This window comes from Kribbella hippodromi (assembly GCF_039531045.1).
In the GTDB taxonomy this organism is placed as follows: Bacteria; Actinomycetota; Actinomycetes; order Propionibacteriales; family Kribbellaceae; genus Kribbella; species Kribbella hippodromi.
The window spans coordinates 57,100-114,770 of sequence record NZ_BAAAPH010000005.1 but is presented as its reverse complement, the minus strand read 5'-3'; the positions used below and the strand labels follow the sequence as shown (position 1 = coordinate 114,770).

At 67.4% G+C, this 57,671-nt stretch carries 51 protein-coding genes and 1 tRNA gene (2 of these 52 only partly in view); 20 read left to right on the top strand and 32 right to left on the bottom strand.

The window, feature by feature from the left end:
- The 5 genes from rplA to ABD260_RS09350 form a co-directional block, all read right to left on the bottom strand.
- On the bottom strand, positions 1 to 609 hold the 5' portion of the coding sequence (rplA, locus tag ABD260_RS09370) for a 50S ribosomal protein L1 (RefSeq protein ID WP_184840488.1). The gene continues 114 nt to the left of window position 1, outside the view; 609 of the gene's 723 nt are visible here — the first part of the coding sequence; it begins with the start codon at positions 607 to 609; its stop codon lies off the left edge, out of view.
- A 117-nt stretch (positions 610 to 726) separates the two neighbouring features.
- Positions 727 to 1,158 carry a 50S ribosomal protein L11 gene (rplK, locus tag ABD260_RS09365; RefSeq protein ID WP_130441571.1) on the bottom strand — a complete coding sequence of 144 codons (432 nt, stop codon included), beginning with the start codon at positions 1,156 to 1,158 and terminating at the stop codon, positions 727 to 729.
- Between the two features lie 12 nt (positions 1,159 to 1,170).
- A complete protein-coding gene (gene nusG, locus ABD260_RS09360; RefSeq protein ID WP_425553319.1) occupies positions 1,171 to 2,061 on the bottom strand; it encodes a transcription termination/antitermination protein NusG in 891 nt (296 codons plus the stop codon).
- A 367-nt stretch (positions 2,062 to 2,428) separates the two neighbouring features.
- Complete coding sequence (gene secE, locus ABD260_RS09355) at positions 2,429 to 2,671, bottom strand: preprotein translocase subunit SecE (RefSeq protein WP_130384685.1); 243 nt, start codon at positions 2,669 to 2,671, stop codon at positions 2,429 to 2,431.
- Positions 2,672 to 2,726: 55 nt separating this feature from the next.
- A tRNA-Trp gene (locus tag ABD260_RS09350) sits at positions 2,727 to 2,799 on the bottom strand.
- Between the two features lie 289 nt (positions 2,800 to 3,088).
- Here ABD260_RS09350 and ABD260_RS09345 point away from each other — a divergent pair.
- The 3 genes from ABD260_RS09345 (at position 3,089) to ABD260_RS09335 (ending at position 6,335) form a co-directional block, all read left to right on the top strand.
- The gene (locus tag ABD260_RS09345) at positions 3,089 to 4,282 is read left to right on the top strand and encodes a pyridoxal phosphate-dependent aminotransferase (RefSeq protein ID WP_344233000.1); all 1,194 of its coding nucleotides are present in this window, start codon (positions 3,089 to 3,091) and stop codon (positions 4,280 to 4,282) included.
- A 79-nt stretch (positions 4,283 to 4,361) separates the two neighbouring features.
- A complete protein-coding gene (locus tag ABD260_RS09340; protein WP_344232999.1) occupies positions 4,362 to 5,396 on the top strand; it encodes an adenosine deaminase in 1,035 nt (344 codons plus the stop codon).
- 117 nt (positions 5,397 to 5,513) lie between these two features.
- Positions 5,514 to 6,335: an IclR family transcriptional regulator gene (locus ABD260_RS09335; RefSeq protein WP_344232998.1), complete on the top strand. Its 822-nt coding sequence runs from the start codon at positions 5,514 to 5,516 to the stop codon at positions 6,333 to 6,335.
- Position 6,336: 1 nt separating this feature from the next.
- Here the strand turns inward: ABD260_RS09335 and ABD260_RS09330 are convergent, their stop codons facing one another.
- From ABD260_RS09330 to ABD260_RS09300, 7 genes are all read right to left on the bottom strand, one after another.
- Positions 6,337 to 7,830, bottom strand: coding sequence for a M81 family metallopeptidase (locus ABD260_RS09330; RefSeq protein WP_344232997.1), 1,494 nt, complete (start codon positions 7,828 to 7,830; stop codon positions 6,337 to 6,339).
- 3 nt (positions 7,831 to 7,833) lie between these two features.
- A complete protein-coding gene (locus ABD260_RS09325; protein WP_344232996.1) occupies positions 7,834 to 9,123 on the bottom strand; it encodes an aspartate aminotransferase family protein in 1,290 nt (429 codons plus the stop codon).
- Positions 9,124 to 9,297: 174 nt separating this feature from the next.
- Positions 9,298 to 10,287 (bottom strand): dTDP-glucose 4,6-dehydratase, encoded by a 990-nt coding sequence (gene rfbB, locus ABD260_RS09320; RefSeq protein ID WP_344232995.1) that lies wholly within the window; start codon positions 10,285 to 10,287, stop codon positions 9,298 to 9,300.
- A gap of 89 nt (positions 10,288 to 10,376) precedes the next feature.
- Positions 10,377 to 11,378 carry a zinc-dependent alcohol dehydrogenase gene (locus ABD260_RS09315; RefSeq protein WP_344232994.1) on the bottom strand — a complete coding sequence of 334 codons (1,002 nt, stop codon included), beginning with the start codon at positions 11,376 to 11,378 and terminating at the stop codon, positions 10,377 to 10,379.
- Between the two features lie 30 nt (positions 11,379 to 11,408).
- Entirely contained in the window at positions 11,409 to 12,086 is a 678-nt protein-coding gene (locus ABD260_RS09310; protein WP_344232993.1) for an SDR family NAD(P)-dependent oxidoreductase, read from the bottom strand.
- On the bottom strand, positions 12,083 to 12,949 hold the full coding sequence (locus tag ABD260_RS09305; RefSeq protein ID WP_344232992.1) for an SMP-30/gluconolactonase/LRE family protein: 867 nt from the start codon (positions 12,947 to 12,949) through the stop codon (positions 12,083 to 12,085). Before ABD260_RS09305 ends, ABD260_RS09310 begins: the two co-directional genes overlap by 4 nt.
- Positions 12,946 to 14,064: a pyridoxal-phosphate dependent enzyme gene (locus ABD260_RS09300; protein ID WP_344232991.1), complete on the bottom strand. Its 1,119-nt coding sequence runs from the start codon at positions 14,062 to 14,064 to the stop codon at positions 12,946 to 12,948. The genes ABD260_RS09305 and ABD260_RS09300 overlap by 4 nt, the downstream gene beginning before the upstream one ends.
- A gap of 182 nt (positions 14,065 to 14,246) precedes the next feature.
- Between ABD260_RS09300 and ABD260_RS09295 the strand changes: the two genes are divergently transcribed.
- Positions 14,247 to 14,993 (top strand): SDR family NAD(P)-dependent oxidoreductase, encoded by a 747-nt coding sequence (locus ABD260_RS09295; protein WP_344232990.1) that lies wholly within the window; start codon positions 14,247 to 14,249, stop codon positions 14,991 to 14,993.
- A 27-nt stretch (positions 14,994 to 15,020) separates the two neighbouring features.
- Here ABD260_RS09295 and ABD260_RS09290 read toward each other — a convergent pair whose 3' ends face one another.
- From ABD260_RS09290 to ABD260_RS09245, 10 genes are all read right to left on the bottom strand, one after another.
- Positions 15,021 to 15,962 (bottom strand): alpha/beta hydrolase, encoded by a 942-nt coding sequence (locus tag ABD260_RS09290; RefSeq protein WP_344232989.1) that lies wholly within the window; start codon positions 15,960 to 15,962, stop codon positions 15,021 to 15,023.
- A gap of 26 nt (positions 15,963 to 15,988) precedes the next feature.
- Positions 15,989 to 17,818, bottom strand: coding sequence for an asparagine synthase (glutamine-hydrolyzing) (asnB, locus tag ABD260_RS09285; RefSeq protein WP_344232988.1), 1,830 nt, complete (start codon positions 17,816 to 17,818; stop codon positions 15,989 to 15,991).
- A gap of 2 nt (positions 17,819 to 17,820) precedes the next feature.
- Entirely contained in the window at positions 17,821 to 18,864 is a 1,044-nt protein-coding gene (locus ABD260_RS09280; protein WP_344232987.1) for a nucleotidyltransferase family protein, read from the bottom strand.
- A gap of 95 nt (positions 18,865 to 18,959) precedes the next feature.
- A complete protein-coding gene (locus tag ABD260_RS09275; protein WP_344232986.1) occupies positions 18,960 to 19,556 on the bottom strand; it encodes a dTDP-4-dehydrorhamnose 3,5-epimerase family protein in 597 nt (198 codons plus the stop codon).
- Between the two features lie 52 nt (positions 19,557 to 19,608).
- The gene (locus tag ABD260_RS09270; protein ID WP_344232985.1) at positions 19,609 to 20,850 is read right to left on the bottom strand and encodes a glycosyltransferase; all 1,242 of its coding nucleotides are present in this window, start codon (positions 20,848 to 20,850) and stop codon (positions 19,609 to 19,611) included.
- Positions 20,851 to 20,866: 16 nt separating this feature from the next.
- Positions 20,867 to 21,745 carry a glucose-1-phosphate thymidylyltransferase RfbA gene (gene rfbA / locus ABD260_RS09265; protein ID WP_344232984.1) on the bottom strand — a complete coding sequence of 293 codons (879 nt, stop codon included), beginning with the start codon at positions 21,743 to 21,745 and terminating at the stop codon, positions 20,867 to 20,869.
- Entirely contained in the window at positions 21,742 to 22,626 is an 885-nt protein-coding gene (gene rfbD, locus ABD260_RS09260; protein ID WP_344232983.1) for a dTDP-4-dehydrorhamnose reductase, read from the bottom strand. The genes rfbA and rfbD overlap by 4 nt, the downstream gene beginning before the upstream one ends.
- A gap of 199 nt (positions 22,627 to 22,825) precedes the next feature.
- Positions 22,826 to 24,001, bottom strand: coding sequence for an enolase C-terminal domain-like protein (locus ABD260_RS09255; protein WP_344232982.1), 1,176 nt, complete (start codon positions 23,999 to 24,001; stop codon positions 22,826 to 22,828).
- The gene (locus tag ABD260_RS09250) at positions 23,985 to 25,679 is read right to left on the bottom strand and encodes a glycoside hydrolase family 140 protein (RefSeq protein WP_344232981.1); all 1,695 of its coding nucleotides are present in this window, start codon (positions 25,677 to 25,679) and stop codon (positions 23,985 to 23,987) included. Before ABD260_RS09250 ends, ABD260_RS09255 begins: the two co-directional genes overlap by 17 nt.
- 265 nt (positions 25,680 to 25,944) lie before the next feature.
- Positions 25,945 to 26,763 (bottom strand): IclR family transcriptional regulator, encoded by an 819-nt coding sequence (locus tag ABD260_RS09245; RefSeq protein WP_344232980.1) that lies wholly within the window; start codon positions 26,761 to 26,763, stop codon positions 25,945 to 25,947.
- A gap of 365 nt (positions 26,764 to 27,128) precedes the next feature.
- Here ABD260_RS09245 and ABD260_RS09240 point away from each other — a divergent pair, with 365 nt between their 5' ends.
- The 9 genes from ABD260_RS09240 (at position 27,129) to ABD260_RS09200 (ending at position 37,473) form a co-directional block, all read left to right on the top strand.
- Positions 27,129 to 28,358 (top strand): phthiocerol/phthiodiolone dimycocerosyl transferase family protein, encoded by a 1,230-nt coding sequence (locus tag ABD260_RS09240; RefSeq protein WP_344232979.1) that lies wholly within the window; start codon positions 27,129 to 27,131, stop codon positions 28,356 to 28,358.
- Between the two features lie 28 nt (positions 28,359 to 28,386).
- A complete protein-coding gene (locus tag ABD260_RS09235; protein ID WP_344232978.1) occupies positions 28,387 to 29,862 on the top strand; it encodes an amidase family protein in 1,476 nt (491 codons plus the stop codon).
- A 59-nt stretch (positions 29,863 to 29,921) separates the two neighbouring features.
- A complete protein-coding gene (locus ABD260_RS09230; protein ID WP_344232977.1) occupies positions 29,922 to 30,566 on the top strand; it encodes an acetyltransferase in 645 nt (214 codons plus the stop codon).
- A gap of 203 nt (positions 30,567 to 30,769) precedes the next feature.
- Positions 30,770 to 32,305 carry an ABC transporter substrate-binding protein gene (locus tag ABD260_RS09225; RefSeq protein ID WP_344232976.1) on the top strand — a complete coding sequence of 512 codons (1,536 nt, stop codon included), beginning with the start codon at positions 30,770 to 30,772 and terminating at the stop codon, positions 32,303 to 32,305.
- 50 nt (positions 32,306 to 32,355) lie between these two features.
- Complete coding sequence (locus ABD260_RS09220) at positions 32,356 to 33,324, top strand: ABC transporter permease (RefSeq protein WP_344232975.1); 969 nt, start codon at positions 32,356 to 32,358, stop codon at positions 33,322 to 33,324.
- Positions 33,314 to 34,168: an ABC transporter permease gene (locus ABD260_RS09215; RefSeq protein ID WP_344232974.1), complete on the top strand. Its 855-nt coding sequence runs from the start codon at positions 33,314 to 33,316 to the stop codon at positions 34,166 to 34,168. The genes ABD260_RS09220 and ABD260_RS09215 overlap by 11 nt, the downstream gene beginning before the upstream one ends.
- Positions 34,168 to 35,160, top strand: coding sequence for an ABC transporter ATP-binding protein (locus ABD260_RS09210; RefSeq protein ID WP_344232973.1), 993 nt, complete (start codon positions 34,168 to 34,170; stop codon positions 35,158 to 35,160). Before ABD260_RS09215 ends, ABD260_RS09210 begins: the two co-directional genes overlap by 1 nt.
- Entirely contained in the window at positions 35,144 to 35,923 is a 780-nt protein-coding gene (locus tag ABD260_RS09205) for an ABC transporter ATP-binding protein (RefSeq protein ID WP_344232972.1), read from the top strand. Before ABD260_RS09210 ends, ABD260_RS09205 begins: the two co-directional genes overlap by 17 nt.
- Positions 35,920 to 37,473, top strand: a complete 1,554-nt coding sequence (locus ABD260_RS09200) for an FAD-dependent oxidoreductase (protein ID WP_344232971.1) — start codon at positions 35,920 to 35,922, stop codon at positions 37,471 to 37,473. Before ABD260_RS09205 ends, ABD260_RS09200 begins: the two co-directional genes overlap by 4 nt.
- A gap of 18 nt (positions 37,474 to 37,491) precedes the next feature.
- Here the strand turns inward: ABD260_RS09200 and ABD260_RS09195 are convergent, their stop codons facing one another.
- The 3 genes from ABD260_RS09195 to ABD260_RS09185 are packed head-to-tail and all read right to left on the bottom strand — an operon-like array spanning position 37,492 to position 41,005.
- Entirely contained in the window at positions 37,492 to 38,760 is a 1,269-nt protein-coding gene (locus tag ABD260_RS09195; protein ID WP_344232970.1) for a glycosyltransferase, read from the bottom strand.
- Entirely contained in the window at positions 38,760 to 39,710 is a 951-nt protein-coding gene (locus ABD260_RS09190) for an NAD-dependent epimerase/dehydratase family protein (protein WP_344232969.1), read from the bottom strand. Before ABD260_RS09190 ends, ABD260_RS09195 begins: the two co-directional genes overlap by 1 nt.
- Positions 39,707 to 41,005 (bottom strand): nucleotide sugar dehydrogenase, encoded by a 1,299-nt coding sequence (locus ABD260_RS09185; protein WP_344232968.1) that lies wholly within the window; start codon positions 41,003 to 41,005, stop codon positions 39,707 to 39,709. Before ABD260_RS09185 ends, ABD260_RS09190 begins: the two co-directional genes overlap by 4 nt.
- A 171-nt stretch (positions 41,006 to 41,176) precedes the next feature.
- On the opposite strand from ABD260_RS09185, the gene ABD260_RS09180 reads away from it, so the two are divergent.
- On the top strand, positions 41,177 to 42,313 hold the full coding sequence (locus tag ABD260_RS09180) for an aminotransferase class I/II-fold pyridoxal phosphate-dependent enzyme (RefSeq protein WP_344232967.1): 1,137 nt from the start codon (positions 41,177 to 41,179) through the stop codon (positions 42,311 to 42,313).
- Positions 42,313 to 43,476: a UDP-N-acetylglucosamine 2-epimerase gene (gene neuC / locus ABD260_RS09175; RefSeq protein ID WP_344232966.1), complete on the top strand. Its 1,164-nt coding sequence runs from the start codon at positions 42,313 to 42,315 to the stop codon at positions 43,474 to 43,476. The genes ABD260_RS09180 and neuC overlap by 1 nt, the downstream gene beginning before the upstream one ends.
- Before the next feature lie 4 nt (positions 43,477 to 43,480).
- Here the strand turns inward: neuC and ABD260_RS09170 are convergent, their stop codons facing one another.
- The 4 genes from ABD260_RS09170 to ABD260_RS09155 form a co-directional block, all read right to left on the bottom strand.
- Entirely contained in the window at positions 43,481 to 44,947 is a 1,467-nt protein-coding gene (locus tag ABD260_RS09170) for an MFS transporter (protein ID WP_344232964.1), read from the bottom strand.
- Positions 44,944 to 46,140, bottom strand: coding sequence for a polysaccharide pyruvyl transferase family protein (locus ABD260_RS09165; protein ID WP_344232963.1), 1,197 nt, complete (start codon positions 46,138 to 46,140; stop codon positions 44,944 to 44,946). Before ABD260_RS09165 ends, ABD260_RS09170 begins: the two co-directional genes overlap by 4 nt.
- Positions 46,141 to 46,226: 86 nt before the next feature.
- Positions 46,227 to 47,600 (bottom strand): helix-turn-helix domain-containing protein, encoded by a 1,374-nt coding sequence (locus ABD260_RS09160; RefSeq protein WP_344232962.1) that lies wholly within the window; start codon positions 47,598 to 47,600, stop codon positions 46,227 to 46,229.
- Between the two features lie 163 nt (positions 47,601 to 47,763).
- Positions 47,764 to 48,816 (bottom strand): AraC family transcriptional regulator, encoded by a 1,053-nt coding sequence (locus ABD260_RS09155; protein WP_344232961.1) that lies wholly within the window; start codon positions 48,814 to 48,816, stop codon positions 47,764 to 47,766.
- Positions 48,817 to 49,028: 212 nt separating this feature from the next.
- On the opposite strand from ABD260_RS09155, the gene ABD260_RS09150 reads away from it, so the two are divergent.
- A complete protein-coding gene (locus tag ABD260_RS09150; RefSeq protein WP_344232960.1) occupies positions 49,029 to 50,384 on the top strand; it encodes a tryptophanase in 1,356 nt (451 codons plus the stop codon).
- Here the strand turns inward: ABD260_RS09150 and ABD260_RS09145 are convergent.
- Positions 50,356 to 50,619, bottom strand: a complete 264-nt coding sequence (locus tag ABD260_RS09145) for a helix-turn-helix domain-containing protein (RefSeq protein ID WP_344232959.1) — start codon at positions 50,617 to 50,619, stop codon at positions 50,356 to 50,358. The genes ABD260_RS09150 and ABD260_RS09145 overlap by 29 nt on opposite strands.
- Before the next feature lie 255 nt (positions 50,620 to 50,874).
- Here ABD260_RS09145 and tsrT point away from each other — a divergent pair, with 255 nt between their 5' ends.
- Positions 50,875 to 52,578 (top strand): tryptophan 2-C-methyltransferase, encoded by a 1,704-nt coding sequence (gene tsrT / locus ABD260_RS09140; RefSeq protein ID WP_344232957.1) that lies wholly within the window; start codon positions 50,875 to 50,877, stop codon positions 52,576 to 52,578.
- Between the two features lie 229 nt (positions 52,579 to 52,807).
- The gene (locus ABD260_RS09135; RefSeq protein WP_344232956.1) at positions 52,808 to 54,178 is read left to right on the top strand and encodes a TrpB-like pyridoxal phosphate-dependent enzyme; all 1,371 of its coding nucleotides are present in this window, start codon (positions 52,808 to 52,810) and stop codon (positions 54,176 to 54,178) included.
- 9 nt (positions 54,179 to 54,187) lie between these two features.
- Here ABD260_RS09135 and ABD260_RS09130 read toward each other — a convergent pair whose 3' ends face one another.
- A complete protein-coding gene (locus tag ABD260_RS09130) occupies positions 54,188 to 54,694 on the bottom strand; it encodes a hypothetical protein (RefSeq protein ID WP_344232955.1) in 507 nt (168 codons plus the stop codon).
- Between the two features lie 273 nt (positions 54,695 to 54,967).
- On the opposite strand from ABD260_RS09130, the gene ABD260_RS09125 reads away from it, so the two are divergent.
- Both ABD260_RS09125 and ABD260_RS09120 read left to right on the top strand, forming a co-directional pair.
- Positions 54,968 to 56,284, top strand: coding sequence for an NsdA family TPR-like regulatory protein (locus ABD260_RS09125; RefSeq protein WP_344232954.1), 1,317 nt, complete (start codon positions 54,968 to 54,970; stop codon positions 56,282 to 56,284).
- A 13-nt stretch (positions 56,285 to 56,297) separates the two neighbouring features.
- Positions 56,298 to 56,930, top strand: a complete 633-nt coding sequence (locus ABD260_RS09120; RefSeq protein ID WP_344232953.1) for a 2'-5' RNA ligase family protein — start codon at positions 56,298 to 56,300, stop codon at positions 56,928 to 56,930.
- Between the two features lie 5 nt (positions 56,931 to 56,935).
- Here the strand turns inward: ABD260_RS09120 and ABD260_RS09115 are convergent, their stop codons facing one another.
- Positions 56,936 to 57,671 carry the 3' portion of a helix-turn-helix transcriptional regulator gene (locus tag ABD260_RS09115; protein WP_344233227.1) on the bottom strand. 14 nt of this gene lie beyond the right edge of the window, so the window shows 736 of its 750 coding nt (coding positions 15-750); its start codon lies off the right edge, out of view; it ends in the stop codon at positions 56,936 to 56,938.

Sequence of the window (57,671 nt, the reverse complement as noted above, 5' to 3'; positions counted from 1 at the left end):
GGCCGGCTTCAGGCGGAGGATCTCGTCCAGGGCGGCGCTGTAGTTCTCCGCCAGCTGGGCCTCGTCGAAGGAGGCCTTGCCGATGATGAAGTGCAGGTTCGCGTGCCGGTCGACCCGGAACTCGATCTTGCCGCCCTTGATGTCGGACACGGCCTTGGCCACGTCCGGGGTGACCGTACCCGTCTTCGGGTTCGGCATCAGACCACGCGGGCCGAGGACGCGGCCGAGGCGGCCGACCTTGCCCATCAGGTCGGGGGTGGCGACGACGGCGTCGAAGTCGAGCCAGCCGTCGGTGACCTTCTTGATCATGTCGTCGTCGCCGATGAAGTCGGCGCCGGCGGCCTTCGCGGCTTCGGCCTTCTCACCGGTGGCGAAGACGAGGACCCGTGCCGTCTTGCCGGTACCGTGCGGAAGGTTGACGGTGCCGCGCACCATCTGGTCGGCCTTGCGGGGGTCGACCCCGAGCCGCATCGCCACGTCCACGGTGGAGTTGAACTTCTTGCTTCCGGCGGCCTCCTTGGCCAGCCGGATCGCCTCCAACGGCGTGTACAGGTGATCGAAGTCGATCTTCTCCGCGATCGCGCGGTAAGCCTTGCTGCGCTGTGCCATTACTGCTGTGCTCCCTTCAACGAACGACGGATGCATCGTTCGCGGTTTGTGGTTCGGCGGGCGATGATGGCGCCCTTCCACACCTGCTGATCCACCATGGCGGACCTGGTGGATGTCTTACTTGTCGACGACGACGCCCATGGAGCGCGCCGTACCCTCGATGATCTTCATCGCGGCGTCGATGTCGCGGGCGTTCAGGTCCGGCATCTTGGTGGTGGCGATCTCGCGGACCTGGTCCTTGGTGATCTTGCCGACCTTGTCCCGCTGCGGGACGGCCGAGCCCTTCTGCAGACCGGCAGCCTTCTTGATCATCTCCGGCGCCGGCGGCGTCTTGGTGACGAAGGTGAAGGAACGGTCTTCGTAGATCGTGATCTCGACCGGTACGACGTTGCCGCGCATGGATTCGGTCTGGGCGTTGTACGCCTTGCAGAATTCCATGATGTTGACGCCGTGCGGACCGAGCGCGGTACCGACCGGCGGGGCCGGCGTCGCGGCACCGGCCTGGAGCTGCACCTTGACCAGGGCAGCGATCTTCTTCTTGGGAGGCATTCTGTCGGGTCCTTAGACTTTCTGGATCTGGTTGAAGCTGAGTTCCACCGGGGTCTCCCGGCCGAAGATCTCAACCAGGGCCTTGATCCGCTGGGCCTCGGCGTTGATCTCCGTGACTGTGGCGTGCAGGGTCGCGAACGGCCCGTCGACCACCATGACCGAGTCACCGACACCGAAGTCGGCGACCTCGACCTTCTTCTTGGCCGCGGTCTTGGCAGGTGCGGCACCGGCTTCGGCTGCCGCCGCCTCGGCCGCCGCCACGACGGCCGGTGCGAGCATCTTCTCCACCTCTTCGAGGCTGAGCGGGACCGGCTTCTGGCTGTTCCCGACGAAACCGGTCACCGACGGCGTGTGCCGTACGGTCGACCAGGACTCGTCGGTCAGGTCCATCCGGACCAGCACGTAACCGGGGAGCACGGTGCGCTTGACCATCCGGCGCTGACCGTTCTTGATCTCGGCGACCTCTTCGGTCGGCACGATGATCTCGAAGATGTAGTCCTCCATGTTCAGGGAGTTGATCCGGTTCTCGAGGTTGCCCTTGACCCGGTTCTCCATCCCCGAGTACGTGTGCACCACGTACCAGTCGCCGATCTGCGACCGCAGCCGGCTGCGCAGCTCCTCGAGCGGGTCGCCCGGCTCTTCCGGCTCCGCCTCCTCGGCCACGTCATCGTCGTCGTCCGCCGCGGCGGCGGCCGCCACAGCCAGCGCAGCCACATCGGCTTCGTCGTCAGCGGAGTCGGTGTCGTCGCTGGAGAAGACGACCTCGTCCGCCGCGACCGGCGCCTCGGTAGTGCTGTCCGGCGCGGTCTCCGCGGTCTCCTCGGCCAGCTCCTCGGCGGCGTCCTCGACGTCGCTCCCGGTCACCACCTCGGCGGCCTCGGCGTCGTCGGCCGCGGCCACCACGACCACCGGCTCGTCGTCGGAGCTGTCGGCGTCGGCCGGCGGCGTCTCGGACTCGTCGTCCGCGGCGTACTCGGCGTCGTCCTCGGACTCGTCGTCGTCCTCGTCACCCTCGTCCTCGTCGTCGAGGCCGGCGAACGGGTCGTCGTCATCGTCGTCGCCGTCGGCGAACAGGTCGTCGTCGTCGGTGGCGTTCTCGTCGAAGTCGAGATCCTCGTCGGAGGCGGATACGTCGAACTCGTCCTCGTAGTCGAGGACCTCGTCGTCGCGCTCGGACACGTCGTACTCCGTCATCTGTTCATCGGGTGGTGGCTGGCGTCTTGGTCGGGCCGGTGTGCCGGGACCTGCGGGTGCGGTCGTGGTGGTGGCCTCAGCCGAAGATCTTGAACATCGCCCAGCCGAAGGCCAGGTCGAGGACCGAGACGATCGCGATGACGAACACCACGAAGGTCAGGACGACCACGAAGTAGGTGGAGAGCTGCTTGCGGGTCGGCCAAACCACCTTGCGGAGCTCGGCGACCACCTGACGGTAGAAACGCAGCAGGCCCCTGCCCTGCTTGCCTTCCGCAGGCTTGCCGGCGCCGGACGGTGCCGGGGTGCGCGTCTCCGTCACGACCTACCTCTTTCGCTAGCGGCGGCCTGACCGGCCCTGCGCCGGTCAGGATTTGCAGGGCACGAGGGACTTGAACCCCCAACCTTCGGTTTTGGAGACCGATGCTCTGCCAGTTGAGCTAGTGCCCTCTGCAATCCATCCGGACGCCGCGTCGGACCTGATCTCGGGCATGCCGGATCAGGGCCATCAACGCCCGGACTAGATGAGTGTACGGGGTCGAAGCCACCTGGTCGAACTCAGCCTCCCGGCGTCGTCCGACCTGGTCCTTACCCGTACGACCCCCTGCCAGGCGCCGCACCGCGGTCAGAACCATACAGCCTTCACCGGTCCCCAACGGACCACACCCCCACTGTGTTCCCTTGTTCACCTCCTGAAACTGCCCTCCGCGACCAGGAGCCGTGGTGCCAGGATGGGCGTATGAGTTCCAGGATCTCGGCGCGGATCGGCGCCATCAGTGAATCGGCGACGCTGGCGGTGGACAGCAAGGCGAAGGCGCTCAAGGCGGCCGGCCGGCCGGTGATCGGCTTCGGCGCGGGTGAGCCGGACTTCCCGACCCCGGACTACATCGTCGACGCGGCGGTCGCGGCGGCCCGGGATCCGAAGAACCACCGGTACAGCCCGGCCGGCGGCCTGCCGGAGCTCAAGCAGGCGATCGCCGCGAAGACCAAGCGCGATTCCGGGTACGAGATCGAGCCGGCCCAGGTGCTGGTCACGAACGGCGGCAAGCACGCCGTGTACAACGCGTTCGCGACCCTGCTCGACCCAGGCGACGAGGTACTCCTGCCGGCGCCGTACTGGACCACCTACCCGGAGGCGATCCGGCTGGCCGGCGGCGTACCGGTCGAGGTACTCGCGGACGAGACGCAGAACTACAGCGTCACCGTGGAGCAGTTGGAGGCGGCGCGTACGCCCAGGACCAAGGCGCTGCTGTTCTGTTCGCCGAGCAACCCGACCGGCGCGGTCGACGCCCCGGAGGCGATCGAGGCGATCGGCCGCTGGGCGCTCGAGCACGATCTGTGGGTGATCACGGACGAGATCTACGAGCACCTCACGTACGGTGACGCAGCGTTCACCTCGCTCCCGGTCGCGGTACCGGAGCTCGCGGACAGGACCGTTGTACTGAACGGTGTCGCCAAGACGTACGCGATGACCGGCTGGCGGGTCGGCTGGATGATCGGCCCCAAGGACGTGATCAAGGCCGCGACGAACCTGCAGTCGCACCAGACCTCGAACGTCTGCAACATCGCGCAGCGCGCCGCACTCGCCGCGGTGTCCGGCGATCTGGCCGCGGTCGACGAGATGAAGGTCGCGTTCGACCGGCGGCGCAAGACCATGGTCCGGATGCTCAACGAGATCCCCGGCGTCGAGTGCCCGGAGCCGACCGGCGCCTTCTACGCGTACCCGTCGGTGAAGGGCGTGCTCGGCAAGCGGATCGCCGGGCGTACGCCGGAATCGTCCGCCGAGCTGGCCGATCTGATCCTGGACGAGGCGGAGGTGGCGGTCGTGCCGGGCGAGGCGTTCGGCGCGCCCGGGTACCTGCGGCTGTCCTACGCGCTCGGCGACGACGACCTGGCCGAAGGCCTCACCCGGATCGCCAAGCTGCTGGGCTGAGGTCACCATGCCCGACCGCCGGCAGCCGCGGACTCGCCCGGATTTCCCCGGGCGGGTAGGCCCTCGGTAACCTTCGGTAATGACGCAGCGGGATCTGCGGGTGCTGCCCAAAACACACCTGCATCTGCACTTCTCCGGGTCGATGCGGCACCTGACGCTGGTCGAGCTGGCCGACAAGCACGGCGTCCGGCTGCCGGACGCGCTGCGCACCGAATGGCCGCCGGACCTGTCGGCCGCGGACGAGCGCGGCTGGTTCCGGTTCCAGCGGCTGTACGACATCGCCCGGTCGGTGCTGCGGACCGAGGACGACGTCCGGCGCCTGGTCCGCGAAGCCGCCGAGGACGATCGCGCCGACGGATCGCGCTGGCTGGAGATCCAGGTCGACCCGTCCGGGTACGCGAATCGTTTCCACGGCATCACCGAGTTCACCGACCTGGTCCTGGACGCCGCGCGCGACGCCGCCGCGTCGACCGGGATCGAGGTCCAGGTCATCATCGCCGCGAACCGCACCCGCCACCCGCTGGATGCACGGACGCTGGCCCGGCTCGCGTCGCAGTACGTCGGCCGGGGCGTGGTCGGCTTCGGATTGTCGAACGACGAACGCCGGGGCACCACGTCGGAGTTCGCGCCGGCCTTCCGGATCGCGCGAAACGCCGGTCTGCTGGCGGCCCCACATGGTGGCGAACTGTGCGGCCCCGCCACCGTACGCACCTGTCTGGACGAGCTGGGCGCCGGCCGGATCGGCCATGGCGTCCGCGCGGTCGAGGATCCGGACCTGCTGAAGCGGGTGGTCGAGGCCCAGATCGCCCTCGAGGTCTGCCCCGCGTCCAACGTGTCGCTCGGCGTGTATCACCGCCCCGAGGACGTCCCGCTGCGTGAGTTGTACGAGGCCGGCGCCCGGATCGCGCTCGGCGCCGACGACCCGCTGCTGTTCGGGTCGCGGCTGGCCGAGCAGTACGAGACCGCCCGTACTGTGCACGGCTTCACCGATGCCGAGCTGGCGGACCTGGCCCGGGGCTCTGTACTGGCCTCCACTGCCCCGCCGGAAGTCCAGCAGACGCTGCTCGCCGAGATCTCCCAGTGGCTGGGTGCTCCGGCAGCCGTACCAGCCTGACTCGTGCCGGTCCGGGCGGCGGAATTGGCCCCTTGTCCCACCCTTGGCCGTTTCATAGGATGAAACGAGCAAACTAATTCCACGCCGAGGGCTTACGGGGGCCCACGTAGATAGAGGGTGAGTCCGCTGACTCCGCAAGCCGTTACCAAGGACAGGATCCAGCCCGGCGAGACCGTCGAGGACGAAGGCCGGGTGTACGCGGTCCGCTCGATCGAGCGGGTCGTCTCGGTGCTGAACCTGCTGCAGGAATCGATCGACGGCGTCACGCTCAAGGAGGTCGCCGACGCCGCGGATCTGCCCAAGTCGTCCGCGTTCCGGTACCTGTGGACCCTGGAGAAGAGCCGCTACGTCGAGCGCGACACCGACAGCGGCCTGTTCCGGATCGGTCTCGGTTTCCTCGGCATGCAGTCCCGCCACACCGAGGTACTGCGCGAACGCGTCCGCCCTTCGCTGGAACGGCTTCGCGACGATCTGGACGAAACCACCAACCTCGGGCTGCTCGACGGTCACCACGTGATCTACCTGGAGATCATCGAGTCCCGCCGCAGCGTCCGGCTGGCGGCCAGCCGGGGTACGCACGACCCACTGCACTCGACCGCGCTGGGCAAGGCGATCGCCGCGCACCTGCCCGAGGACCGGGTCCGCGAGCTGCTGGCCGAGGCCGGGATGCCGAGCCGGACCGCCGAGACCATCACCAGCGTCGACGACTACCTGGCCGAGCTGGCAAAGGTCCGCCGGCTCGGGTACGCGGTCGACAACCGCGAGAACGAGCCGGACGGCCGGTGCGTCGCGGTGCCGATCCTCGGCACCCGGCTGCCGGCCGCCCTGAGTGTGAGCGCCCCCGAGGCACGCTTCTCGATGCGGGACGTGGAGAAGACCGCGCGCACCCTGATCGAGGTCGCCGGCCAGATCACGCTGACGCCCGCCGAAACCGCCTGAGTCAGTCGAACGGCATCGGTGCGAAACCCGTACTCTCAAAGGGGTACAAGGGTTTGCGCCGGTGCCGGTAGTCGAACCGGTCGAGGCCCATCGCGCTGACGCCCTCGGTGTCGACGACCAGCATCCGGGTCGCGATCGGGGCGTACCCGGCCCGCGGTGAGTTGACGCCCTTCCCCACCACGATCCGGTACGAAGACGGCGTCACCCCGACCGACAACAGTTGCTGCAAACTCGTACCCATCACGGGGATCGACGAGATCACCAGCGTGTGCCCGGCGGTGGTGTCGACCACGGCCGTCGGCCCCATGTCGAAGAACCGGAACCCACCGTGCGTCGGGTTCGGCTCCTCGAACTTTCCGTCCGACACGGCGCGTACGCGGCCGGTGATCTGCACCGGCTGCCCCGCCGAGTGCGACTGCCACGCACCGACCGCGAGGCTCACGGTCGAGTTGACCCCGGCTTCGATGCAGTGTTGCGCGGACTTCGGATCGCAAATCGTCTGCACGAGCGAACGCTGCCCACGCCGGACGGCTGCCTCGAGAATCACGGTGGAATCCCCGGGTGAACCGCCGCCGATGTTGTCACCGGCATCGAGCAGCACCACCGGTCCGTGCCGGTCCGCGACCGCGATGTCGAGCGCCTCGTCGACGGTCATCCCAGTGGTCTGCAGCGCGTCCCGCTGCGCCCAGATGCTGCCGGCCAGCTCATCCGCGGCGCGCTTGGCCTGGTCCGCATCGCCGTCGTGGATCACCACACAGGACATCCCGACCTGCGGCACATCCGCGTACGGAAAGCCTTCGACCACGTTCGCGGACAGGATGCCCGGCCGGCCGGCGATCTCGCGCGCCTTCGCGAGCAGCCCCACCATCGGCTCCTCGCTGGTGTCCTGACAGGCGATGTTGCACACCAGCGGCAACGCCACCATCGCCTGCCGCGGCTGGAGCTCACCACGGATCGTACGAACCACCAGCTCGGTGCACCGGATCGCCTGCTGTTTCGCGTCGACATGTGGATTCGTTTGGTACACCAACGTTATGGTCAACGCGTCGATCAGGCGCTGCGAGACGTTGGCGTGCAGGTCGAGAACAGTGCCCACTGGTACGCCGGGGCCGACCACCGCGCGTACGCGCGTCGCGATCTCCGCGTCCGCATCCGCGTGGTTCTCCGCGACCGCCGCGCCGTGCAGATTGAGCAGCACGCCGTCCCACGGCCCCTGGTCGCGCAGCAGGCCGATCATCTCGTCGACCAGCCAGTCGAAGGCGTCCGCGGCGATCCGTCCGGTCGGTGTCACGAACGCGAACATCAGCGGTACGACCTCGGCACCCTGCTCCGCCGCCCCGACCAGGAAGCCACCATTCGTGGAGGACGACATCGCGTACGCCTCGACGATCTCGTCGCCGCGCCACACCCCGCCGTTCCGGAACATGGCGCGATCGGCGCGGACGGGTGAGAACGTATTGGTTTCGTGGTACAGGCCCAGGAGTGCCAATCGCATGCTCTACCGCTCCACCTTCAGCGCCCACTCGCTGAGCGTCTTCTCGAACCGGGTCAGTGCGACGTCGAGCTCACGCGGTCCATGCGCACCGGACACGTACCAGATGCCACGACCGGCCAGCCAGATCCCATTCTCCACCAGGGCAGCCGCCAGCCGTTCGTACCGCGCCAGGTCGAGCTGCTGCAACGAGCGATAGTCCGTCACGTCCGCATCGCCGAACGACACATGGAACGCTGCCGGAAGACCGGCGACTCGCAGCTGTACGTCATGTTTCGCGGCGATCTCGCGCAGGCCGGCCATCAGCGCACCGCCGTGCTCCTCCACCGACGCGTACGGCGGTCTGTCGCGCAAGGTGGTCAGTGTCGCGGTGACGGCGGCCATCGCCATCACGGACGCGTTGAACGTGCCGGAGTGGTTGACCATGCCCGTACCGAGCAGACTCATCAGATCGGACCGGCCGACCAGAGCGGCAACCGGGTACCCACCGGCGAACGCCTTGCCGTACGTGGCGAGGTCCGGCGTCACACCGTACCGCTGCGTCGCGCCACCGAGACCGACCCGGAAACCGGAGATCACCTCGTCGAAGATCAGCACCACTCCGTACTTGGTGCACAGCTCCCGCACGGTTTCCAGGTAACCGGGCTTCGGCTCGATCACCCCGGTGTTGATCATGATCGGTTCCATGATCACTGCGGCCAGCCGCGATCCGTACTGCTCGAACTGCGCGGTCAACAGCTCCGCGTCGTTCCACGGCAGGATGTGGCACGGCCGCAGGTTGTCGGCGACCTGCCCGGCGCTCGCCACCCCCCAGTCCCCATCGCGCTCGCCGATCAGGATGTTGTCGACCCAACCGTGGTAATGCCCTTGAAAACGGACGATCTCGGTCCGCCCGGTCGCCGCCCGGGCAACTCGCAAGGCCGCCTGCACGGCCTCGGTCCCGCTGGTCGAAAACCGCACCATCTCCGGCCAGCCGGCCACTTCACACACCAGCTCGGCCGCCTGCACCTCCAGCTCATGCTGTCCCCCAAACAGCAAACCGCCCTCGCAGGCGGCCGAAACAGCTTGCACCACCGCGTCCGGCGCATGCCCGAGGAAGTTCGGGCCCTGACCCAGCAGGTAGTCCACATAGTCACGCCCATCGACACCGAACAGCCACGCCCCCTTCGCGGACCGAATGAACGGATGCGGCCCCCGAAGCCGGACATTCGAGTGCACCCCACCCGGAGCCCGCACCACCGCCCGAGCCCGCAACCCCTCCGAAATCCCATCGACCCGGAGCTGTTCCGTCGTCATGACCATCCCCCAACAGTTTCACTGAATGAAATGACCGTGCTATTAATTCAACGCTACGGTCGCACGCAGGTTGGGTCAAGGGCGGCGCATTACACCGCGCAAACAGAGCTCACTATGTGGGCACGAAACCGGGGTCTTGGCGTACCGCGCGACCCTCAGGAGGCCGGTCGGGTACTAGCGCGCAAGGCCGGTGGTGTTTTTGAGGGGTTCCCACCAGGAGCGGTGGTTTGTGTACCAGCGGACTGTTTCGGTGAGGCCGGTGGTGAAGTCGACGGTGGGGTGGTAGCCGAGTTCGGTGCTGATCTTGGTGATGTCGACGCAGTAGCGGCGGTCGTGGCCCTGGCGGTCTGGAACGTGTTCCACCATTGACCAATCGCGGCCCAGAGCGTCCAGGAGGCGGCCGACGAGGTCGTGGTTCGTCAGTTCGGTGCCGCCGCCGATGTTGTAGATCTCGCCGGGCCGGCCGTGGTCGGCGACCAATTGGATGCCGCGGCAATGGTCGTCGACGTGCAGCCAGTCGCGGACGTTGAGGCCGTCGCCGTACAGCGGGATCGGTCGCCCGTCGAGCAGGTTGGTGACGAACAACGGGATGGCCTTCTCCGGGTACTGGTGCGGGCCGTAGTTGTTCGAGCAGCGGGTGATACAGACGGGAAGCCCGTACGTTCGGTGGAAAGCACGCGCGAGGTGGTCCGAGGCGGCCTTCGAGGCCGAGTACGGCGAGTTGGGTTCGAGCGCCTGTTCCTCCACCGATGCACCGGAATCGACCGACCCGTAGACCTCGTCAGTGGAGACGTGGACGAACTTGTTCACCCCGGCGTCGAGCGCCGCCCGCAGCATCGTGGCCGTGCCCAGCACGTTCGACAGCACGAAGTCGGCCGAGCCGAGGATCGAGCGGTCCACGTGGGACTCGGCGGCGAAGTGCACGACCAGATCGGCGCCGGTCATCACGTCGGCCGCGAGGTCCGGGTCGCAGACATCTCCGCGTACGAAGCGCAGCCGCGGATCGCCCGTGACCTGGGCGAGATTGGCCAGATTCCCTGCGTACGTGAGCTTGTCGAGCACGATCACCTCGGCCTCGCGGAGCGCCGGGTACGCGCCGGCCATCACCCGCCGGACATAGTGCGAACCGATGAACCCGGCTCCACCGGTGACCAGAACTCGCATTGGCGCTCCCCTGCCCGAGTTTCCCCACGGTGCCTGGAGCGTACGGCGATGCGGCGGGTCGGCTCATCAGGGCTAGTTACACCGCACCACTAACCGGACGGCGCAACCTGCACTTTGGGAGCGCTCGTTCCGGGCACTTTTCCACCATTACGCAGGATTCCGGCCACCCGCTCCAGCCCGACGGTGGTCGCGATCATCGGGTAAACGTCGACACCATCGCTTTGGAGCAGAGCGATCGCATCATCGATACAGGCCGATCCGCCAAGGACGCCGACCGCGGTGATGTCGTTGAGAACAAGGCGATTCACCTCCAGTACGCCCGGTTCCGGCGCGACACCGAGCAAGGCGAGTACGCCGCCTGGAGAGATGTGATGCAACGCCTGTTCAGGCACCGTCGGCGCACCGGTCGCATCGATGGCGCTGTCGAACTGACGGCCACCCAAATCGTCAGCTCGTACGACATCCTCGAAGCCAAGGCGCTTCGCCAGCTCCAACTGCCCGGCAACGACGCCTGCGACGCAAACCGAAGCGCCCAAAGCACGGGCGAACTGGGCCGCAAGCAGTCCGAGCGTGCCCGTACCCCAAACGAGCACCGCGGCGCCATCGCCCACCCGGGCCGCGCGCACGCCACGCAACGCGCACGACCCCGGTTCGATGAACGCTCCGACCGCCGCGGACATCGACGGTGGCAGCTTGTGCACCGCGACCTCCGGTACGGCGATCCGCTCGGCCAGAGCGCCCGGCAAACCGTCCCGTACGCCGATCTCGTCATGCACCGCACAAAGATGATGCCGACGGGTACGGCAGAGTTCGCACGCACCGCAGCCGACGAACGTGTCGGCGGTGACGCGATCGCCCGGCTGGACGGACGTCACCTCGGGCCCGATCTCGCGCACCGTCCCGGCCCACTCGTGCCCGGGGCGGACCGGGTAGGTCAGGAGTCCTTGGCGGAAGTACGGCATGGTCCCCGCGAACAACTCGACGTCGGTTCCACACAGACCCACGGTTTCGACGTCGACGACCACGCGGCTTCCGGTCGCCTTCGGTTCCGGCACGTCGCGTACCGAGCCCGACATCGGACCATCGATCATGAACGCCCGCATCAACTCGCCCCCACTCGGTCAGTACGTGGCCCGGCCGCCGCTGATGTCGTGCACCGAACCGGTGGAGAAAGTGCACCGCTCCGAGCACAACCAAGCGATCAGTTCGGCAACTTCTTCCGGCTCACCGAGCCGTCCCATCGGGATGCGGTCGATCATGTACCGCAACGTCTCCGGCGCGGTCCCGGCGTTCATCGGCGTCGAGATCACCGCGGGCGCGATCGCATGCACGAGTACGCCGCTGGTGGCCAGCTCCTTGCCGAGTGATTTCGTCAGCCCGATCACGCCCGCCTTGGCCGCCGAGTACGCGGACAGGTTCGGATTGCCCTCTTTGCCGGCGATGCTTGCCACGTTCACGATCCGGCCCCAGCCGCGCTCGATCATGCCCGGGATCACCGCCCGGCAGCAGTTGAAGACACCGGTCAGGTCAACCTTCATGACCCGGTCCCACTGTTCGTCGGTGATCTCCCACAGCGGCGCGTTCGGGCCGACGATGCCGGCGCTGTTGACCAGGATGTCGATGTCGCCGATCGAAGCGGCCGCATCGGCGACGTCCTTGGCGGATGACACATCCACGGCGACATCCGCGTCCGCGGCCAGATCCGCGGTCACTACCCGAATCCCGTCGGTTCTCAATCTGTTCGCGGCAGCAAGACCGATCCCACTGCAGCCACCGGTGACCAGCGCCGTACGCGTCATCCGGCGAACGCCGCCGTCGGCAACCCGGGTACGCCCGGACGAGCCACGAAGAGATTGCCACCGGTCGCGGAATCGGGCCCCTGCCCGGTGGTGATGACCAGGTGATCAAGCTCTTCACCCGCGAACGCACAACTGGTCACATGGCGATCGGGGACTTCGATGGTTGCGAGCAAGGAACCTCCAGGTGAGAAGCGGCGGACAGCGCCACCGCCGAAGAACGCGACCCACAAACAGCCCTCGGCGTCGACCGCCAGCCCGTCCGGCATACCGGCGTACTCCGACGTGTCGATCAGAACCCGTCGATCCACAGCGTCACCGGTGCCTGGGTCGTAGTCCAGTACGTCGACGGTCTTGATCGGGCTGTCGATGTAGTACATCCGGCGGCCGTCCGGACTCCAGCCGAGCCCGTTGCTGATCGATACGCCGGTCAGCACCGTCGTCCGCGACCAGTCCGCCGAGATCCGGTACAGGCTGCCGCTCCGCGGACTCGCGTCATCGGCCATCGTGCCGACCCAGAGCCGTCCGTACGGATCGCACTTCGCGTCGTTCGTACGCATCCAGGAGATGTCCTCGTCGATCAGCATCCCCAGCCGAAGATCGTCCCCGGCCAGCGTCGCCACCCCCCGCCGGCAGGCGACGACCTCACCACCCTCCACCCGCGGAATCACCGCACTCACCGCTTCACCGGCCTCAATCCGCTCGAGCCGCCGGTCGGACCACCCGTACGCAAAGATCGTGCCCCGCGGAATGTCCACAAACCACAACCGCCCCGTACGCCCGTCCCAGCAAGGCCCTTCCAAACACTCACCCCCAACCCGAAGCAGCCCCTCACACCCAATCCGCTGATCCGCCACACCACTCATCCGAAATCCTCCAACCAACCGGCCCCCGCCGCGGGCGACTCGTCGCTCACGGCCTCGATCCACTCGTCGACATGCTGCGAAACACTTCCGACCGCGACCGTCGGCAAGCGGGACGCGTCCGGGGCGAAGCGGCCGAGGTCCTTCCAGCCGGCGCCGGTCAGGATCAGCAGCGGACGCGCATCGGCTCGCAGCCGCCCGCGGTCGGCGTCGGCGAGCGCAGCCGCGACCGTCGCGGCCGCCGCCGGTTCGACGAACACCCCCTCCGCCGACGCTAGCCAGCGCTGGGCGGCCAAAATGTCCTCGTCCTCGATCGCGGTCCCCCAACCCTGCGAGCCGGCCACCGCCTCGACCGCTGCCTCCCCATCGGGCGGGCGCGGCAACTGCAAGGCGGAGATGCCGGTCGTGCTGCCCTCGACCGTCACCGCCGGGATTTCCCCGTCCAAGTACCGAACGACCGGCGCACATCCCGTCGGCTGACACGCGATCAACCGCGGCGCCAGACCGCGATCAGCCATCCCGCGGGACAGCGCCACCAGCAATCCACCACCACCCACCGGCGCGTACACATGTGTTGCTTCGGGCAGTTGCTCGGCAAGCTCGTACGCGATCGTGTCGATGCCGCGCATGCCATCCGGATTGAACGCATGCAACGTGACACCGAGATAGAGCTTGTGCCTGGCCGCCGCCTCCCGTACCTGATCGAACATCGCGCCATCAACCTCCGGCCGCCCGGCGCCATCGACCCGTACGACCTGCAGCGCGCCTTCGCCGAAGGCCAGCAACGGCAACGACTTCTCCGGCGGCACCGACCCGGCCAAGCACAGGAAGCCGGGGATGCCGGCCCGTGCCCCGTACGCCGCCATCGCCATCCCCGCATTGCCCGACGACGTCGCGACCCACCCGCGATACCCCCGGCTCCGCGCCAGCGACATCGACAACGCCGCCACCCGGTCCTTGTACGAACCGGTCGGATTCGCCGTCTCCAGCTTGGCGGCCACCGACCGCACGCCCAACCGGCGTGCAAGCACCGGCAGCTCGACGACTGGCGTGTTTCCCTCACCCAGACAGACGGTTTCACTCGTCGACGGCAGCTCAGCGGCAAATCGATTCAGCACACACCGCGCCATGGTCCCCTCACAAGGATCGCGAACACGAACAGCACAGATCCGAGCTTCTCAGCTGAGGTCAAAAATTGAAACCCGAGTTCCAATATAGTTGACATCGCCGATGCCGGGAACCAAACTCACAGAGTCGGAACAGCTCTGACGCGCGGCTTCTGGAACGGAGACCGACTACCGTGGAACGTCCCGTCGCTATCGTGACCGGGGCCGGTTCGGGCCTCGGCGGAGTGATCGCAGTCAGTCTCGCCAGCCGCTACGACCTGATCCTGACGCATCTGGCCCTGGATGCCGACCTGACGGATGTACTCACGCAGGTCAAGCAGCAAGGCGCCGCGGCAGTCGCCGTCACCGGGGATCTGACCGAACCAGGGACGATCGATTCGCTCGAGCGAGAGATCGAGCGGTCTGCCGGCAAGCTCCAGGTCCTGGTGTCGAACGCCGGCGCCTATCCACGCATCCCGTGGGAGAGCCTCGACCTGGCGACACTCCGCCGCCAGCTGGAAATCAACCTGATTACCCATGCCGCCTGCGCCCGGCTGGTCAGCCCGGTCTTCACCAAGCTCGGGTACGGACGCATCGTGGCCACCTCGTCCGTCTTCACCCAGCTCGGCCAGGGCGACCTGGCGGCCTACATCGCGGCCAAGAGCGGGCTGGAAGGTTTGGTTCGCGCTCTGGCGCGGGAGCTCGGGCCGCACGGCGTGACGGTCAACTGCGTTCGCCCAGGCTCGATCGAGGTCGCCGCCGAACGTGCCGCCGTCGCCGATCTGGCGGCCGTGGTGGCGCGCCAGATCGAGTTGCAGTGCGTCAAGCGCCGGGGCCGGCCCGAGGACATCGCCGCCGCGGTCGACTTTCTCGTCTCGCCCGGCGCCGGGTTCATCACCGGTCAGTGCCTCACCGTCGACGGCGGCTGGTGCATGACCTGAGCCAAGTTCCCGTCCCGGAACTGGCGGTCAGTTTGCGGTCAGCGCCCGACGCAGGGTGGCAATCATGTCGCCGGACATCCGCCGCGCGATCGTAGCCTCTTCGACGAGCTCGGTCCCGTGGATGGCGCCGGGGTAGACGATCAACTCGGCAGGCACATTCGCCTGCGCCAGCCGCTGCGCGTACCGGATGTCCTCGTCGCGAAGCGGGTCGAACTGGCACGCGGTGACGAAAGCCGGCGGCAGACCGGACAGGTCTTCGGCCCGTGCCGGCGCCGCATAGGGCGAGACATTGTCCGATCCTCGCTTTCCGACCCCGAGATAGCTGTCCCAGCTGAACTCGGCGAACCGCCGGTTCCAGATCGGCGTATCCACGTACGCGAGCATCGACGGCGTGTCCAGGCGGTCGTCGATCTCCGGCACCCCGAGGTACTGGAAGCAGATCGCCGGACCGCCACGGTCCCGGGCGAGCAACGCGAGGGCGGCAGCGAGCCCGCCACCCGCGCTGTGCCCACACACGGCCAGCCGTTGCGGGTCGATGCCGAGCTCGGCGGCGTACTTGGCTGCCCAGGCCAGAACCGCGTAGCAGTCGTCCAGCCCAGCGGGAAAGGGATTCTCCGGCGCCAGCCGGTACTCGACCGAGACAACGACAACGCCGACCTCCGCCGAGATCCGGAGGATGACCGGATCAACCTGCGCAACCGTTCCAGCTACGAACCCGCCGCTGTGCAGGTACAACATTCCGGGCAGGCCGTCGCCGTGCCCCGAAGGGCGGTAGACCCGCACCGGAACATCCGGGGCCCCCTCAGGTCCCTCGACCGCAAGATCGGTGGTGACGACCGGCGTCGGCGGTTCGTACTGCAGCACTGGACCGTAACTCGACTCCGCGGCCCGGACGGCCTTGTAATCCGTGAAGTCCACGCCGGCAAGTGCCGGAATCCGAGGGATCAGCTCTGGGTCGTACGCGTACACAGGTCCTCCCTTGCGATGCGGGCGGGCTAAATGGCAATGCTCGGGCGATAAATGTCGAACCAGTGATGAAGATCCAGAACCCAGTCCAGCGAAGCCGTACTCACATCATCGGGCCGGTCCGATGATGTTGCTTCCTGCAACCACTTCCGCGGTACGACGGAGAAGACGCGGGATGTCGGGTCCGCGGCCAGCTCCCGGGCCTGTGCGCGGACCTCTGACTCGTACGACGGATCGTGCGACCACGGATAGCCGCTCTTCTCACGGAGCGCCACCGACCGCGGCATCACCTGCGACGTCGCATGGCGCAGCAAGCTCTTCTCCCGGTGGTCGAAGCTCTTGAGCGCCCACGGCACGTTGTACACGTACTCGACGAGGCGATGGTCGCAGAAGGGCACCCGTACCTCGAGACCGACGGCCATCGACATCCGGTCCTTGCGCTCCAGCCACATCTGCAGGAAGCGCCGAAGGGCGAGGTACGACAGCGTCCGCATCTGGCGCGTCGTCCCGGATTCGCCGTCCAGGTGGTCCACCTCCGCGACCGCGGTCGCGTACTGATCCGCCACGTACGCCGGAATGTCCAGCTTCCGGACCAGTTCGGGGTCCAAGGCACTTCCGCGAATTCCGAAGGACCCCAGCCCGGCTGCCAGCCATGGAAACGTTCGGGCCGTGGCGATGCGTGGATCATGGAACCACTTGTACCCACCGAACAACTCGTCCGCGGACTCACCGGACAGGGCAACGGTGGATTCTTCCCGGATAGCCTTGAAAAGAAGGTAAAGCGACGCATCCATCTGACCGAACGTCGGGGCGTCTCGCGCCGCGACGGCCGCGCGCCGGATCGCCGGATCGGCCATCTGCCCGGCCTGCAACTGAACCACCTCGTGCTTCGACCCGACGTGCGCCGCCATCTCCAGCGCGAACGGCGTGTCCGGCGCCGCATGGACCGGGTCGACGACGAAGCCGTCCTGATTGTTGCTCACCTCAACCGAGAACGTACGCAGTTGCTCGGCCTGATCGCGGAGGCTCTCGGCCGCGACACCGGTGATCGCGCTCGAGTCCAGGCCGCCGGACAACAGGATGCAGCGCGGCACATCGGACACCAGCTGACGCTGCACCGAATCCGCGAACAGCGACCTGACTGTGTCGACGGTGGACCGCTGATCCTGCCCGTGTGCAGCAGCGGCCAGTTGCCAGTACGACATGGTCCGGATGCCCGAATCGTCCACGGTCACCATCGATCCGGGCACGACGCTGCGCATTCCCTTCCACAGCGACCATCCCGGCGGTTGGGTCAGCTCCACGAGCTCCCGCAGCCCGTCGGCATCCACTACCGGTTCGGCACACGGACTCGCCAGGATCGCCTTGGGCTCCGAGCCGAACACGACGCCGTCCGGGGTCGGGAAGTAGTAGAGCGGCTTCACGCCGAGGCGGTCACGGAGGAGCACCAGCCGGCGGCGCGGTCCGTCCCAGATGCCGGCGGCGAACATTCCGTTCAGCCGGCCGGCCAACTGGTCGCCCCATTCCAGGTAGCCACGCAGCAGGACCTCGGTGTCGCTGCCGGTCCGGAAGCGATGCCCATGCTTCTCCAGCAGCGTCCGGAGCTCGACGAAGTTGTAGATCTCGCCGGCGAAGACCAGCGCCACCGTGCCCGCGGGCGTATCCACCGTCATCGGCTGTTTGCCACCGGGAAGGTCGATGACCGCCAGCCGGCGATGGCCCAGGGCGATCGAAGGACGCACCCAGGTGCCCGACTCATCGGGCCCTCGGCAGGCCATCGTCTCGGTCATGGCCGCGAGCGCGGCGCGTTCACGGGTGAGGTCCCGCTCGCTCGAAAGCCATCCGGTGAACCCGCACATGACTAGGCCTCTCCTCGTGCTTGAGCGAGCTCGGCCGGCCGGCCGATGTCCTGCCAATGCTCACGGACGGGCCAGAGCCCGACCGGGCGGCCTTCACTGAGACATTGATCGAGCAGTTCGGTGATCGGGAACAGCCGTCCGGCCGGAATCTTCGCGATCACTTCGGGTTCGATCACATAGATCCCCGCGTTCACCGGCCAGGACGGCGCCGGCTTCTCGACGACCCGCACCAGCCGCCCGTCCGTCTGCTCGAGCACGCCGAACGGAACCTGGTGCTGATACTGCGTGGTCGCGACGGTCGCGACCACATTCGCCGCGGCGTGGGCGTCGAGGAGCCCACCGACGGAGAAGTCCGTCACCAGGTCGCCGTTCATGACCAGGACCGGCTCGGTCACCTCGCCGTACTGTGCCAGCAGCCGAAGCGAGCCTCCGGTGCCCAGCGGTACGGTCCGGTCCTCGCGCAGGTACTCGATCCGGCAGCCGAAGTTGTGCCCGTCACCGAAGTAGTCCTCGATCACCTCGGCGAGATAGTTGAGCGAGATGAAGATCCGGGTGATGCCCGAGCCGACCAGATGCAGCACCAGCCGTTCGAGAATCGGGCGCCCGGCAACGGAAAGCATCGGCTTCGGGACATGATCGGTCAACGGCGCGAGCCTGGTACCTCTGCCTCCGGCCATGATGACCGCGACGTTGTAGCGCTGCTCGGCACCAGCCAGAGCCCGTTCGGTGTGGACTTCGACAACCCGTCCGTCTTCGTCGACCACCGGCACCTCCCGTACGCCGAGGGCGTGCATCAGGTCGATGACCTCTGCCCGTCCCACTCCGGGTTTGGTGGAGATCCCCGCATCCCGTACGAGCGGGCTGGACGGTGACTCGAGGCCGGCACCGTCGAGCAGCGCTCTGCGGATGTCACTCTCACTGACCGCGCCGATCAGCCGGCCAGCCGAATCCGTGACGAACGCCCGGGAAGATCCGGCCCGTTCGATCGCCTGGAGGACCGCGCGGATCGAGTCCTCTTGATGGATCAGCACCTCAGCAATACGCATGATCTCCCCTCAGATCCCTACCGATCCCACGAGTGCAAGAGTCGCAGACCTGCCGATCGCCAACCAGGAGACGAATTCAGCCGTCGCCGGCGGCCCTACCGAGCGGCCCGCGGATGCTGGAACACCGGCAGAATGCCCTGCCGGCAAGCAGTTGCGAGCGACGGCGCCTCTGCATCCCGGTCCGACAGGCGGATCGACAGTTCCGTTCCGTCGGAGCGTCCTGCCGGCCAATCGATACCGATCTCTTTGTCCAGCGGCGTGACCGTGCGCTCGAAATGCGGCTGGTACGGCGTCGAAGTCAGGTACGCGATGGTGGACTGCTCGGTCAACGACATGACCGCATGGCCAAGCCCTTCGGACAGGTACACGGCCGATCGGTCCACGTCGTCCAGGATTGCCGAGTCCCACCGGCCGAACGTCGGTGAGCCGACTCGTACGTCGACGACCACGTCCAGCACCGCACCGGCCACGCAGACGACGTACTTCGCCTGGCCGGGTGGAGTGTCGACGAAATGAATGCCCCGGATCACACCAGCAGCCGAAACCGCGCAGTTGAGTTGACTGACCGCCAACGGGTGACCGGCCGCGGCAGTCAACAGGTCCTGGCGGAAGGGGACGACGAAGGTTCCACGGTCGTCGTCGAACTGTCGCGGCCGCAGTTTCCACGCACCGCTGATCGCCAACGGCTCCATGGCCTCGCCACCGTGGCCGGCAGCTCCAGACCCGATCATCCGCGCCGGCCCGTCATACGAGCGATTCCAGGATGCCTACGGCCGCGTTGACGCCGTCTTCGTGACGGACCCGCCGCCCGATGTCCGCCGCTCGCTCAGCCATCCGCGCGTCCGTGACCGCCATCGACATCGCGCTCGCGAGACCGTCCGCGGTCAGACCCCGGTGCGGCCGCGGCGGCGGTGCGACCCCGCGCGTGTGCAGTTGACGAGCGTAGAACAACTGGTCGAACGCCATGAATGGGCACACCACTTGCGGTCGGCCCGCGGCCAACGCGTAGCCGATCGTGCCGTTGCCGCCATGGTGAACAACTGCGGCGGTCCGCGGGAACAGCCAGTCGAGCGGTGCCTCCGGCAAGTACAGCGTCCCCGCTCCGAGCTCGGCAGGATCAATCGCACCCCAGCCGCCGACGACGATCGCGCGCACGCCGGCACGGCGGACCGCCGCGGCGACGATGCGGCCCAGCCGACGCGGATCGTTCAGTGCCATACTCCCGAACCCGATGTAGACCGGCGGATCGCCGCTGTCGAGAAATGCGGTCAGCTGATCCGGTGGACTCCACCCTTCGGACAGCGGCAGCAGCCAGTAGCCCCCGGTGAAAACCGACTCCGGGTAGTTCAGCGGCGTCGGCAGTGCGTACCGGCTGAAGGCCTGCAGCACCTTCACCGGCCTGCCGTCCGGCCGCCGGAGCGCGTTGCGATGACCTCGACGCCGCGGCATGCCGAGACGATCACGCCGCCACCGGCCCATACTCGGGAACAAGGTGCGCAGGTAGAGCGACGTCCAGGAGTAGGTGGCCCGGTTGAGCGCCGGTGGCACGCGGACCGGGAAATAGGGGTTCGCGAAGCTGTCCGTCGGCACGTACGACGGATGCAGACAGACCGGGATCGCCGGCACGCCAAGCGATTCGGCGATTTGGTGGCCCGGCAGACCGGCGTGGTGGACGACGAGGTCCGGCTCGCTGTCGAGCGCGGTGGCGAAGTCCTCCAGCATCCCGGCCAGCTCACGGCGCGCCGGCGGAATGAACTGGAACGGGACACCCTTGCCGTACAGGCGGCGAACCGCGGGCTGCCGCGAGATGTTCCGATCCCGGTCTTCGAACCCGATCACAGCGGTCGAGTAGGGGCGCAACAACTCCCGCGACGTGCCCGGGGCACCGATGACCACTTCATGACCGCATTCACGCAAGGTCTTCGCCAGCGCGGCGAACGGCTGGATGTCTCCCCTGCTGAAGTGCGTGAGGATGAGCACTCGCATCGTGTCAGCCGCCCGTTCAGCTCGCCAGCGCCGCGCGCGCGACGGCGACGACGTAATCGCCGTAGTGGGAGTTCGACAGTTTGCGGCCGAGCGCCATGCACTCGTCAGCGCTGATGTAGCCCATCCCGAGCGCGATCTCCTCCAGGCACGCGATGCACACACCGGTTCGGTGCTCGAGTACCTGGACGAACTGGCCGGCCTCGAGCAGCGATTCGTGCGTCCCGGTGTCGAGCCAGGCGAAACCACGGCCGAGGTTCACCAGTTTCGCCCGTCCACTGCGCAGGTAGGCAAGATTCACATCGGTGATCTCGAGCTCACCGCGGGCGGACGGCGTGAGGCCACGGGCGATCTCGACCACCTGGTTGTCGTAGAAGTACAGCCCGGTGATGGCCAGGTTCGACCTCGGCTCGCTCGGCTTCTCCTCGATCGACACCAGTTGTCCGAGCTCGTCGAGCTCCCCGACGCCGTAGCGGCCCGGGTCCTGGACGGGATAGCCGAACAGCACACAGCCGTCGAGCTCCTTCAATTCCTGGCGCATCCGGGCCGAGAATCCCTGACCGTGAAAGATGTTGTCGCCGAGTACGAAGGCGACATCGTCGCCGCCGATGAACTCCTGCCCGATCAGGAAGGCTTCCGCCAGGCCGTTCGGGCTGGGCTGCTCGGCATAGCTGAGCCGGATTCCGTACTGGTCGCCCGAACCCAGCAGCCGCCAGAAGTTCGGCAGGTCGGACGGCGTCGAGATGATCAGGATGTCCCTGACACCGGCCAGCATCAGCACCGAGAGCGGGTAGTAGATCATCGGCTTGTCATAGACGGGCAGCAGTTGTTTGGAGACTGCCGATGTCACCGGATGCAGCCGCGTACCGCTGCCGCCGGCGAGCACGATTCCCTTCATCGAGATCGCCCTTCCTGGTTCGGTGTCAGAGCCTGGTTCGGGATCAGAGTTGGCATCGCGGCGTCGAAGGCCGCTCGCCAGTGGCGCATGGGTGGCAGTACGGTGCGTCGCCAGCCGTCGTGGGACAGCACCGAATAGCGCGGCCGTGGTGCCGCTCGGCCGAGCCGATCCGAGGTCGTCGGGCGAACCCGGCCCGGATCATGCCCGGTCGCCGCGAACACCGCACGAGCGAGCTCGAACCAGGTGGCAGAACCGCCGTTCGTCGCGTGGTAGATCCCGGCCGGCACGCCGACCTCGACGACCCGCACGATCCGCTCCGCCAGATCCCTGGCCCAGGTCGGCTGCCCGGTCTGATCGGTGACCACGTCGACGTGGTCGCGGGTCTCGGCGAGGCGGTGCATGGTGCCGACGAAGTTCTTGCCGTAGGCACCGAACAGCCACGCCGTGCGCAGGATCAACCCGGTTTCCGGCAAGCACGCCAGAACGGCCCGCTCACCCTCGGCCTTCCCTCTTCCGTACGCGGAGATGGGCCGCACCGTCGCATCCTCCGGGTACGGTTCGGTGGCCGACCCGTCGAAGACGTAGTCGCTCGAGATGTGGATCATCCGGGCGCCGTGCAGCCGGCAGGCGCGCGCGACGTTCGCCGCCCCGGTCGCATTGACTCTCGACGCGGGGCCTGGCTCAGCTTCGGCGCGGTCGGCATCCACCCAGGCCGCCAAGTTCGCCACGACATCGTGGCCGGCCACGGCAGCCAGCACCGCCTGCTCGTTCGTGACATCCAGATCTCGTCTGGACAAAGCAGTCGTCGTAGACCGCGGCAGTAGCGGAACCAGCTCTTGCCCGAGCATGCCGCCGGCGCCGGTCACCAGCCAACGCACCATCGCGTCACTCCAGGGCGGGATGGTGACGCGTCGGATGCCGCAAGTGGGCGCGGACCGATGAATCCAGCGCCACTGGTGACCAGGACCCGCATTGCCCCTCCCCACTCGAGGTATCCGGCTCCTGGAGCGTATGCCGCGGCGTCCCGTCAGCCCACCTGGGCTAGTTACACCGCCCTACTTCCGTCACCGCACGAATGCCTCATGGTCGTTCGAGCGGGACTTCGCGGACCGGGCTTCGGGGCGCGATGGAGATACCCAAGCCAGGTACGCGGCTCAACTCGATCTGACCGTCCACCGCCTTCGCCTCGCCGTCGAACAACAGATGAGGCATCTCGTTGCCGACAAGCGGCTGTGGGTTCACCGGAAAGTACTCGGCCAGTGGGCATGCGGGTTGCGAAGAGACGAGGTGGTAGTTGTGTGCCTGCCCGGCATGTGGAATCACCGGGACACCTGCCGCCTCCGCCAGCGCGCACACCTTGCGGCCGGCAGTCAAACCACCGACTCGGTTCACATCAGGCTGGGCGATGTCGATCGCACCGCTCGTGATCAGGTGATAGAACGCCGCCGGTGTCGCCTCGTGCTCACCGGCCGCGATCGGGATCGCGCTCGCGGCCCGCACCTGCTGATACCCGGCGATGTCGTCAGGAAGCAACGGTTCCTCGAGCCAGCGCAGGTCATAGGGCTCGAGCATGCGCACCATCCGCAGCGCGTACTCCCGATCCCAGCCCATGTACGCGTCGGCGGCGAGGTCGACGTCGAAGCCGATCGCTTGCCGAACCGCTTCGACCAGCTCCACATTGCGACGGAGCCCGGCCCGGCCGTCCTTCGGGCCGTACAACAACCGTTGCTTCATCACACCGAAGCCGGCATCGACGTAGCTCTTCGCCTCCGCGGCCAGCGCTTCCAGATCATCCGTCGGGTAGAGCTGACTCGCGTACACCTGAGTCTTGGCGGCTTTCAGGCCGCCCAGCAACTCGTAGACCGGTACGCCGAGGTGCTTGGCCTCCGCGTCCCACAACGCGATGTCGACGGCGCTCACCGCGGCCATGCCGACGCCTCGGCGCCCGAACGGAACGACCGTCCGGTACATCCGTTGCCACAACGCCTCACGGTCCGCCGAGTTCTGGCCGAGGACCAACGGAGCAAGGTGGCCGGAGACGATCTGGATGGCCAGTCGCGGGGTCAGCGCGGCGTTGCCGATACCGATCTCACCGGTCGCTAGCTCGAGCTCGACCGTCATCCATTCGTGGAACCCGAATGCCCCCTCGGCAGCCGGGGCCCCGTCCCAGGCCCGCAAGGGATTCGCATACATCACCTGATGAGGGCCGGTCGGCGCCTCGAACAGCCGGCAGCGAAGGTCAACGATCTTCGTCATCACGCGGCTCCGCGGGTCGCAGTACCAGCAGCCAGTCAGCCCAGCCAGGCAATGTCGACAGTCCGTCCGGCGCGCTCCGCAAGCGTGCGGAGCCGTCACCGTCCGGATCGATCACGAACTCGTGCTGAGTGCTTCCGGTGGAAGGATCGATCAACTGTGCGTGCCATGGATGGTCACCCAGATCGTGCAACTTCACCACGGTGTAACTGAGGACATTGCGCAGGTAGGCGTTCGGGGGGAAGTAGAAGACGCGCGGTCCGTCGCACTGTCCCGCCGCATACGGCAGGGAGCGATCGCCGGAGCTCGCGCTCGGGGTGACCCACTCCGGGTGGGGCTCGAACTCGCCCCAGGGCAACGACAGCAGCAAGTTCCGGCCGATGCCGAGCTGACGTGCTCCTGGCAGGGTGGCCGCCTCTCGCCAATCCGGCGCAAGACCGGAATCCAGTCCCGGAACGGACAAGTCGTTGAAGGCCCACACGCCGTGCGCACCGTAGCTGTGGCCGGCCGTACCCGAGAGCAGGTGGCTCCAGAACATGAATCGCTGCAGGTCCTGCCAACTCGATCCGGCGATTCCCTCATACGAAGGCTCGCCGTTGATCACCGGCTTCACCGGCTGGTGATCCAGCGCCGCGTGCACCTGGTCGAGGGCCGTCCGGAACGTCTCGTGACCCTGATGACCGGTCTGAAGCAACCAGAAATCGACCACACTCTCGTCTTCGAGATACTCCCACGGCCTCGCTCTGGGAACCGAGTGGATCGTCACCGGCCGCCCGAAGGCATCCACCTCGCGCACCGTTCGGGCGATGTCGTTCACCGCCTTCAGCTGGTACGAGATCGCCGCTTGTTCGCTGCCGTACACGCGGGTCATCGCCTCGGCCGTACTGGCCGCGGTGATCGCCGGCTGCAGGGCCGGGTCCTCCAGGTCCATTGTCGCGGGCAACGAAGCCTCACCCGCCAGGCACCAGACCACCGGATAGGCTCCCCAGCGGGCGATCAGTTCACGCCAGTGCCGGTTGAGCTGACTGACATCCATCAGGCTGTAGTAGTGGCCCCACGCACCTACGATGCACGGCACAAGGTCCAGTGCGATCAGCTCGGCGATCCGCTGGTCGGCCTCGTCGAACCACTCCGTGTTCGGTGCGTCCGAGTCCCGATCCCACACCCAGCCACTGCGGCTCCGCGCCGCGGGTGCGAACGGTTCGCTCTCCGGGTAGAGGCCCGCGACAATCTGGATCACGGAAAAGCCTTGCTCCGCGCGGGCGGCCGCGAACCGGCGGAACTCGTCGAACTCGAGCCGCTCGGCGAAGCCGTACCACCAGGTGTCGGCAAGCCAGCAGAACGGGGTTCCGTCGGCGTGCTCGAAGTGGCGCTGATCAGCGGTGACCCTGATCGGGCCGCGAGCAACGAGTCCCCGCGCTTCCGCCTGGACCACCACCTCGACGGTTCCGGTGGCACCAGCTGAATCGAACTCGTCCGAGTCCTGTACCTCGTACCGGTGGGTTCCGGTTCGGAAAGACGAGTACCGGACCTTCCATTGCCCGCCGGACGCGAACGCCGGTACCCGCAGCCGGCGGCCGCCGGGCTCGGCGAACCACACGTCGACGGCTGTCTTGCGGTCCGCGACGGCACCGAGGCTGATCTCGGCAACCGCGCCACGGCCGATCTGGATGGCAGTCATGACGTTTGACCTCCGACTCACCAGACGAAATCATCGTTTCATTTCGCAGCATAGGGAGCGATCTGGAGGCAGCGCAAGACCCGGAAAGTACCGGAACGGACGCCGACGAGCACAGGGCACTCGGCCGGCGCAAGGCGGCAGGTGGGGGCTCGACGGGGCAGATCGGTTGCTCGTGCCGGGCAGCCGAAACCCCTGGGCCGAAGATGTTCGGCTCAGGGGTTCGCACGACGCCAGTTCGGGGCCGGGATTGTCCCGGCGCAGCCGGTCAGGCCGTGGGCGGATCGTCCTGGGCGAGCGGGGTGAGAGTGATCCGGGTCGCCACCTCGATCAGCGTCCGGCCGGCCATTTCGACATCTCGCATCGAGAAGCGGGCTTCGGGTGCGCTGACGCTGATGGCCGCCGGAAGGCGGGTGCCGAGGATCGGGACGGCGACGCAACGGCCGTCGGGCTCGTTCTCGCGATTGTCGACCGCGTACCCCAGCCGCCGGACCTTCGCCAGCTCGGCCAGGTAATCGTCGACATCGGCGATCGTGTCCACGGTCCGGCGGGGCATGCCGGCCTGCTCCAGCAACTCCCGCACCCGCTCGACGGGCAGGTGCGCCGCGATCGCCTTCCCGAGCGCGGTGGAGTGCAGTGGATCGTGGCTGCCGCGCTCGGCCGCCAGCCGAACACTGCGGCGACTCTCGATGATGTCCAGATAGATCACGTGGTGGCCGTCGAGCAGGCCGAGACTCGTGGTCTCGTCCAGCGCGTCGCGCAGTCGCTCCAGCGACGGCCGGACCCGCTCCCGCAAGACCTCCAGATGGTGCGACTGCATGCCCAGGAAACCCAGGCCGATCCGGAACAGCCCGCTGCCGGCATCACGCTCGACGTAGCGGTGCTGCTCCAGCGTCCACAAATACCGGAAGGCTGACGACTTCGGCAGCTCCGCCGCGTCGGCAACCTCCTTCAACGTCACGCCGTCGATCGACTCCTGCAGCAGGTTCAGCACCGCGCAGACACGCTCGATCGCCCGCACTCCGTACCCCGGGCCATCGGGGCTCCGATCGGACTCCACCTGCGACATCGGTGCCAGCGGACTCACCTCGGCCTCCCTCGCCGTCAAGCAATCAGCTTCGAGGTTTCATTCTATGAAACCGCCCTTTCGCCAACAAGGGGGCCAGTTTGCTCGTACGGCGAGTCGAGGTGCGCCGAAGCCCGCCGGACAGCCTTGTGAGGCGCGGCACCTGGCTCTTATGCTTCCAAATGAAACGAGAAGTTCATATTCTTGACACCGAGCTTGAGTTGAGACCGCACCGTCGCGGCGAGATCCACCGCCCGGGCCGGTGGCGCCTGCCCGTCGCCGCACCTCGCCTACATTGCGGACCTGCCCGAGCAGCCTTGCAATGGAAGTCGACGCAGCGCACCTGCGGCGGACCGCTGATCCGAAACCATTGATTGGGGAGACTCGTGCAGCAGCAACGTGACCTCGACTACGCCGAAGTCCTGATGAAACCGCTCACGGCCACCGTCGCGGTTTCCTACCGCGGGCAACTCGACATTGAATCCCTGGTCGCCGCGTATCGGCAGCTTTGTTGCCGGCATTCCATTCTGAGTGCCCGGATTCATGCCAAGGACGCCGGCTTCGAACTCTCGGTCGGCGACGATCCGAATCCGAAGCTTTCGGTCTTGACCGGCGACGAAGAGACCTTGTGGGATACCGCGCGCGGTTCATGGGACGACACCGAGGGCGTAGTCCAGCTCATCGTCGTGCACGCCGAAAATCGCGGCTATATAGCGATAAGGCACAGTCATGCAATCATGGACGGTGGCGTGACCTTTCCGCTGCTGTCAGAGCTTTGGGCCATTTATACCGACCTTGCCGCCGGGCGCCCGATGCAGAACGTGGCGCGCGACGAGTTGAGTATCGGTCCGGCCGACCTGCTCAGTACCCGGTGGACGGAAACCTCGCCGATACCAGTTCCCCAGCCGGCGGAAGTACCGGCGGATTCCGGGAGCGGCGCCTTCGATCCGGGGGTATCACGACGATTGACCCTGAGCGAGAAGGACACGGACCGGCTGCTCGGCGTCGCCCGCGCGCAGAGCGTCACCGTGGGCGGGCTGCTGACCGGCGCGACCGTGCTGGCAACCACCAAGCTGACCGGACCGCCACCGTCGGGGATCGTGACGATCCTCGCCGGAATCGATCTGCGGCGCCATCTGGAGCCACCCGTTCCGGTCACCCGAACGGCCAATCTGTACGGCCGGTCGATCGCCGACGTGAACGCCGGTCCGGATGCGACCGCGACCAGCATCGCGCGCGAAGTGAACGACCAGCAGCGTGCGGCGCTCCGAACCCGGAACCTCGAGATCGCCGGCGTCGACAACCCCGGGTACCAACCGCGGACGCTGGCCGGCTACTTCATCGTGAACAACTACGGCATCCTGCCGTCGTTCCCGCCTTCCGGCTCGGTGCGCATCGTCGACTTCACCGTGATGCCGGCCGTCGACATGAGTGCCGCGCAGTTCTACTACCAGCGGTTCTACACCTTCGACGGCCGGATCAACTCCTTCATGACGTACCCGTCCCGCTTCTCCGGCGAGCCGATCGAGCTCGTGGTGGCGAACTTCCTCCGCGAACTCACGGCGATCACCGGAACCACGCCAGAGCTCGCGGACAAGGACTTCCACCGCTACTGAGGCGAGACCGATGACCGAGGTGAGACCGATGCGCGAACGTCCAGACCGGCTTGACGGTGTCTCCGTGCTGGAGCGCAGCCTGAAGGCCGATCTGGCTGTCCTGGACGAGTTCGTAGCGGACAACACCGGCGCGGCGGCCTACGCTGCTCCGGACGGCGACCGGACGTTCGAGGTACCGGCCAGAGCAGCCGATCCACTCAATGCCTGGTTGTCGAGGTGCTCCTTCTCCGGAAAGGGCAAAGGACTTCTGTCCGGAACAACGGTGTCCTTCAAGGACACGATCGCGGTCGCCGGACTCCCGCTCTCGGGTGGAGCCATCGGTCTCGAGGAATACCGGCCCGACTTCGATGCGACGGTGGTTCGCCGCGCCCTGGCAGCAGGCGCGACGGTGGTCGGGAAGAACGCCGTCGTCGGTGGTTTCGGCGAAGGCGATCCCGGTCGGCGCCCGCTGAATCCGTACGCGCCGGACCATCTGACCGGCGGTTCCTCCGCCGGGTGCGCCGTCGCCGTTGTGGCCGGTGACGTCGATGTGGCCTTCGGCGGTGATCAAGGCGGATCAGTCAGGATTCCTGCCGCTTGGTGCGGCGCGGTCGGCCTGAAGCCGACCTTCGGCCTGGTGTCCCACTTCGGCGTGGTCAGCGACGCCGATCAGATCCTCGATCATGTCGGCCCGATCACCCGTACCGTCGAAGCTGCGGCCACCGCGTTGCAGGCCGTCGCCGGATACGATCACCTCGATCCGCGGCAACGCCGCGAGGTACCGGTGGATGTGAACGTCCTAGACGGTTTGACCGACGGTGTCGCAGGTGTTCGGATCGGCCTCCTGACCCAAGGATTCGCGGGCGCGGACACTGAGGTCGCCCGCCTGGTCACCGGCGCGGCCGGCATTCTCTGCCGGGCCGGCGCCGAAATCCGCGAGGTTTCGATTCCTGACCATCGGAGCGCACTCGCGGCGTACTTCGCCGTGAGTATCGAGGCGGCGCGTGTTGCCGGCGGTCCCGGACCAGTCGGCGCTGGGGCCACTGCATGTTATCCGGAAAGCCTCGTCGCCGCCCTGAACAAGGCTTGGTCCCGCCGCGATTCCGGCGCGGAAGAGTACGGACGGCTGATCAGCGAGGCGGCCTGGAAACATTTCGACGGCCGCGCCTATGCGGTCGCCCGGAACGCCCGGTTCAAATTCGTCAATGCCTACGACCGGGCATTCCAGGACGTCGATCTGCTACTCATGCCGACTTGCCTTTTCACGGCCCCGGAATTCGGGCGTGCCGACAATGGGCCGGCCGATTTTCATTCGTCCGTCCACGCGATGGGAATGTCGAACACCTTGCCGTTCAATTACACCGGCCATCCGGCGTTGGCCGTGCCCTGTGGAAAGGCCGACGGACTTCCGGTCAGCTTGCAGCTCGTCGGGCGGCAGTTCGACGAGGCGCTGCTGCTCCGCGCCGGGTACGCCTTCCAGCACGCTGTCTCGTTCGAGGAGGTCACCGCCGTGGCCCGGAGATAGCAGGCAGGCGGAAGGAGACCGGCTGTTGCCAGGCCGCGCTCATCGGCAGCATCACAGCCATGGCTGCCCAGCACAAACGGTCCCGGGCACTCGTTGTCGTCGGCGCGGGTGCGATCGCCCGGCAGGTCCGGTCCCTTGTCGCCGAACTCGCCGGCGAGCCGTACCAGATCATCGGGTACGTCGACTCGGCCGCCGCGGCGCACCCGCATGGCTGCGTGCCGCTGCTCGGTGGCGATGAGGTGCTGGCCGGCACCGACAGCTCGTACGTGATTGCCATTGGCAACCCGACGGCCCGGAGCCGGATCGACGACTCGGCGACTCGCTGGCACCGGCATCCGGCAACGCTGGTGCATCCCTCGTCCACCCTGGATGCCGGCGTTTCACTGGGCGCAGGCTGCATTGTGCTGCCAGGCGTACGAATCCAGGCGGATGCTTGCCTCGGCAGACATGTGCTGGCCAACGCGAACGTGGTCGTCGGGCACGACTGCGTCGTCCATGAGCACGCCGTACTGAGTCCGCTCGCGATGCTGGCCGGAGGTGTCGTGGTCGAACGCGGCGCGCTGATCGGCGCCGGCGCCGTCGTGCTGCCGGAACGAGTCATCGGCTTCGGTTCGACCATCGGCGCTGGTGCCGTCGTCACTGCGGATGTGCCGCCGCTGACGCGGGTCGCCGGCGTACCGGCCAGGAACATCGATCGGGCTTGAGCTGCCCGGCGAATCGTGACGAGATGCCCGAGCTCCCATTCTTGACAGCGCGGAGCGGCGTCCGTTAACTGGAATGAAACACGGAGTTCAGTTGATGAACCGCGAGCCCAAGATCCCCTGCACCTCTCGCCAGCGGCGGATCGCCGACCCCGGCCGCCGCGGCATTCCGTGCCAACTCCAGCCCTGAGGAGGTGGGGTCAGTGATGGAACCCAACCGCGCGCAGCGCACGCACTGCGCCTCGAGACGACCACTGCGATTCCTGGCCGCACTTGCCGCCGGGCTCTGCTTCGCCCTGATCGCGGCCGCGTGTGGCAGCGGTTCGAGCGGCAGCGCCATCCGGGGGACGAAGGACAGTCTCAGAGTGGCAGTGGCGCAGGAACCATCTGATTGGAACTACCTGCGCAACCCCTCGACGACCATTCGTCAGTTGCTCCTGCTCAACGTGCTCGAGCCATTGCTCGACAAGAAGGAAGACGGATCCCTCACCCCATTGCTGGCGGAGTCGTACACGATGAGCGACGCCGGCACGGTGTACACGTTCAAGATCCGCAAGGCGGTCTTCAGCAACGGCGCCGAGGTGACCGCCGACGATGTCGTTTATTCGCTCGAGCAGGCCAAGAACACCAAGCTTCAGGACGTCGCCGGGCGGCTGAAGGCGGTCAAGCAGATCGCGAAGGTCGACGACCACACTGTCCGGGTCACGCTCAGCAAGCCCAGTCAGGCGTTCCTCGACGCGATGTCGACCGACAGCGGCATCGTCATCCCCAAGGGTTCAGCCGGCAGTTTGACCAAGACCCCGGTCGGCAGCGGCCCATATATCTTCAGCGCTTGGAAGAACGGCGTCGAGGTCGACTTCGTCCGCAACGACAAGTACTGGGGTGACAAGCCGGAGCTGCGCACGATCACCTGGCGCTGGATCGACGACGTGACCACGGCGATCAACGCACTGCGCGCCGGTGACGTCGACATGATCGGTGCGTTCTGGGGCAAGAAGGAGCAGATCGACAGCGTCGCGCGCACCGCGGGCTTCACCAAGCAGGTCATCCCGGGTTCGGAGATGGTGTACCTGAGCCTCAATGCCGACGATCCGTCCTTCAAGGACGAGCGGGTCCGGCAGGCGATCGCGTACTCCCTGGATCGGAAGGGATGGATCGACGGTACGACCGGGAGCGGTCAGCCCACCTGCGTGTTCGTCAATCCGCCCAATCAGCCGTGGAAGAGCGACAAGTGCCCCTACCCGTACAACCCGGAGAAGGCCAAGCAACTGCTGACCGCGTCCGGCAAGCAGGGGATGACACTTCGCTACACCGCCCTCGCCGGTACGCAGAACGGCGTCGCCATCATCACGCAGGGCCTGGAGCGCGCCGGGTTCAAGGTGCAGGCCCAGTACCTCGACTGGCCGACCTATCTGGATCGGGTCCTGACCAGGGGTCAGTACCAGATCACGCACATCTCCGGCCCACAGCCGATCGACACCTGGACCTGCCCCGGCTGGTTCACCCATGACTGCTACCCGGAGATGGACAACCTGCTGGCCCAGGCCGACCGCGCACTCGACCGGACGCAGTGGGCAGACCTCAGGCGGGAGGCCGTCGAGAAAGATGCCGAGCGCGCCTATTTGATCCCGGCCTGGACCTCGAGCGTGACTTCGCTGCTCAAGGTCGGCATCGCCGGCTCCAAGCCGTTCTCGGCGAACAGCGAGCTGGACATGCGGAAGGTGCACTGGACCACGAGCTGATCAGCCCGGCCCGCCCCGTTCAGTCGCCCAATGAAAGAAGGAGAGGATCGATGCGCTGGCTCCTGCTCAGATCGCTAGTCCTACTCGCTGCATCCGCCCTCGCTGGTTCGGTGGTCGTGTTCCTGCTGCTCAGGCTGCTCGGTGGGGACGTGGCGACCGTCATCCTCGGCAGGACGGCGACGCCACAGTCCCTGGCCGAGTTGCGCTCGCAACTCGGCCTCGACCGCCCGGGAATCGTCCAGTACTTCACCTGGCTCGGGGACCTTGTCCGCGGGAACCTGGGCCAGTCGTATGCCGCCGGCTATGACATCTCTCAGCAAATTCAGTCCCGGCTGGGCGTGACGGTCGCGCTGGCGCTGGGGTCGATGGCAGTGTCGTCGGTGGTTTCGGTGGCGGCCGGTTCGTACGCCGCGCTGCAGGCCCGGAAGGTCCGTGGAGCATTCGTGGACCTTCTGACCCAGCTGGGCATGGCCGTCCCGACCTTCTGGGCCGGGCTGGTTCTGGTCATCATCGTTTCCATCCATCTCGGCTGGCTCCCGGCCAGTGGTTATGTTCCGTGGTCGCAGGACCCGGGTCAGACGATCAGGAGCCTGACCTTGCCGGTGGCAGCGCTGTCGATCCATGTCACGGCCGTTCTGACCCGTTACGTGAAGTCCGCGATGCTGGACGTGCTCGGCCAGCCGTACCTGCGCACCGCGATGGCGAAGGGCCGGACCTTGCCGATGGCGGTGCTCGTACACGGGGTCCGGAATGCCTCGGTCTCGATCGTCACCGTCGGAACGCTGATGCTGGGTGGGTTGCTGGCCGGGACGGTGGTGATCGAGAACGTCTTCAATCTGCCCGGTCTCGGCAGCTTGCTGGTGTCGGCGATCAAGGGACGCGAAGCCCTGGTCGTGCAGTCGGTCGCCTTCGTGATCGTGCTGATGGTGCTCACGCTGAACTTCCTGATGGACATCGCGTACGGCGTGCTGGATCCGCGAATCCGGGACGCCGAGAAGCGGGGTACCAATGTCGAATGATCGACGCTCAGCGCGGCACAACCTGACCCCGTCACTGGTGGCCGGCGCCGCATTGCTGGTCCTGTTCCTCGGCGCGGGACTGGTGTCCTTCGTCTGGACGCCGCACGATCCAGGGGAGATCAACGTGGCCAACAGGCTCGCCCCGATGGGGTCGAGCGGCCACCTGCTGGGTACGGACGACCTCGGCCGGGACGTACTCAGCATGATCATGGCCGGAGCGCGAACGTCCCTGCTGGTGGGCGGTGTCTCGACGATCGCCGCGATCATTCCCGGGGTGTTGTTCGGCCTGCTGATCGCCGGCAGCCGCAGTACGCTGCAGAGTTTGTTCAGCCGGATCACCGATGTCGGAGTCGCACTCCCCGGCCTCCTGCTCGCACTCGTTCTGGCCACTGCCATCGGGCCCGGCAACACCACGTCCATCGTCGCGATCATGACGTGGTTCATTCCGGTCTCGACACGGGTCACCATCGGGCCGGCCCGGCAGGTGCTCGCCCTCGACTTCGTGGAGGCCGCCTTCGCGTACGGCCGGAGCAAGCGCTTCGTCCTGTTCCGGCACGTACTGCCCAACATCGGGCCGCTCATCCTCGCCCAGACCTCGGTCATGTTCGCCTCCGCGATCCTGATCGAAGCGGCGCTGTCCTATCTCGGCGTCGGCGCTCAGCCGCCGACAGTCTCCTGGGGCAGCATGCTCAACGAAGCGCAGAGCTTCCTCGGCGTTTCCGATTCCCTGATCGTCGTTCCAGGCGTCGCGATCGCGATCACCGTACTCGGCTTCAACTTCCTGAGCGACGGGCTGCGGGCCTTGCTCGACCCCCAACTGCAGACGAAGGAGGTGGCGGCCTGATGCTCGAGATCAGTGATCTCTGCGTCGCGATCGGACCACATCGCATCCTCTCGGTCGAGAAGTTCCAGATCGATCCGGGACAGCGGGTCGGGCTGGTCGGCGAATCCGGGTCCGGGAAGACGATGATGGCCACAAGCATCGCCGGCCTGCTTCCGGACGAGGCGTCTGTGCAGGGCTCGATTCGGCTGGACGGGAGCGAGCTGATCGGCCGATCCGATCGCGAACGTGCCAAGGTACGCGGCAGCGAGATCGGGATGATCTTCCAGGATCCGCTCAAGGCACTGAATCCGTTGATGCGGATCGGTCGTCAAGTCGCCGAAGCCGTTCGTATCCGGTCCAGCCTCACCCGGCGTGAGGCCGGTCGGCGGGTGCTCGAACTGCTCGAACAGGTCCAGCTGCCCGAACCGGCGCAATTGGCGAGACGGTACCCGCACCAGCTCTCGGGAGGGCAGCGGCAACGGGCAATGATCGCGATGGCGATCGCCCGCAACCCGCGCCTGCTCATCGCCGACGAACCCACCACCGCCCTCGACGTGACCGTCCAGCAGGGCATCCTCGAGCTGCTGCTCGACCTGAGCCGGCAGCACGGGATGGCACTGCTGTTCATCACTCACGATCTGGGCGTGGTGCGGGCCGTCAGCGACCGGATAGCGGTGATGTACGGCGGCCGGCTGGTCGAGTCCGGCCCGGTCCGCGAAGTGATCCACCACCCACGGCACCGCTACACCGAGGCGTTGATCGCGGCCAGCCCTGCCAGTACCCGGCTGACGGAGGCGAGCGCGTTGCTCGGCGTTCCGTTCCAGACGATCGCCGGCACCGTACCTGCCGCGGGGGAGTTCCCGTCGGGCTGCCGGTTCCGGAATCGCTGCACGCACGCGGTCGAGGCCTGCGCCGTGGAGCCCGCCGCCACCGAAGCCGGCGACGACCACCTGTACCGATGCTGGAATCCCGCGATCCGCACAGGAGCTGAGGCCCATGAGCTACATCGTTGAGACCAAGCACCTCTCGTTCCGCTACCGGACGGCTCCGGCGCCGTCGCTCGTGGATGTCGATCTCGGCATCGAGCCCGGCACGACGCTGGGGCTGGTCGGGGAGTCCGGGTCTGGCAAGTCGACCCTGATCCGGGTGATGTGTGGCCTGATCCCGGTCGCACCGGGCGCGGTCCGGTACCAGGATCGTGATGTCGTGGACTGGCTTCAGCAGGACGGCCGGACGTTCCGGCGGCAGAACCAGCTCGTCTTCCAGAATCCCGCGAGCTCCTTCGACCCACGGATGACCATGGCCACGGCGCTCGCGGAGCCGGTCAAGGCCCTCGAGCAACGAACGCCGACCACCAGCGAACTGGTCAGTCGTCTCGAGCAGGTCGGTCTCAACGCGGGCGTGCTGAACCGGCATCCGCATCAACTCTCCGGCGGTCAGGTTCAGCGAGTGGCGATCGCGCGAGCGCTCCTGGTCGGACCACAGTTGCTGTACGCCGACGAGCCCACCAGTTCGCTGGATGTCTCGGTCCAGGCCCAGGTGCTGAATCTCCTGATGGAGCTACGGCGCACGCTCGGGCTCACCCTCGTCGTCGTGTCGCATGACCTGGCGCTCGTGAGCAGAGTCTGCGATCGGGTCGCCGTGATGTTGTCCGGCGCGATCGTCGAGGCGGGGCCGACGGCCGAGGTCCTGCGCGAACCGAAAGCGCCGTACACCCAGCAACTGCTGGCCGCGGCCGAACTCGTCAGTCTGTCTCAGGAGGATGCGAACCAATGACCCGTACAGTCGATGTGTGCGTGTACGGCGGCACTCCGGCCGGCTGCACGGCGGCGGTGGCGGCGCGCCAGGAGGGCGCGACGGTTGTGCTGGTCGAACCGAGCCGGTGGCTGGGCGGGATCCTCGGCGCCGGGATCAAACCCGCGCAGGACTGCTCGCTGCCGGAAGCCGTCGGTGGCCTGACCGGGAAGCAGATCCTCTCCCTCGGCGCCACTCCCCCGGAGATCCGGGCCGGCTTCACCAGATGGCTCCGCGACGAAGGCATCACCGTCGTCTTCGAGCATCGCGTCGAAGCCGTCCAGCTCCAGGATGGCAACATCTCGAGCGCCAGGTTCGGCTACGCCCCACCCGATCCATGGGGCGTTCCCATCCCCGCCTCGGTCGGCGGCAGGGTCGAGGACGTCGAGGCCCGGGTTTTCATCGACGCATCGTACGAAGGCGATCTGATGGCTGCCTCGGGTACCGGCTACCGGATCGGCCGCGAAGCGGTCACCGAGTACGGCGAGGAACCCGCCGGTGTCCGGGAGCCGACCAACTGGACTCCGATCGATCCGTTCGTCAAAGCGGGGCAGCCGGACTCGGGATTGCTTCCGATGATCGATCCCGATCACGGTAAGCCGGTCGGGGCCGGCGACGACTACACGCAGGCGTACAACTTTCGCTTCTATGTGACGACCGACCCGGACCGCGCGGTCGAACTCACCCCGCCGCCGGACTACTCCGCCAAACAGTACGAATTGGTCGGCCGCTATGCCGAGTACATTGCCCAGTCAGGTGCCGGCGACGTGACGGAACGGTTGAGCGGGATCTTTCCCGGCTGGCTGAACGAAGGTGAGTACAACTATCTGCGCGAGTCGCTGATCACCATCGCGCCACTTGGCGTGAGCCGCTACTACCAGGATGCCGGCTGGGATCGGCGCGCGGCGATCTGGCAGCAGCATGTCGACTACCTCCGCGGCCTGCACCACTTCCTGTGCACCGACCCCCGCGTTCCGCGAAGCTTTCGCGAACAGACCGCCGCGCTCGGTCTCGATCGGGTCATGCACCCGGAGACCGAGGGCTGGCCGAACCAGCTCTATGTCCGGGTAGCGCGCCGGCTGCGCGGGCAGTACACCCTTACGCACGAGGATGTACTCAACCGGACGGCAGTGGACGACGGCGTCGGCCTGGCGTTGTACGGCGTCGATACGTACCCAGCACGCCGATATGCCTGCACGGTGCCTGGTGCGAGCAAGCTCGGCGTCGCCACTGAGGGAAACATGTTCATCGGTGGACACATGGGCACCGGTCATCCGTTCGACGTGCCGTATCGCGCGATCACGCCATCGGCCGAGGACTGCCGCAATCTGCTGGTCCCGGTCAGTCTGTCCGCGACGCATATCGCGTACGCGGCGATCCGGATGGAACCGACGTTCTGCGTACTCGGCGAGTCCGCCGGAGTAGCGGCCGCGCTCGCCGTGCAGCATGCCACCAGCGTGCAGGAGGTGAACGTCGACAAGCTGCGTACGCGCCTCGCCGAGCGGGGACAGATTCTTCAGGTGGCAACCTGACCGGGACAACCTCTGCGTTCAGATCCGGGCGGCTTCGACGATCTTCAGTGCGTGGTCGACGCCCTCCTCAGCCCGAACGAGGTGCCCAGCCTCCGCTGCCGAGACAGCCATCGCCGAGTCATTGACCGCCGTCTCGATGGCGCGGGCCAGCGTCACCGGATTGAGGTCACGCTGCGGCAGCGGAGGCGGCGCGGCGCCGAGGGCGTGAATCCGCTGGGCGAAGTAGGGCTGATCGACGAAGAAGGGACAGACGACCTGGGGCCGTCCGGCTGCCAGCGCGGCGCCGGACGTACCACTGCCGCCATGGTGCACGACGACCGAGACTCGGCTGAACAGCCAGTCATGCGGCACGTCCTTGATGAACAAGAGGTTGTCGTCGCTTCGGCCGATACCGATTCCGCCCCAACCGGTGGCGACGACGGCACGCACACCGGCCAGCCGCACGGCCTCGACGATCGTGCGGCGGGTTCGTTCTGGATCGACACCGGCCATGCTGCCGAAGCCGACGTACACGACCGGCGAGTCCGCGGCCAAGAAGTCCGCGACCGTACGAGGCGGACTCCACTCAGGTGCGGCGGGCAGCCGCCAGAAGCCGGTGGTATGAACCCATGACGGATAGTCGGCCGGCATCGGCGCCAGGAGGTGTGCGCTGAACGCCTGGAGGAGGGTGACCGGGCGGCCGTCCGGTCCACGGAGGAGATCACGAAAGCCGCGCCGGGCCGGCAGGCCGAGAGTCGTGGTCCGCCAGCGCCTGGTGTGTCCGGACAGGATTTGGTACCAGAGGTTCGATGTCCGGTAGCTCAGCCGGTAGAGCCCGGTCGGGATTCGCAGCGCGTGCATAGGATTCTGGAAGGCGGAGGTGGGCGCCCAGAACGGCTGCATGCAGACCGGCAGGGCCGGGATACCAAGCCATTCACCCAGTTGCTGTCCAGGCAGGATGACGTGGTAGACCAGCAGATCGGCGCCGTCGCGCGCGATCCGTGCCAGGTCGTCCAGCACCTCGTCCATCATCGGCCGGTACTTGCGAGCAAGCTCGAAAGCCAGGCCTTTTCCCCGCAGTCCCCGGTAGTTCGTCTCGAACGCTTCCCGAATGATCGGGTCGGTCGAGAGCTTGTTCGGTCCATCAGCGATCGGAACGAACTGCAGGCCGTACGACCGCACCAGCGTTTCCGACGCGGCGGGCGCGCCGAGACGGACACTGTGGCCTGCCTCCGTCAAAGCACATCCCAGTGCCACGAAGGGTTGGACGTCGCCGCGGGTGCCGTGGGTGAGGATGAGGATGTCCATTACGCGCCCCGATCGCGGTACCAGTCGAAGGTTCGTTGTACGCCGGTCTCCAGCGAGACGGACGGCTCGTAGCCGGTGAGCTTTCGGAGCAGGGTCAGGTCGGGGCAGCGGCGGGCGACCGAGCCGCGGGGGGCGGGGAGGAGGTCGGTACGGGGGTGGTGCCCCGCGACCCGGAGGATCAGGTCGGCGAGGTCGCCGATCGGGATCTCTTCGGCGTCGCTGCCGATGTGGACGATCTGGCCGGTCGCGTCGTCGCTGTCCATCAGGCGGATCATCGCCTCGACCGCGTCGTCGACATGGCAGAACGCCCTCGACTGATCCGCGCCGTACAACTTGAACGGGTCCTCCTTGCGCAGTGCGCGCAACGCCAGTTCGGGGATCACGTGGTCCGCGCCCATCCGTGCCCCGTACACGTTGTGGAAACGGCCGATGACGAACGGAATCCCCTTCGCCGGTGCGGTATGCAGCACCGCGGCTTCGCCGAAGAGCTTGCTGGCACCATAGGCGAACCGTGGCGCCGTGATGTCCCTGATCATCAGGGGCACCGTCTCCGAGGTCGGGACCGGTACGACGCCCGCGCTGACCCCACCCGCGTACACCTCGCTGGTGGATGCGAAGAACAGCCGCTCCCCCGGGCGCATCCAGTCCAGCAGGTGGAGCAACGACAGCGCGTTCGTCCGGATCACTCGCGCCGGATCGGATTCGACGTTCCGTACGCCGACGACCGCCGCGAGCATGTAGATCTGGTCCCACGGATGGGCCAGGTCATGGAGCGATGCGGGTTCGGTCAGGTCGGCATGGACGACGGGTACGCCGAGCGCCGTCACGTCGTGATCGGTGTGCCCGCGGGAGAAATCGTCGACGATCGTGACTTCGTTGCCTTCCGCAATCAGGCGCCGGGTCAGGTGCAGTCCGATGAAGCCGGCGCCACCGAGTACGAGAACCCTCATGCGGCCGCCTCATAACCGATGCCCGCGTACCGGATGCCCCGGGAGAGGATCGCCGCCGCGTCGAGGATGCGCCACGAGTCGTACACCAGCCGAACCGGCGAACCGGCGAGCAACGCCGCGATGTCGAGGTCGCGATACTCGGCATGATCGGTGATCACCAACACCGCGTCCGCGCTCCCGAAGGCGGTGCCCAGGCCGACCGGATCGCCACCGTACGCGCGGATCACGTCATCGCGGACGAGCGGATCATGCCCCAGTACGCGAATCCCGGCCGCTTCGAAGACCGGCATCATGGCGGCGATCGGCGTACCCCGCATGTCATCGGTCGGCGGACTGCCCTTGTACGCCCAGCCGAGGACCGCCAGCCTCCCGGCACCACCCATCATCGCGGCGACCCGCTCGGCCACGTGCACGGGCAGCTGCTCGTTGAGAGTTCTGGCGGCGCGTACGAGACCCGGCGCCTGACTGTTGCGACCGGCCGAGGACAGCATGATGTACGGGTCCTTCGACAGGCAACCGCCACCGACATAGCCGGGCTTGGCCAGGTCGGGTCGGGGGTAGTCCAGGTTCGTTGCCCGGATCACCTCGAGCGGATCGAGGCCGAAACGCTCGGTCAGCATGGCGATTTCGTTGCCGAAGGCATAGATCAGGTCGGTGTGGCAGTTGTTGCCGAGCTTCACCAACTCGGCGGTTTCGAGCGACGACACCGGTACGACCTGTTTGCAGAGCCGGCTGAAGAGCCGTACGCCACGATCGAGGCTTTCCGCGTCGAGTCCACCGATCACTTGCGGCAGCTCGACCAGTTCGCGGAGCGCCTGGCCCTGGATCGTACGCTCCGGCGCCATCACCAAGTGGGCCGATCCCCATTCGGCAAGCAGGGCCGGCAGGACGACCGCCCGGCTCGTGCCGACCGGAACGGTGCTCCGGACCACGACCAGGGTGTCCGGCGCGCAGCGTTTCGCGACGGTCTCGGCGGCGGCGGCGAGATTGCGCAGGTCGGGTTCGTGGGTGACCGGATTGACCGGGGTGGACACCGAGATGATCGCCGCGTCGAGTTTCTCCGGGAGCTCCTCGGCGACGAACAGGTTCCGGTCCACACACCGGGCGAAAACGTCTTCGACGCCCGGCTCGAAAAGATGCGGTTTACCGCGGCGCAGTGAATCCAGTACGGCCGGCTGCAGATCGGCGCCGTGTACTTCGAATCCTTTCAGCGCCATCGCGGCGGCCAGGGTGACGCCGACGTAGCCCAGACCGACGATGCCGACACTGGGGTTTTCCCGTGATTCCAAGGTCATTCTTGTCCACCTTCGTACCGGGCCGACGAGGAAGCGAGGCGTTTCGAGTCTGGCAATCTCCGCGGGTGTTCGGCAGGTGGGCGTCTTTCACCGGCCGCGGCGGAACACGGCCCCTGGTTCGCCTCCGGCCGCTCTGGCAGCGTGGTTGATCTCCAGAAAGGGAGGGGCCGGGTGCCGAACGTGATCCCGCTGAGCGAACCGGGTTTCGGTGGCAATGAAGCGGCGTACCTGAAGGAATGCCTGGACAGCGGGTACGTGTCGTCGGTCGGCCCGTTCGTCGACAGGTTCGAGCGCGAATTCGCGACCACGGTCGGCGCGGCTCATGCGGTCGCCTGCGCGAGTGGGACGGCAGCGCTGCATGTCGCGCTGCAGCTCGCCGGGGCAGGACCCGGCCGGCTCGTCGCGGTCTCCGACTTCACGTTCATCGCCTCGGTGAACGCGATCCGGTACACCGGCGCCGACGTACTGCTGGTCGACAGCGAGCCGCGGACGTGGAACCTGGACACCGAGCTGTTGCGTGATCATGTCGTCCGGCAGGCGGCGCGTGGCGGCCGGATACCCGATGTCGTCGAGGTCGTGCACGTCCTCGGCCATCCGGCCGACCTCGAACCGTTGCTGGAGTTGCGCGATCGGTTCGGCCTCCGGATCGTCGAAGACGCCGCCGAATCCCTGGGTGCGAGTTGGCGCGGAGGCCCCGAGGCCGGCCGGCAGACCGGTACGGTCGGCGAGCTGGCCGGATTCTCCTTCAATGGAAACAAGATCATCACCACCGGCGCCGGCGGGATCCTGACGACGAACGACCCCGAGCTCGCTGCCCATGCGAAGCACTTGACCACCCAGGCCAAGGTGCCGGCGTCGTCGTACCTGCACGACGAGATCGGGTACAACTACCGGCTCAGCAACTTGTCGGCCGCGCTCGGTGTCGCGCAGCTCGAACAGCTCGGTGAGCGCATTCGCCGGAAACGCCAGATCGCCCGGCGGTACGCCGAACAACTCGACGGTCTGGCGCTGACCTTGCCACCACATGCGCAGTGGGCGGAACCGACGTACTGGCTGTACTCGATCCTGCTCAACGCCGATGCCCCGGAGAAGATCGCTGATCGATTGTCCTTGGCCGGGGTGCAAGCGCGACGCGTCTGGCGGCCGATCCACCAGCAACCGCCGTACGCCCGGACGGAACGACTCGGTGGCGAGGTCGCGGACGATCTGCACGATCGCGGCCTTTCGTTGCCCAGTTCCCCGCAGTTGACCGGGGAACAGCAACACCTGGTCTGTACCGAACTGGCCTCGGCGTTGGCAGCGAACTGATGGCTCGAAGGATCTGCGTCTTCACCGGTTCGCGGGCCGACTACGGACCACTCGCCGCCGTACTACGGGCCCTCAGCAACGATCCCGGGATCGAACTCCGGGTCCTCGTCAGCGGTTCACATCTGGTCTCGCAGCAGGGCAGCACGGTCGACGCGATCACGGCCGACGGTTTCCCGGTCAGCGAGTGCGTACCGATGGTGGTCGCGAGCGATACGCCGGTCGGCGTCGCGAAGTCCTTCGGGCTCGGAGCGATGGGGTACGCCGACGCGCTTGAGCGGATCGCCCCGGACATCCTGGTCCTGCTCGGAGACCGGTACGAGGTACTGGCCGCGGCGGTGGCGGCCACCTTTCTACGGCTCCCGATCGCGCACATCTGCGGCGGCGAAGTCACCGCGGGATCGACCGACGAGGGGATGCGGCACGCGATCACCAAGCTGTCGCATCTCCACTTCACCGCGACGCCGGCGTTCAGCCGAAGGGTCGTTCAGCTCGGCGAGGACCCGGCCCGGGTACACACGGTCGGCTCGCCGGGGCTGGACACCGTACGAACGACCAAGTTGCTGGACCGGACGGAGTTGTCGGCGGTCCTGGGCATCGAGCTCGGTACGCCGACGATCGCCGTCACGTACCACCCGGCCACCGCGGACCCCGTCGGCAGCGAAGCGGGCATCAAGGGCCTGATCAGGGCACTGGACCGGCTCGGCCGGGGCACGGTCGTCTTCACCGGCCCCAACGTCGACCTCGGCGGCCCGTCGGCCGACCGTGAGCTCCAGGACTTCGTCGCGCGGCATCCCGGCCGGATGGTGATGCGCGCCTCCCTCGGCCAGACCGGCTACCTCAGCCTCGCCAAACACGCCGACGTCGTCGTCGGGAACTCGTCCAGCGCCCTGATCGAAGTCCCCGCGCTGGGCACCCCGACCGTCAACATCGGCACCCGCCAGGAAGGCCGCCCGACCGCCGAGTCCACCATCAGCTGCGGCACCTCCGCCGAGGACATCCAGTCCGCCATCGAACAAGCCCTCACCCCCGAGCACACCCACCGGGCCACCACCTGCCCCTCCCCCTACGGCGACGGCCACGCCGCCCCCCGAATCCTCCACCACCTCAAAACCACCCCCCTCCATTCCCTCTTCCAAAAACACTTCACCGACCAAACCACCTAAGGCCTCACTCCCGGCCCAGGGCGGGCAGGGTGCGGAGCAGGCGGACGAGCACGAGTCCGATGACGGCCAGGGCGAGCGCGGCGATTCCAGCGATCACCTGAACTCCGGTCGTGAACGCATGCCGAGCCGCTGCCACGACAACCTGCGGCCCGCCTCCGGTCAGGATCTGCTCCATCGAACCGCTTTGGCCGTCCATCAGGCTTCGATAGGTGATGGCGACGACGCTGCCCAGTACGGCGATCCCCAGGGCATAGCCGAGTTCGTTGCTGGTCTGCGTCAGCGCCGCGGAGGAGCCCGCCTTCTCGGGCGGGACCGAACCGATGACCAGGTTGGTGCCGAGCATGATCAATGGCGCGGTACCGATCCGTTGGACCGCGAACGCGATCACGAAGGCCGTGGTCGAGGTGGACTGAGACATCAGCCCCATCCCGGCCACGGTGAAGGCAAGGCCGGCCGGAATCAGTATTCCCGGCCGGATTCGCCGGGCGAGCCGCGGAACCAGCTGAAACGCGATCGTCGAGGTGAGCATGCCTGGGATCAGCGCGAGACCGGCCGCCAGCGGCGTCATACCGTGGACCAACTGGAAGTACTGCGCGACGAAGACCATCACGCCGCTCGACAGCATCGAGTACAGGAGCATGCTGCCGACCGTCACGCTGAACGTCCGGTGGGTGAACAGCCGTACGTCGAGCAATGGATCGGACAGGCCGAGTTGGCGCCGGACGAAGATCCATCCGAAGGCCGTGCCGATCACCAATCCACCAATGGACTGTGCACCCAGGCCGTGAGCGGCCAGCTGTTTCAGCCCCTGGATCGCCGGCAGGATCGCTGCCAGCGACAGCAGCACACTCGGTACGTCGATCCGCCCGGCCTGCTCGTTGCGATACTCCGGCAGCAGCACCGGCCCGACGGCGAGCAGCACGACCATCGCCGGTACGCCGATCAAGAACGCCGAACCCCACCAGAAATGACTCAGCAGCACACCACCGGCGATGGGGCCGACCACTGCCCCGACCGTGAAGCATCCGGCCCAGACCCCCAGCGCGGTCGCCCGCTGTCGCTCGTCCGGGAACAGCGTCGAGATCAGCGACAACGTACAGGGGGCAATCGCCGCGCCCGCGATACCCAGCACCGCCCGGGCGCCGATCAGCATCCCCGGGCTGACCGAGTACGCGGCCACGATCGAGGTGAGGCCGAACACGGCCGCGGCGATCAGCAGCAGCCGACGGCGACCGATCCGGTCGCCCAGGTTTCCCATGGTGATCATCAGGCCGGCCACCATGAAGCCGTACACATCGAGTATCCACAGTTGCTGGGTGCTGCTGGCGCCCAGTGCCTCGGTCATGGCCGGCACCGCCAGCAGCAGGACGAACGCGTGCAACGACACCAGCAGCGCGGCGAGGCCCAGCACCCCCAGGGCGATCCACGGGCGGCGCGTGTCCACCAGCTTCGCGCTGCCGTCCACGGTCATCGCAGGACCGATCTCAGGGTTTCTGTCAGCGCGTCCCGAGACCGGTCCGCGTGTTGATGCATCCGGGCCGCTATTGGCTGGAAGGCGCCGCTCTCGAGGAAGGACGCGATCCGTTCGACGTGATGCTTGGTGACTTCCTCCGGGTCCGTGCCGGTGGACAAGTACAGGTCCATGGCGTCGTACGCGGCGTAGAAGACGTGCTTCTTCCAGTCGTTGAGCGACACGATGCCGTCTTGCGACGGGCCGGGTTGGGGGGTACCGAGGCAGATGGTGGGGGTGCCGGAGCGCCAGGCGTTGATGGCCAGGTGGTAGGTGTCGGTGATGATGTAGCGGTACTTCGGGAGGGCGGCGAGGAGGTCGCCCAGGTGGGGCAGGGTGGGGCGTACGTCGACGGGGAGGCGGCCAGGGGCTTGGGTTTCCGACCAGGGGAGCCATTCGAGGCGGACTTCGGTACGGGACGCGAGTTCGGTGCAGAAGCGCTCCAGCCAAGGCGGGCGCTTGGTGCGTTCGCCGACGAAGACACCCGCTACCGCCCCGTCTTCGATTCCATCGGCCCAGCCGGTGCGCTGCAGACCGAGCACCTCGTCGGAGTCGAGCAGTAGGGCGGAGTCGGCGCCGAACAGGGGTGGCCGGTCAGGTGGGCGGAGGTGGCCGGCCTTGGCGACCGAGATCGGGTCGCGCAGCCAGAGGGCGTGGGCGTTCGACATCAGTCGGGAGTAGGCGCGGAAGTAGCCGGCGTCCTGGTAGTCGGATTGGGTGTTGTGCAGGAGGGTGCCGCCGTACAGGACCGTGCGGCGGAGGGATTCGGTCGGCTCGTCGCGCAGCAGGAGCAGGCGGTGCAGCAGGTCTCTGGCTTCGGATCGTTCGGTGATGCGGCCGAATCTGAGCAGCTTGATCGTCGCGTCTTGTTCGAGGTAGTGCCGGGTCTGCAGGAAGTCGCCCCAGATGACGCGTACGGTGCCCGGCGAGGTACCGGGATCTTCGAGGCGCTGCAGTGTGAAGGGCAGGTCGCCGGCGCCCAGGTACTCGCGCAGCCGGCCCGCCTCCGGGAGGTGCAGGGTGTGCCACTCGACGTCGATGTCCGCGCCGAGCCGCTTGCGGATCGATTCGAAAGCCAGGTCCACCGTCACCATGCCGGCGTTCTCGTATCCGGTGTTGTCGGCTGTGATGACGGTGATGCGGGGGTCTGACACAGCTCGGCCCTTCTGGTCGCGTGGGCGGGGTTCTTGTCGAGTTTCTGATTGGGGGTTGGGGTGGTGCCAGGTGGCGAGTTCTGCCGTTAGGACTTGGGTTCGAAGGGGCGGAGTTGGGGGGCGAGGGTTTTGGCCTCGGTCAGGAGGGTGCGGATGGTGGCGGTGCTGATCTTGGCCTCGTCGGCGGTGGGGCGGTTGACGCGGAGGTGGAGGGCGGTGGCGCGTTCGCGCATGTGGGTCACGTGCGAGAACTGGTGGCCGAACTGGATGGTGACCGCTTCGCCGGCGGTGTTGGGGTGGGCGGTGAGGTCGGGGCGGAGGCCTTGCTGGGCGAGGAGGCCGTTGGCGATGAGCTGGCCGGCTTCGACCAGCAGGAGGTAGGCGGATTCGGGGGCGTCGGCGGCGATTCGTTCGGCGGCTTGGAGGTGGGTTTCGGCCAGTTCGAGGGCCGGTTCGGCGCGGGCGCCGGGGCCGTTGGTCATGGTCAGCTGGCCGGATTCGAGCAGCTGGGTGATGATGTCGGGCTCGGCGGTGACGGTGCCGCGGCCGCGGTGTGGTTCGCGGGGGCGGACCAGCCGGACTTCCACGATCGGGTGGCCTTCCCAGTGGGTCGGCACGGTGAGCGTCCGGCCCGGGTCGGTTTCGCCCACCTGCCAGCGGAGTGGGCGTTTGAGTCTGCGTTCGGCGCGGTCCGCGGCGAGGCGTACCTCGTCCTCGTCGGCGTTCTGGCCGGGGTGCGGCACCACGACGAGGTCGAGGCTCTCCGGGGCCGGGCCGGGTACGCCGGCGAACCGTTCGGCCCAGGTGCCGGCGACTACCAGGCGAGCCGCCGCGTGGACCTGGCCGAACTCTTCGCCGAGCACTTGCGGTACGCCGTAACTCTGCCGGATCAGCTCGACCAGCGGCGCGAGGCCGGGGCCCAGGTGGGCGGCGTGGTAGAGCCGCATCGTTCCTTCGGTCCGGCTGCTGACGATTCCGGAGGTCTCCAGCAGCTGCACTTCCTTGTCCACCGAGGCCAGCGCGGCGCCGGCGGTCTCGCCGAGTTCACTGAGTGAGAACCAGCGGTCCGGGTTGAGCAGCAGGGCGGCGAGGATGCCGCCCTGGACCCGGGATCGCAGCACCGGCAGCAGTTCGGGCGTACCTTGCGCGCGGCGGACCGGGCCGGCTCGGCGCGGGGTGTTCTGCGCGACCACCGCGTTGCCGGTCTTGGCCCGGCGTTTCGACAGCGCCGCGGCCCGTTCGAACTCCTCGGCGGGAATGCCGAAGAAGACTGCCAGCCATTGCCGGGTTTCGGCCCTGGGGACCTGCGCACCGCGTTCCCAGTGCGAAATCAGGTCCCGATTGATGGTGTGCCGCCCGGACAGGGTGCCGAGCTCTTTCGCGAGTTGGGATTGACTCAAACCCTTGTTTTCGCGGGCGCTCTTGATGAGCTGAGAAATTGTCTGGCCACTCGAGTTCACGCACGTCTCCACTCCGCACCGGACCGTCCGTAAAACGCTTGACCGCGGTGGTGGAGAACACCCCGCGGTCATTCCCGCTGAGGCCGGTAACACTACGGTCGCGCCCGGTTGCGGGTATGGCCGAATTACGACCGAATTGGTCCACGTTGCGTCATCGGAACCGCTATTTCGCCAGTGTCTCGGACGGAAGTTCTCCGAATCGTTTGCGGTACTCGGTGGCGAACCGTCCGGTGTGGCCCAAATGCCATCGCCCGGCCACCTGGCGGACGGTGATCGTGTCCCTGTGCTTCGACCGGAGTTCACTGTGCGCCCGCTGCATCCGGACGGCGGTCATGTACTCCTTCGGGCCGACCCCCAGATACCGGGCGAAGCCCTTCTGCAGGGCGCGCGGGCTGACGCCGGCCTCGCGGGCGAGGCTGGTGACGGTGTGGTCCCACTCCGGGTGGTTCTCGATGATGTCGCGGGCGATCGCGATCGCCCGGGACGGTACTTTCGACCGGCTGGTGTCGCCGAGCCGATGGGTGTAGTTGTGCGGCTGCGCGTACAGCAGGCCGCGGATCAGCACGTCCTCGTACCCGGACACCACCAGCAGGTCGTCGTCCGCGGCGTCGATCTCGTCGACGAACAGCCGGAACATCGACAGCCAGCTCCGGGCCGGGGTCTTGCTGACGTCCATCCCGAGCGCGAACCGGAGCGGCTCCGGCAGCGGCGCCTCCAGCAGGTCGGTCAGCTCGTCCTCCACCGCCGAGCGCTCCAGCCGCAGGATCAGCTTGGTGCAGTCCGCCGACCAGCGCATGCTGAGCGGTTCCGTTGGTGACACCACCGAAGCCATCTGCGGCGTGGACAGGACGGCCTCCCGGCCGCTGCGGACATGGCTGAACCCGGTCAGCGGCACCTGCACCACGAAGAACGAGCCGAGATCCTCCGGATCGATCAGCACCTCGGCGCCGTAGCTGACGTAGTTCGCCGCGACCTTCGGGAACCGCCGGGTGTGCATCCGGGCGTCCAGCGGCCCGGACTTGCCGGCCAGGTCAAGCCGGTGCGGTACGAACACCCGTCCCACGGTGTCCCGCGCATCGTCCAGATCGCCGGTGTGGAACAGCTCGAACTGCTCCAGCGGCCGTGCCCCCGCGGCCCGTTGCCGCGCCTCATTACCGAACTGCGCCGATCCACGGGACGGTTGCCCATGACCGGACCCTCCAGCCCTCTCGCGCACTGGACCCCCTCGGTCACTCAGAGTCAGAATTGAGAATATCTCGCCGGCCAGATCACCGAAACCCGGCGGTCCGGTGAAGATCCCGTCTCAGCGCTGTATTTCCGCCGCAACGCCGGCTTTCCGGCGCGGAGTCGGCGGAACTGGCCCCTGCCCGGCGACCGGCCGGCTGCCCACACTTGGGGCACCAGGACCACGCCTGAAGGGACTCCGCCGTGCCCGCGTTCATGGAACCGTTCCGCGTCAAAGCCGTCGAGCCGATCCCGTTTCCGACCGAGGACGAGCGGCGTACGGCGCTCGCGGCGGCCGGCTACAACCTGTTCCGGGTACCGTCCCGCGCGATCACGATCGACCTGCTCACCGATTCCGGCACGAATGCCATGTCCGCCGCGCAATGGGCGGCGCTGATCTCCGGCGACGAGTCGTACGCCGGGGCGACCTCGTTCGAAAACTTTCAGTCCGTGGTCCGGGACCTCACCGGGTACGAGGAGGTGCTTCCGGTGCACCAAGGACGAGCGGCCGAGCGGATCGTACTGGGGAACCTGCTCGGGCCGGGTGATGTGTCGATCAGCAACACGCACTTCGACACCACCCGGGCCGCGGTCGAGGCGGCCGGCGCCACCGCGCTGGACCTGCCGGTCGAGCGGACCTCGCCACCAGCCAGCTTCGGCGGCGACATCGACCTCGCGCAACTGGCCGAAAGGCTGGCCGGCGATCGAGTCCGCTGCGTGGTCCTGACCGTCACCAACAACGCCGCGGGCGGCCAGCCGGTCTCGATCGCCAACGTCACCAGCGTTCGCCGGTTGTGCGATCAGTACGGCGTACTCCTGCTGCTCGACGCCGCACGGTTCGCCGAGAACGCCTACCTGATCAGCGAACGCGAGCCCGAGTACGCACACCGCAGCCCACGCGAGATCGCGCAGCTGGTGTTCGCGCAGGCCGACGGCTGCTGGGCGAGCCTGAAGAAGGACGGCATCGCCAACATCGGCGGGATGATCGCGCTGCGCGACCCGGATCTCGCCCGCCGCTGCCGGGAACAACTGATCGCCTTCGAAGGCTTCCCGACGTACGGCGGGTTGGCCGGCCGTGATCTCGACGCGCTGGCCCAGGGACTGATCGAAGTCACCGAGCCGGCGTACCTGGAGTACCGGGCCCGATCCGCCCGCTGGTTCGGCGAACAGCTCGAAGACGCCGGACTGCCAGTGGTACAGCCGACCGGCTGCCACGCCGTGTACGTCGACGCCGCCGCCCTACTGCCCCACATTCCCTCGCATCGGCTTCCGGCGACAGCACTCGCGAACGAGTTGTACCTGGCCGGCGCCGTCCGCGTATCCGACCTGGGCACCCTCGTCTTCGGCCGGGCGGTTCCCGGCGCGGAGGACGTCGCCGCACCACATGAGCTCGTACGCTTCGCCCTTCCGCGCCGCGTCTACACCAAGAGCCACCTCGAGTACGTAGCCGAGGTTGCCGCCGCGGTAGCCGCGAAAGCCACGCAACTGAACGGTTACCGGATCACCGAACAGTCCGCGTCCTTGCGGCACTTCACCGCCGCATTGATGCCGTTCGAGTGACTTCGCAGCTCCAGCGCGCCGCCCGGGCGAACCGGGCGGCCATCTCCACCTCGCCGAGCGAGAGCTCCAGCACGGTGCTGATCCACTTCCGCCAGTACGGGCCCGGGATTCGCTTGCCGCGTTCCCAGCGGGCGACCTCCTCCCGGGTGAGCGCGTCGTTTCCGGACACCCGGACCAGTTCGTTCGCGACCGCGTACTGGCTGTATCCAAGGCTGCTGCGTGCTTGCCGAATCATTTCTCCAACGAGCAAGTGGGGCTCCATGGCAATCCTGGCGACCTTTCTGACGATCCATCCAGGCTAGGAGCGCGGATCGGGCCCCCAGAGCCGATTCACGCATCGTCCTGTCCACTTCGCGAACCACCTTGCGAAACTCCACACCCACAGGCGTACTGGCCCCTGCCCCGGAGCCCGGACGCGGTGACACGATCACCGCACCGATGCCTGACCCGCCGTCCCGGAGCTTGATCGAGCCGCCCGAAGGAGACCGTGGTGAACGACCGCTTGATAACGCTGGTGAATCCCAATCTCGTTCATCCACCGATCACGCCGTACTCGCTGGACATCCTCACCACCTCCCTGGAAGCCGCGGGATTCGAGGTGGAGGTGCTCGACCTGACCCTGGTCCGGGACCACTGGCAGACCACGGTCGCGGCGTACTTCGAGCAGCGCCAACCGCTCCTCGTCGGTGTGACGGTTCGCAACACCGACACGATCTATCCACAGGAGCAGCGGGTCTTCCTGGACTCGCATCGCGACATCATCCGCGAGATCCAGCACTGTTGCGCCGCGCCGATCGTGGCCGGTGGAGTCGGGTTCTCCTCGATGCCGTTCGCGCTGGTCGATTACTTCGACATCGACTTCGGTGTCAAAGGTCCTGGCGACGTGACAGTCGTCGAGCTGGCAAGAGCACTCGCGACCGGTACGCCGACCGCCCGCGTACCAGGTCTGATCATCAATGACGGCGACGGCGAAGTGCACCAGGTACCGCATGCCGATGCACTGGTCTCGATCGGCCGCGCGGCATTGGTGAACCGAACCACGCCGTATACAAGGCGATCCAGCACTCCGTACAAGGTCGACAACCTGGCGTACTACCGGCATGGCGGTCTCGGCAACATCCTGACGAAGAACGGGTGTACGTACGCCTGCACGCACTGCGTCGAGCCGGATGCGAAAGGGGCGCAGTTTGCGCGACGTGCGGCGACAGTGGTCGTCGACGAGATGGAGATGCTGACCGCGCAGGGCGTACACGATCTGCACACCACGGACAGCGAGTTCAATCTGAGCATCAGCCACAGCAAGGACGTACTGCGCGAGATCATCCGCCGGAAGAACAGTGATGCGTCGTCGCCGTTGCACAAGTTGCGGCTGTGGATCTACATCCAGCCGGCGCCGTTCGACGAGGAGTACGCCCAGTTGCTGGCCGCGGCGGGTTGCGCGGGGGTCAATGTCGCGCCGGATCATGTCCGCGACGAGGTGCTCGACGGGTGGAAGATCAGCGCGAAGGGCACCCGGTTCTACGCGTCCGGCGACATCCGGACGGTGTGCAGTCTGGCGAAGAAGTACGGCATGCTGACGATGGTCGAGGCGCTGCTGGCAATGCCCGGTGAGACCGAGTCGACCATGCACGACTGTGTCGACGAGTTGATGGCGCTCGACGCGACGGTGGTCGGCTTCACGCTCGGCATCCGCGCGTTCCCGTACTCACCGCTGGGTATCAAGCTCGCCGCCCGCAGCGGTGGTATCCGGCCGGTCCCGGGGGTGCAGTCGAACACGGCGACCGAACCGATCCTGCTGAAACCGGCCGATCAGTGCCGAAGCACGGTCGAGTACGAGCGGCAGTTCATGTTCGATCCACAGGGGAACTTCCGGCCGATCTACTTCTTCTCACCCGAGCTGCCGGAAGGTGATCACAGCAGCCATCCGGGTGACCGCTGGCTGACCAGTCTCGAACTGCTCTGGAAGTGGGTGCCCGAGCAGGACCGGCCCCGGGTGATGCTGCCGACGGTCGCCGGGCTGACGCCGGAGGACAACAACTACGCGGACAACCCGTTCCTGCTGCGCCTGACCCAGCTCGGCTACAAGGGCGCGTTCTGGTCGCACTGGCGCGAGCGCGACGAGATCATGCGAACAGAGCTCGCCCCGCCCACCGCCGTACCCAGCCACCGCCCAAGCCCCCGCCTCGCCATCTGAGGGGCTGACCCCTGAGTTGGTGGGTTTGGCCGCCTGATTCTCGGGGGTCAACCCATCGTGGCAGGGGCTGACCCCTCAGACGGTGAAGGGCGGGGCGGGAGGGCATGGCGGGAGGGCGGGGCGGGAGGGCGGGCCCCGGGAGGGTGGGGTGGGGTGGGTGGGTGAGGTTCGGGGGGAGTTCTGGTTTGGGTCATTGTGGGGGTGTGGGGGCGAGGCCTAGCTTGGCCGTATGACGCCGACGAAGATCCTGTTGCCTGAGGATGAGTTGCCGACCCGTTGGTACAACGTGTTGCACGACCTGCCCACGCCTCCGCCGCCGGTGCTGCATCCGGGGACGGGGCAGCCGATCGGGCCGGATGATCTGGCTCCGTTGTTCCCGATGGAGCTGATCCTGCAGGAGGTGTCGCAGGAGCAGTACGTGGACATTCCGGGCGAGGTCCTGGATGTGTACAAGCTGTGGCGGCCGAGTCCTTTGTACCGGGCGCATCGGCTGGAGAAGGCACTGGATACGCCGGCCCGGATCTACTACAAGTACGAGGGTGTCTCGCCGGCCGGATCGCACAAGCCGAACACGGCTGTTCCACAGGCGTACTACAACGCGCGGTCCGGGGTCCGGAAGCTGACCACCGAGACCGGCGCGGGACAGTGGGGTACGGCGCTCGCCTTCGCCTGTGCGCAGTACGGCTTGGAGTGCGAGGTCTGGCAAGTGCGCGCCTCGTACGATCAGAAGCCGTACCGACGGACGATGATGCAGGTGTTCGGCGCGACCGTGCATCCGAGCCCGTCGGAGTTGACCGAGGCCGGCAAGAAGATCCTCGCCGCCGACCCGGACTCGACCGGATCACTCGGGATCGCGATCAGCGAGGCGGTCGAGGCGGCGGTGAGTGATCCCGAGGTGCACTACGCGCTCGGCTCGGTGCTCAACCACGTGCTGATGCACCAGACGATCATCGGCGAGGAAGCTCTGATCCAGCTCGCGATGGTTGGTGAGACCCCCGATCTACTGGTCGGCTGCACCGGCGGCGGGTCGAACTTCGGCGGTCTCGCGTTCCCGTTCCTGCGGGAGAAGTGGGCCGGGCGGATGTCGCCAGTGGTCCGAGCGGTCGAGCCGGCCGCGTGCCCGTCGCTGACCCAGGGCACCTACGCGTACGACTTCGGCGACACGATCGGGATGACGCCGCTGATGAAGATGCACACCCTCGGCCACGACTTCGTCCCGGACCCGATCCACGCCGGCGGCCTGCGCTACCACGGCATGAGCCCGCTGATCAGCCACCTGTACGCGACCGGCGAGATCGAGGCGATCGCCAAACCGCAGTCCGAGTGCTTCGCGGCCGGTGTGCGGTTCGCCCGGACCGAAGGCATCGTCCCGGCGCCGGAGCCGACGCACGCGCTGGCCGCCGCGATCGAGGAAGCCGAGCGCTGCAAGGAGTCCGGCGAGGCGAAGGTCATCCTGACCGCGCTCTGCGGGCACGGGCATCTCGACCTGGCCGCGTACGACGCGTATCTCAGCAACGCGATCACCGACCGCGCGTGGGAGGACGCCGACATCCAGGCCGCCGTGGCCCAGGCGCTGACTCGGCTCCCGGCGCTCGGCTGAGACCGGCGCTTACCTGAAACCGCCGCGTTTCCACCATGGTTTGGGCCGTTTCGCGACTGCGGTCAGCCAGTCGTCCGGAACGGCCCAGCCGCGGGCCTCGATCGCCTCGAAGTACTCCGCCTTCAGGCTGTCCGGCAGCCAGTACGTGGCTCGTACCCGCTCGTGCACTTCGAAGTAGGTGGTCCGGCGGCGCGTACTCCACACCGTCGCCTGCCGCGAGCTGTACGCGAGCCGGACGTAATCCCAGCGCGCCTGCGCGTCCTCGAGGTCGAAGTCCCGCTCGACCACCCGGCTCTTTCCGGCCGGCTCCCGCTCGAGATCCTCGATCAGCCCTTGCACCACCGCGCGGTCCTCGGTCATGCCGTCCGGCAGCAGCAACCCGGCCGGATCGAGCACCGCCGCACCCAGCCGGGACCGCCCCACGTCGAGAAACACCTCGAGCAGCGCGAAGCCTTCCTCGGCCCGTTCGAACCGATCCAGCTCGGCGCGCAACGTTGTCACGGCTTCTTCCGGCACCCGGCAACCCTAACCGGCCTGATGCGACCGGACCTGCCCCGCACGCACCGGCCCGCTGCCCCGGCCTGGCCCGGCCTGCCCGGATCGTCTACGCTCAGCTAACCCGCGATCGGCCGGCAGAACCAGCTCAGCGGCTGCCGGCAGCGGCCGAAACCCCTTGCAGGGCAGGAAAACCGGGGCTTCACGGGGCATCTCGGGGAATCGCCGGGCAGATCGTCCACAGGCCCTGTCTTTGCCGTCGCGGAGGGTGTTCGAACACCTACTGTTACCGGCATGCCAGAGCCCAACGAACTGCTGCGCGCCGCCCGTGAGCGCACACCGTCGCGGATTGCGCCCGGCGAGCAGATGACCCGGGCCGAGCTCGCCGACGCGGTGTGCGCCTGGCTGTGGGAGACGACCGAGACGAAGTACGAACTCGACGGCCACTACATCGCGAAGCTGGAACGCGGCGCGGTCCGGTGGCCGGGCGCGGCGTACCGCTCCGGCCTGCGGCATGTGCTGAACGTCGCCGACGACCTCGAGCTCGGTTTCGTCCCACCCGGCGGCCCGGGCGTCACCGATCCGGAGCCGGGCGTCAGCTCGGTGATCGACCTCGAGGACGACCTGGTCCGGACCGGCGACGAGTCGGTCGCGCAGCTCGCGCTCGCCGAGGAGTCGAACGTCGGCGATCTCACCGTCGAGCAACTGCACGCGGACATCCTGCGGATCACCCAGAACTACCTGCGCACGCCGACCAAGCCGCTCTACCAGCGCGCGCTCGCGATCCGGGACCGTGCGTTCCGGCTGCTCTCCGGCCGCCAGTCACCGCATCAGAGCCGCGGGCTGTACGACGCGGCCGGCTGGGCGCTGAGCCTGCTCGGCTGGATCGCCGTCGATCTCGGCCGGCCGGACATCGCCGAGAACCACACCCGGACCGCCTGGGCCTGCGCCGAGGCGGCCGACCAGGACGACCTGCGGGCGTGGGTCCGCGCCACCCAGCACACCATCGCCTTCTGGCAGGACGATTTCGACCAGGCGGCGACGTACGCCGCGGACGGCCTGCGGTACGCGGTCGGCAGCTCGACGCTGTTCCTCACCAGCGCCGTCGCCGTCGACCTGGCCCGCTCCGGAAGGCACGCCGAGGCCCGCGAAGCTTTGATGATCGCCAAGCGCACCACCGTACGCACCGACGGACCGGAGCGTGGCGGCCCGTTCCTGTGTACGCCCGAACGCGCCGAAGGGATCTGGTCCGACGTGCACCTGGCGCTCGGTGAGGCGGAGCAGACGCTGGCGCACGCGGACCACGCGATCGCGGCGTTCGAGGCGTCGCCGCACCTGCTGCGCAACTTCGGTTCCGAGCGGATGGTGCGGCTGCAGCAGGCCAAGGCGCACCTGCACCTCGACGAGCTCGACGGCGCGAACGACGCGGTCTTCGTGGTCCTGAACACCCCGGTCGAGTACCGGGTCCGCCCGCTCGTGCACCGGATCAGCGAGGTCGCCGCGCTGACCCGGATGAGCAAGCACGCCACCGACCCGAAGGCCCGCGCGCTGCACGACGCGATCCGGGTCTTCACCCGCCATCCCGCCAGCCGGGCCACGGTCAGCAAGTGAAAGGGGGCAGCACGTGAAAGGTCAGCCGAGGTTCCACGAGCTACGAGATCACTGGTCCTGGCGGCCGGGCTGGCGGCCGGGCCGGATCTTCTACACCTGGCACGTCACGTTCGAGGACCATCCCGAGATCGCCGGCCTGCGCGCGGCGTACGCCGGGTTGCTCGACGAACTGCCCGGCTTCACCCCGGTCCCGGCCCAGTGGCTGCACCTCGCGGTGCAGGGCGTCGGCTTCGCGGATCGCGTCCCCAAGGCCGATCTGCTGGACATCGTCGACGCGACCCGGTTGCGCGTCTCCGACTTCGGCGCCGTCCCGGTGACGGCCGGGCCGGCCGTACTCGATCCGGAATCCATCCGCCTGCCGGTCGACGCGATCGAACCGCTCCGCCATCTCCGCGACCTCACCAGGGCCGCCATGGTGGACATCTGGGGCGACGACGCCGTCCCCGAGCTGCCGGAACTCGACCCGCACATCACCCTTGCCTACAGCAACAGTCAGTCCGCTGCCGCCCCGATCGCCACCCGCCTGGCGGCGCATCCGGCGCACTCGGCCAAGGTGTCGATCACCGCGCTCAGACTGCTCGCCCTGACCCGCTCCGACCAGCTGTACAGCTGGACAACCTCCCGCACCCTCCCGCTCGACGGCTGACCACCTCAGTCACCATCATCAAGCCACTCCTCGCCGCGGGACGTACGATGCGTCCCGCGGTGGTACTCCCACAGCACGCACGGCCGGCGGCTCCCGGTGTGTACCCCATCGCACCGCTTCCCGCTGATCCGTTCGAGCGCGTAGACGAACTCGCTGGTCTCACTCTTCGTCGCCCGCAGCGCGGACACCACCGCGACCAGGCGCCTCGAGTCCGGCAACCGGCGCCCGGCGGTCCAGTCGTGCAGCGTCGTCTTCGGCACACCGGCCAGTTCCGCCAGTTGCCTGATCGAGACTGGCTCGAACCTGGCGCCGAGCTCCTGCAGAGCGATGCCCAACTCTCGCTTCGTCGTGACCATCCGGAGCTTGGTCACCAGCGGGTGCGGCGCGGCAAGCCGGGCGACCGCGGCCGGCCACCGCTCCTGCAGCAACTGCCGGAGCTTGATGCCCTCGCCCGTCTCCATCACGTCGGACCCGCGCTTGCGGAGGCATTCCGCCTCGTAGGTGAGGTCCCAGAGCAACGACCAGGCTGACAGCTCTTCTCTTCTGACATTGCACCGGCACAGGTAGGCGCGAGTCAGCTCCCAGGTCGGCTGTACCTTGCCCTGCTCGGCCCGGACGACTCGGCTGTGGTGATGTCCGATCGCTTCGCCGATCTCGCGCACCGTCAGCCCGGAGCCCTGCCGCACTTGCTTGAGCATCCAGGCGAACTCGCCCAGATAGAAGTCCGGCGCCGTCTGACTG

Coding starts and splice junctions, on each gene's coding strand:
- ABD260_RS09210 (WP_344232973.1), top strand. CDS start 34,168: ATGCTCGAGATCAGTGATCTCTGCGTCGCGATCGGACCACATCGCATC.
- ABD260_RS09170 (WP_344232964.1), bottom strand. CDS start 44,947: ATGACCGTGGACGGCAGCGCGAAGCTGGTGGACACGCGCCGCCCGTGG.
- ABD260_RS09230 (WP_344232977.1), top strand. CDS start 29,922: ATGGCTGCCCAGCACAAACGGTCCCGGGCACTCGTTGTCGTCGGCGCG.
- ABD260_RS09345 (WP_344233000.1), top strand. CDS start 3,089: ATGAGTTCCAGGATCTCGGCGCGGATCGGCGCCATCAGTGAATCGGCG.
- ABD260_RS09145 (WP_344232959.1), bottom strand. CDS start 50,619: ATGATTCGGCAAGCACGCAGCAGCCTTGGATACAGCCAGTACGCGGTC.
- ABD260_RS09135 (WP_344232956.1), top strand. CDS start 52,808: ATGACGCCGACGAAGATCCTGTTGCCTGAGGATGAGTTGCCGACCCGT.
- rfbD (WP_344232983.1), bottom strand. CDS start 22,626: ATGGTGCGTTGGCTGGTGACCGGCGCCGGCGGCATGCTCGGGCAAGAG.
- ABD260_RS09270 (WP_344232985.1), bottom strand. CDS start 20,850: ATGCGAGTGCTCATCCTCACGCACTTCAGCAGGGGAGACATCCAGCCG.
- ABD260_RS09235 (WP_344232978.1), top strand. CDS start 28,387: ATGCGCGAACGTCCAGACCGGCTTGACGGTGTCTCCGTGCTGGAGCGC.
- ABD260_RS09325 (WP_344232996.1), bottom strand. CDS start 9,123: ATGACGACGGAACAGCTCCGGGTCGATGGGATTTCGGAGGGGTTGCGG.
- ABD260_RS09250 (WP_344232981.1), bottom strand. CDS start 25,679: ATGACTGCCATCCAGATCGGCCGTGGCGCGGTTGCCGAGATCAGCCTC.
- ABD260_RS09200 (WP_344232971.1), top strand. CDS start 35,920: ATGACCCGTACAGTCGATGTGTGCGTGTACGGCGGCACTCCGGCCGGC.
- ABD260_RS09190 (WP_344232969.1), bottom strand. CDS start 39,710: ATGAGGGTTCTCGTACTCGGTGGCGCCGGCTTCATCGGACTGCACCTG.
- ABD260_RS09340 (WP_344232999.1), top strand. CDS start 4,362: ATGACGCAGCGGGATCTGCGGGTGCTGCCCAAAACACACCTGCATCTG.
- ABD260_RS09185 (WP_344232968.1), bottom strand. CDS start 41,005: ATGACCTTGGAATCACGGGAAAACCCCAGTGTCGGCATCGTCGGTCTG.
- ABD260_RS09275 (WP_344232986.1), bottom strand. CDS start 19,556: ATGGAGCCGTTGGCGATCAGCGGTGCGTGGAAACTGCGGCCGCGACAG.
- ABD260_RS09255 (WP_344232982.1), bottom strand. CDS start 24,001: ATGACGAAGATCGTTGACCTTCGCTGCCGGCTGTTCGAGGCGCCGACC.
- ABD260_RS09330 (WP_344232997.1), bottom strand. CDS start 7,830: ATGCGATTGGCACTCCTGGGCCTGTACCACGAAACCAATACGTTCTCA.
- rfbA (WP_344232984.1), bottom strand. CDS start 21,745: ATGAAGGGAATCGTGCTCGCCGGCGGCAGCGGTACGCGGCTGCATCCG.
- neuC (WP_344232966.1), top strand. CDS start 42,313: ATGGCTCGAAGGATCTGCGTCTTCACCGGTTCGCGGGCCGACTACGGA.
- ABD260_RS09315 (WP_344232994.1), bottom strand. CDS start 11,378: ATGATCGATGGTCCGATGTCGGGCTCGGTACGCGACGTGCCGGAACCG.
- ABD260_RS09215 (WP_344232974.1), top strand. CDS start 33,314: ATGTCGAATGATCGACGCTCAGCGCGGCACAACCTGACCCCGTCACTG.
- ABD260_RS09225 (WP_344232976.1), top strand. CDS start 30,770: ATGGAACCCAACCGCGCGCAGCGCACGCACTGCGCCTCGAGACGACCA.
- rplK (WP_130441571.1), bottom strand. CDS start 1,158: ATGCCTCCCAAGAAGAAGATCGCTGCCCTGGTCAAGGTGCAGCTCCAG.
- ABD260_RS09280 (WP_344232987.1), bottom strand. CDS start 18,864: ATGCGTATTGCTGAGGTGCTGATCCATCAAGAGGACTCGATCCGCGCG.
- asnB (WP_344232988.1), bottom strand. CDS start 17,818: ATGTGCGGGTTCACCGGATGGCTTTCGAGCGAGCGGGACCTCACCCGT.
- rfbB (WP_344232995.1), bottom strand. CDS start 10,287: ATGCGAGTTCTGGTCACCGGTGGAGCCGGGTTCATCGGTTCGCACTAT.
- ABD260_RS09195 (WP_344232970.1), bottom strand. CDS start 38,760: ATGGACATCCTCATCCTCACCCACGGCACCCGCGGCGACGTCCAACCC.
- ABD260_RS09205 (WP_344232972.1), top strand. CDS start 35,144: ATGAGCTACATCGTTGAGACCAAGCACCTCTCGTTCCGCTACCGGACG.
- ABD260_RS09310 (WP_344232993.1), bottom strand. CDS start 12,086: ATGACGCGTACGGCGCTGGTCACCGGTGGCTGCAGTGGGATCGGTCTT.
- ABD260_RS09125 (WP_344232954.1), top strand. CDS start 54,968: ATGCCAGAGCCCAACGAACTGCTGCGCGCCGCCCGTGAGCGCACACCG.
- ABD260_RS09305 (WP_344232992.1), bottom strand. CDS start 12,949: ATGAGTGGTGTGGCGGATCAGCGGATTGGGTGTGAGGGGCTGCTTCGG.
- ABD260_RS09220 (WP_344232975.1), top strand. CDS start 32,356: ATGCGCTGGCTCCTGCTCAGATCGCTAGTCCTACTCGCTGCATCCGCC.